This is a genomic window from Enterococcus sp. DIV0187 (assembly GCF_051713785.1).
Lineage (GTDB): Bacteria > Bacillota > Bacilli > Lactobacillales > Enterococcaceae > Enterococcus_A > Enterococcus_A avium.
The window spans coordinates 1,127,844-1,185,514 of the sequence record NZ_JBIOQO010000001.1; the positions used below are offsets into that span (position 1 = coordinate 1,127,844).

Annotated in this window: 56 protein-coding genes and 2 pseudogenes (2 of these 58 cut by a window edge); 20 read left to right on the forward strand and 38 right to left on the reverse strand. The window is 37.2% G+C overall.

Features of this window, described 5'->3' with window-relative positions; all coding sequences use genetic code 11:
* Window positions 1-635, reverse strand: partial view of a GntR family transcriptional regulator gene (locus IGI52_RS05550; protein ID WP_102871067.1) — the 5' portion only. The gene continues 55 nt to the left of window position 1, outside the view; 635 of the gene's 690 nt are visible here — the first part of the coding sequence; it begins with the start codon at window positions 633-635; its stop codon lies off the left edge, out of view.
* 222 nt (window positions 636-857) lie between these two features.
* Here IGI52_RS05550 and IGI52_RS05555 point away from each other — a divergent pair, with 222 nt between their 5' ends.
* Together IGI52_RS05555 and IGI52_RS05560 are read left to right on the forward strand one after the other, a co-directional pair.
* Window positions 858-2,081 (forward strand): cysteine desulfurase-like protein, encoded by a 1,224-nt coding sequence (locus IGI52_RS05555; RefSeq protein WP_438780686.1) that lies wholly within the window; start codon window positions 858-860, stop codon window positions 2,079-2,081.
* 15 nt (window positions 2,082-2,096) lie between these two features.
* A complete protein-coding gene (locus IGI52_RS05560) occupies window positions 2,097-2,837 on the forward strand; it encodes a cyclase family protein (protein ID WP_438780687.1) in 741 nt (246 codons plus the stop codon).
* Between the two features lie 38 nt (window positions 2,838-2,875).
* On the opposite strand, the gene IGI52_RS05565 is transcribed toward IGI52_RS05560, so the two are convergent.
* Window positions 2,876-3,340 (reverse strand): VOC family protein, encoded by a 465-nt coding sequence (locus tag IGI52_RS05565; RefSeq protein ID WP_016182080.1) that lies wholly within the window; start codon window positions 3,338-3,340, stop codon window positions 2,876-2,878.
* 102 nt (window positions 3,341-3,442) lie between these two features.
* On the reverse strand, window positions 3,443-4,030 hold the full coding sequence (locus tag IGI52_RS05570) for a DJ-1/PfpI family protein (protein WP_016182079.1): 588 nt from the start codon (window positions 4,028-4,030) through the stop codon (window positions 3,443-3,445).
* Window positions 4,031-4,174: 144 nt separating this feature from the next.
* Between IGI52_RS05570 and IGI52_RS05575 the strand changes: the two genes are divergently transcribed.
* Window positions 4,175-4,591 (forward strand): Lrp/AsnC family transcriptional regulator, encoded by a 417-nt coding sequence (locus tag IGI52_RS05575; protein ID WP_438780688.1) that lies wholly within the window; start codon window positions 4,175-4,177, stop codon window positions 4,589-4,591.
* 45 nt (window positions 4,592-4,636) lie between these two features.
* Here IGI52_RS05575 and rsgA read toward each other — a convergent pair whose 3' ends face one another.
* The 6 genes from rsgA to IGI52_RS05605 form a co-directional block, all read right to left on the reverse strand.
* Entirely contained in the window at window positions 4,637-5,977 is a 1,341-nt protein-coding gene (rsgA, locus tag IGI52_RS05580; RefSeq protein WP_438780689.1) for a ribosome small subunit-dependent GTPase A, read from the reverse strand.
* A 407-nt stretch (window positions 5,978-6,384) separates the two neighbouring features.
* Entirely contained in the window at window positions 6,385-6,711 is a 327-nt protein-coding gene (locus IGI52_RS05585; protein ID WP_016182076.1) for a carboxymuconolactone decarboxylase family protein, read from the reverse strand.
* A gap of 111 nt (window positions 6,712-6,822) precedes the next feature.
* Window positions 6,823-7,203 (reverse strand): VOC family protein, encoded by a 381-nt coding sequence (locus IGI52_RS05590; RefSeq protein ID WP_216410810.1) that lies wholly within the window; start codon window positions 7,201-7,203, stop codon window positions 6,823-6,825.
* Between the two features lie 16 nt (window positions 7,204-7,219).
* A complete protein-coding gene (locus IGI52_RS05595; RefSeq protein ID WP_438782228.1) occupies window positions 7,220-8,173 on the reverse strand; it encodes a LacI family DNA-binding transcriptional regulator in 954 nt (317 codons plus the stop codon).
* 119 nt (window positions 8,174-8,292) lie between these two features.
* Window positions 8,293-8,961 carry an MmcQ/YjbR family DNA-binding protein gene (locus tag IGI52_RS05600; RefSeq protein WP_438780690.1) on the reverse strand — a complete coding sequence of 223 codons (669 nt, stop codon included), beginning with the start codon at window positions 8,959-8,961 and terminating at the stop codon, window positions 8,293-8,295.
* 218 nt (window positions 8,962-9,179) lie between these two features.
* Window positions 9,180-10,265 (reverse strand): hypothetical protein, encoded by a 1,086-nt coding sequence (locus IGI52_RS05605; protein ID WP_438780691.1) that lies wholly within the window; start codon window positions 10,263-10,265, stop codon window positions 9,180-9,182.
* 502 nt (window positions 10,266-10,767) lie between these two features.
* Between IGI52_RS05605 and IGI52_RS05610 the strand changes: the two genes are divergently transcribed.
* The 3 genes from IGI52_RS05610 to IGI52_RS05620 all read left to right on the forward strand — a co-directional run bounded on the left by IGI52_RS05610 (window position 10,768) and on the right by IGI52_RS05620 (window position 15,023).
* Window positions 10,768-11,271, forward strand: coding sequence for an NADH-quinone oxidoreductase subunit NuoE family protein (locus tag IGI52_RS05610; protein WP_438780692.1), 504 nt, complete (start codon window positions 10,768-10,770; stop codon window positions 11,269-11,271).
* Window positions 11,272-11,384: 113 nt separating this feature from the next.
* Window positions 11,385-13,262: an NADH-quinone oxidoreductase subunit NuoF gene (gene nuoF, locus IGI52_RS05615; RefSeq protein ID WP_438780693.1), complete on the forward strand. Its 1,878-nt coding sequence runs from the start codon at window positions 11,385-11,387 to the stop codon at window positions 13,260-13,262.
* A gap of 12 nt (window positions 13,263-13,274) precedes the next feature.
* Complete coding sequence (locus IGI52_RS05620) at window positions 13,275-15,023, forward strand: NADH-dependent [FeFe] hydrogenase, group A6 (protein WP_311863532.1); 1,749 nt, start codon at window positions 13,275-13,277, stop codon at window positions 15,021-15,023.
* A gap of 97 nt (window positions 15,024-15,120) precedes the next feature.
* Here IGI52_RS05620 and IGI52_RS05625 read toward each other — a convergent pair whose 3' ends face one another.
* Together IGI52_RS05625 and IGI52_RS05630 are read right to left on the reverse strand one after the other, a co-directional pair.
* Window positions 15,121-15,819: a winged helix-turn-helix domain-containing protein gene (locus tag IGI52_RS05625; RefSeq protein ID WP_438780694.1), complete on the reverse strand. Its 699-nt coding sequence runs from the start codon at window positions 15,817-15,819 to the stop codon at window positions 15,121-15,123.
* A gap of 321 nt (window positions 15,820-16,140) precedes the next feature.
* Window positions 16,141-17,688 (reverse strand): helix-turn-helix domain-containing protein, encoded by a 1,548-nt coding sequence (locus IGI52_RS05630; protein ID WP_311869221.1) that lies wholly within the window; start codon window positions 17,686-17,688, stop codon window positions 16,141-16,143.
* 452 nt (window positions 17,689-18,140) lie between these two features.
* Here IGI52_RS05630 and IGI52_RS05635 point away from each other — a divergent pair, with 452 nt between their 5' ends.
* A complete protein-coding gene (locus IGI52_RS05635; protein WP_438780695.1) occupies window positions 18,141-19,676 on the forward strand; it encodes a helix-turn-helix domain-containing protein in 1,536 nt (511 codons plus the stop codon).
* Window positions 19,677-19,788: 112 nt separating this feature from the next.
* Here IGI52_RS05635 and IGI52_RS05640 read toward each other — a convergent pair whose 3' ends face one another.
* On the reverse strand, window positions 19,789-20,334 hold the full coding sequence (locus tag IGI52_RS05640) for an ECF transporter S component (protein WP_127978832.1): 546 nt from the start codon (window positions 20,332-20,334) through the stop codon (window positions 19,789-19,791).
* A 331-nt stretch (window positions 20,335-20,665) separates the two neighbouring features.
* Between IGI52_RS05640 and IGI52_RS05645 the strand changes: the two genes are divergently transcribed.
* Window positions 20,666-21,274, forward strand: a complete 609-nt coding sequence (locus IGI52_RS05645) for a DUF1349 domain-containing protein (protein ID WP_438780696.1) — start codon at window positions 20,666-20,668, stop codon at window positions 21,272-21,274.
* Window positions 21,275-21,343: 69 nt separating this feature from the next.
* Here IGI52_RS05645 and IGI52_RS05650 read toward each other — a convergent pair whose 3' ends face one another.
* The 6 genes from IGI52_RS05650 to IGI52_RS05675 all read right to left on the reverse strand — a co-directional run bounded on the left by IGI52_RS05650 (window position 21,344) and on the right by IGI52_RS05675 (window position 26,412).
* Complete coding sequence (locus tag IGI52_RS05650) at window positions 21,344-22,291, reverse strand: peptidoglycan amidohydrolase family protein (RefSeq protein ID WP_438780697.1); 948 nt, start codon at window positions 22,289-22,291, stop codon at window positions 21,344-21,346.
* 307 nt (window positions 22,292-22,598) lie between these two features.
* Complete coding sequence (locus tag IGI52_RS05655; RefSeq protein ID WP_438780698.1) at window positions 22,599-23,777, reverse strand: tyrosine-type recombinase/integrase; 1,179 nt, start codon at window positions 23,775-23,777, stop codon at window positions 22,599-22,601.
* Window positions 23,778-23,880: 103 nt separating this feature from the next.
* Entirely contained in the window at window positions 23,881-24,177 is a 297-nt protein-coding gene (locus IGI52_RS05660) for a DNA-binding protein (protein WP_438782229.1), read from the reverse strand.
* 600 nt (window positions 24,178-24,777) lie between these two features.
* On the reverse strand, window positions 24,778-25,197 hold the full coding sequence (locus IGI52_RS05665) for a hypothetical protein (RefSeq protein WP_438780699.1): 420 nt from the start codon (window positions 25,195-25,197) through the stop codon (window positions 24,778-24,780).
* Entirely contained in the window at window positions 25,194-25,931 is a 738-nt protein-coding gene (locus IGI52_RS05670; RefSeq protein ID WP_438780700.1) for a helix-turn-helix transcriptional regulator, read from the reverse strand. The genes IGI52_RS05665 and IGI52_RS05670 overlap by 4 nt, the downstream gene beginning before the upstream one ends.
* A 241-nt stretch (window positions 25,932-26,172) precedes the next feature.
* Entirely contained in the window at window positions 26,173-26,412 is a 240-nt protein-coding gene (locus IGI52_RS05675) for a hypothetical protein (RefSeq protein WP_438780701.1), read from the reverse strand.
* A gap of 116 nt (window positions 26,413-26,528) precedes the next feature.
* Between IGI52_RS05675 and IGI52_RS05680 the strand changes: the two genes are divergently transcribed.
* Window positions 26,529-26,795: a transposase gene (locus tag IGI52_RS05680; protein ID WP_438782230.1), complete on the forward strand. Its 267-nt coding sequence runs from the start codon at window positions 26,529-26,531 to the stop codon at window positions 26,793-26,795.
* Between the two features lie 254 nt (window positions 26,796-27,049).
* Here IGI52_RS05680 and IGI52_RS05685 read toward each other — a convergent pair whose 3' ends face one another.
* The gene (locus IGI52_RS05685) at window positions 27,050-27,667 is read right to left on the reverse strand and encodes a Type 1 glutamine amidotransferase-like domain-containing protein (RefSeq protein ID WP_438780702.1); all 618 of its coding nucleotides are present in this window, start codon (window positions 27,665-27,667) and stop codon (window positions 27,050-27,052) included.
* A gap of 79 nt (window positions 27,668-27,746) precedes the next feature.
* Between IGI52_RS05685 and IGI52_RS05690 the strand changes: the two genes are divergently transcribed.
* The 6 genes and pseudogenes from IGI52_RS05690 to IGI52_RS05715 all read left to right on the forward strand — a co-directional run bounded on the left by IGI52_RS05690 (window position 27,747) and on the right by IGI52_RS05715 (window position 33,325).
* The gene (locus IGI52_RS05690) at window positions 27,747-28,685 is read left to right on the forward strand and encodes a helix-turn-helix transcriptional regulator (protein WP_438780703.1); all 939 of its coding nucleotides are present in this window, start codon (window positions 27,747-27,749) and stop codon (window positions 28,683-28,685) included.
* Between the two features lie 116 nt (window positions 28,686-28,801).
* Window positions 28,802-29,185, forward strand: a complete 384-nt coding sequence (locus tag IGI52_RS05695; protein WP_438782231.1) for a transposase — start codon at window positions 28,802-28,804, stop codon at window positions 29,183-29,185.
* Between the two features lie 145 nt (window positions 29,186-29,330).
* A complete protein-coding gene (locus IGI52_RS05700) occupies window positions 29,331-29,600 on the forward strand; it encodes a transposase (RefSeq protein ID WP_438780704.1) in 270 nt (89 codons plus the stop codon).
* A gap of 175 nt (window positions 29,601-29,775) precedes the next feature.
* A pseudogene (locus IGI52_RS05705) lies at window positions 29,776-30,764 on the forward strand (IS3 family transposase).
* Window positions 30,765-31,749: 985 nt separating this feature from the next.
* Window positions 31,750-32,427 carry a response regulator transcription factor gene (locus tag IGI52_RS05710; protein ID WP_438780705.1) on the forward strand — a complete coding sequence of 226 codons (678 nt, stop codon included), beginning with the start codon at window positions 31,750-31,752 and terminating at the stop codon, window positions 32,425-32,427.
* Window positions 32,428-32,431: 4 nt separating this feature from the next.
* Entirely contained in the window at window positions 32,432-33,325 is an 894-nt protein-coding gene (locus IGI52_RS05715; protein WP_438780706.1) for a sensor histidine kinase, read from the forward strand.
* Window positions 33,326-33,364: 39 nt separating this feature from the next.
* Here IGI52_RS05715 and IGI52_RS05720 read toward each other — a convergent pair whose 3' ends face one another.
* The 4 genes from IGI52_RS05720 to IGI52_RS05735 all read right to left on the reverse strand — a co-directional run bounded on the left by IGI52_RS05720 (window position 33,365) and on the right by IGI52_RS05735 (window position 37,384).
* Entirely contained in the window at window positions 33,365-33,490 is a 126-nt protein-coding gene (locus IGI52_RS05720) for a hypothetical protein (RefSeq protein WP_438780707.1), read from the reverse strand.
* A gap of 247 nt (window positions 33,491-33,737) precedes the next feature.
* Entirely contained in the window at window positions 33,738-35,648 is a 1,911-nt protein-coding gene (locus tag IGI52_RS05725; protein ID WP_438780708.1) for a serine hydrolase domain-containing protein, read from the reverse strand.
* A gap of 18 nt (window positions 35,649-35,666) precedes the next feature.
* Complete coding sequence (locus IGI52_RS05730) at window positions 35,667-36,458, reverse strand: ABC transporter permease (protein ID WP_438780709.1); 792 nt, start codon at window positions 36,456-36,458, stop codon at window positions 35,667-35,669.
* Window positions 36,446-37,384, reverse strand: coding sequence for an ABC transporter ATP-binding protein (locus IGI52_RS05735; protein ID WP_438780710.1), 939 nt, complete (start codon window positions 37,382-37,384; stop codon window positions 36,446-36,448). The genes IGI52_RS05730 and IGI52_RS05735 overlap by 13 nt, the downstream gene beginning before the upstream one ends.
* A 479-nt stretch (window positions 37,385-37,863) precedes the next feature.
* Between IGI52_RS05735 and IGI52_RS05740 the strand changes: the two genes are divergently transcribed.
* Together IGI52_RS05740 and IGI52_RS05745 are read left to right on the forward strand one after the other, a co-directional pair.
* Window positions 37,864-38,130 (forward strand): helix-turn-helix domain-containing protein, encoded by a 267-nt coding sequence (locus IGI52_RS05740; protein WP_438780711.1) that lies wholly within the window; start codon window positions 37,864-37,866, stop codon window positions 38,128-38,130.
* A gap of 505 nt (window positions 38,131-38,635) precedes the next feature.
* Window positions 38,636-38,854 (forward strand): Mu transposase domain-containing protein, encoded by a 219-nt coding sequence (locus IGI52_RS05745; RefSeq protein WP_438782232.1) that lies wholly within the window; start codon window positions 38,636-38,638, stop codon window positions 38,852-38,854.
* Window positions 38,855-38,874: 20 nt separating this feature from the next.
* Here the strand turns inward: IGI52_RS05745 and IGI52_RS05750 are convergent.
* The 6 genes and pseudogenes from IGI52_RS05750 to IGI52_RS05775 all read right to left on the reverse strand — a co-directional run.
* Window positions 38,875-38,961: pseudogene (locus IGI52_RS05750) on the reverse strand (reverse transcriptase domain-containing protein); the annotation flags it as partial.
* Window positions 38,962-39,058: 97 nt separating this feature from the next.
* Window positions 39,059-40,069, reverse strand: a complete 1,011-nt coding sequence (locus IGI52_RS05755) for a site-specific integrase (RefSeq protein WP_438780299.1) — start codon at window positions 40,067-40,069, stop codon at window positions 39,059-39,061.
* Window positions 40,056-41,030, reverse strand: a complete 975-nt coding sequence (locus tag IGI52_RS05760; protein WP_438780298.1) for a tyrosine-type recombinase/integrase — start codon at window positions 41,028-41,030, stop codon at window positions 40,056-40,058. The genes IGI52_RS05755 and IGI52_RS05760 overlap by 14 nt, the downstream gene beginning before the upstream one ends.
* On the reverse strand, window positions 41,030-42,256 hold the full coding sequence (locus IGI52_RS05765; protein WP_438780297.1) for a tyrosine-type recombinase/integrase: 1,227 nt from the start codon (window positions 42,254-42,256) through the stop codon (window positions 41,030-41,032). The genes IGI52_RS05760 and IGI52_RS05765 overlap by 1 nt, the downstream gene beginning before the upstream one ends.
* 176 nt (window positions 42,257-42,432) lie before the next feature.
* The gene (locus IGI52_RS05770) at window positions 42,433-43,023 is read right to left on the reverse strand and encodes a reverse transcriptase domain-containing protein (RefSeq protein ID WP_438780712.1); all 591 of its coding nucleotides are present in this window, start codon (window positions 43,021-43,023) and stop codon (window positions 42,433-42,435) included.
* Window positions 43,024-43,091: 68 nt separating this feature from the next.
* The gene (locus tag IGI52_RS05775) at window positions 43,092-43,214 is read right to left on the reverse strand and encodes a hypothetical protein (RefSeq protein ID WP_438780713.1); all 123 of its coding nucleotides are present in this window, start codon (window positions 43,212-43,214) and stop codon (window positions 43,092-43,094) included.
* Window positions 43,215-43,899: 685 nt separating this feature from the next.
* Between IGI52_RS05775 and IGI52_RS05780 the strand changes: the two genes are divergently transcribed.
* Genes IGI52_RS05780 through IGI52_RS05790 form a run of 3 tightly spaced genes read left to right on the forward strand, consistent with a single transcriptional unit; the run spans window position 43,900 to window position 47,097 of the window.
* Complete coding sequence (locus tag IGI52_RS05780) at window positions 43,900-45,126, forward strand: tyrosine-type recombinase/integrase (RefSeq protein ID WP_438780297.1); 1,227 nt, start codon at window positions 43,900-43,902, stop codon at window positions 45,124-45,126.
* A complete protein-coding gene (locus tag IGI52_RS05785; protein ID WP_438780298.1) occupies window positions 45,126-46,100 on the forward strand; it encodes a tyrosine-type recombinase/integrase in 975 nt (324 codons plus the stop codon). Before IGI52_RS05780 ends, IGI52_RS05785 begins: the two co-directional genes overlap by 1 nt.
* A complete protein-coding gene (locus IGI52_RS05790) occupies window positions 46,087-47,097 on the forward strand; it encodes a site-specific integrase (RefSeq protein WP_438780299.1) in 1,011 nt (336 codons plus the stop codon). Before IGI52_RS05785 ends, IGI52_RS05790 begins: the two co-directional genes overlap by 14 nt.
* A gap of 108 nt (window positions 47,098-47,205) precedes the next feature.
* On the opposite strand, the gene IGI52_RS05795 is transcribed toward IGI52_RS05790, so the two are convergent.
* The 9 genes from IGI52_RS05795 to IGI52_RS05835 all read right to left on the reverse strand — a co-directional run.
* Window positions 47,206-47,889 (reverse strand): reverse transcriptase domain-containing protein, encoded by a 684-nt coding sequence (locus tag IGI52_RS05795; protein ID WP_438780714.1) that lies wholly within the window; start codon window positions 47,887-47,889, stop codon window positions 47,206-47,208.
* Window positions 47,890-48,565: 676 nt separating this feature from the next.
* The gene (locus IGI52_RS05800) at window positions 48,566-51,226 is read right to left on the reverse strand and encodes a phage tail tip lysozyme (protein ID WP_438780715.1); all 2,661 of its coding nucleotides are present in this window, start codon (window positions 51,224-51,226) and stop codon (window positions 48,566-48,568) included.
* A 10-nt stretch (window positions 51,227-51,236) separates the two neighbouring features.
* Window positions 51,237-53,630 (reverse strand): VirB4-like conjugal transfer ATPase, CD1110 family, encoded by a 2,394-nt coding sequence (locus tag IGI52_RS05805; protein ID WP_438780716.1) that lies wholly within the window; start codon window positions 53,628-53,630, stop codon window positions 51,237-51,239.
* The gene (locus IGI52_RS05810) at window positions 53,575-53,946 is read right to left on the reverse strand and encodes a hypothetical protein (RefSeq protein ID WP_438780717.1); all 372 of its coding nucleotides are present in this window, start codon (window positions 53,944-53,946) and stop codon (window positions 53,575-53,577) included. Before IGI52_RS05810 ends, IGI52_RS05805 begins: the two co-directional genes overlap by 56 nt.
* A 2-nt stretch (window positions 53,947-53,948) precedes the next feature.
* Window positions 53,949-54,728, reverse strand: coding sequence for a hypothetical protein (locus IGI52_RS05815; RefSeq protein ID WP_438780718.1), 780 nt, complete (start codon window positions 54,726-54,728; stop codon window positions 53,949-53,951).
* A gap of 21 nt (window positions 54,729-54,749) precedes the next feature.
* Entirely contained in the window at window positions 54,750-54,977 is a 228-nt protein-coding gene (locus IGI52_RS05820; RefSeq protein ID WP_419129186.1) for a hypothetical protein, read from the reverse strand.
* A gap of 26 nt (window positions 54,978-55,003) precedes the next feature.
* On the reverse strand, window positions 55,004-55,423 hold the full coding sequence (locus tag IGI52_RS05825; protein ID WP_438780719.1) for a type III secretion system protein PrgE: 420 nt from the start codon (window positions 55,421-55,423) through the stop codon (window positions 55,004-55,006).
* Window positions 55,424-55,445: 22 nt separating this feature from the next.
* Window positions 55,446-56,144, reverse strand: coding sequence for a class A sortase (locus tag IGI52_RS05830; RefSeq protein WP_438780720.1), 699 nt, complete (start codon window positions 56,142-56,144; stop codon window positions 55,446-55,448).
* Window positions 56,145-56,208: 64 nt separating this feature from the next.
* Window positions 56,209-57,671: the 3' end of a SpaA isopeptide-forming pilin-related protein gene (locus tag IGI52_RS05835; protein WP_438782233.1), read on the reverse strand. Its footprint extends 1,801 nt past the window's final position; only the last 1,463 of its 3,264 coding nucleotides appear in the window; the start codon falls outside the window, past its right edge; the stop codon is at window positions 56,209-56,211.

Here is a 57,671-nt window from a genome sequence, read left to right on the forward strand (position 1 = left end):
GCTTTCGCTTGATCCGCAAACCCCAGCTTAATCGCATTCAAGATTGCTCGATGATTTCTAGCTGACTTATCGAGAATCGGGCGTAATTGTTCTTTGCCGATTTCACTGATTAGGCAATGGCGATAATGACGCAAGCGTAATTCCATCGTTTCATACATCTGAGAAATATGCAGATTCTCAGCGGCTTCAATTAGGAGATTATGAAAATCATGATCACACTCCGCATATTCCCAACTACCATCCTCAAGATTTACTTGTTCGTAAGTAACCGTCAATTCTTCTAATCTTTTTAATTGAGACGGATTAATATTACTCGTGGCTAAAAATACTGCGTGTCCTTCAATTGCAATCCGGGCCTCACACAACATAAGGCTTTCCGATTTGCTCATGCTGGAAACGGTATAAAGCTTGCCGTTTTTTTCTACTAAAAATTCCTCTAGTAATTGATCTAACGCTTTTCGAACAGGTGTCCTACTAATCGCTAGGCTACTGGCAATTCGGCTTTCGTTTAATTTTTGTTTTGGTGGCAAGTGTAAATGAATAATTTCCTCTCGAAGAAATAAATAGATTAGTTCAGTGATTGAGAAAAACGGATGTTCTTTTTTTATTTTCTCAAATTTTTCAGCATCAATCATACACGTCTCTCCAATCCCTTCATTTAAATTATAAGTATAGATCAATCCAACAAACTATGCAATCGCTTTCAAAAGCAAACAGATTTACTCCTTTAATTGAGCGACTGTTTTATTTTAAAACCTAAAATTGCTTGACGCTCGCTGAAAGAACTTATTTAGACACCGCCCCATCTATTGTTTAAAATTAAGATGAACCAAAATTCTTTTTGGAGGATGATAGTAATGGAAAAAAAGTTCCCAATTGAAGAAGTTCGCAAGATGTTCCCTGCTTTAAAACGAGTGCACAATGGCCAACAAGTTGTTTATTTTGACGGACCCGGAGGATCTCAATTTTTAGAAAGCTCAATTACAGCGATCAGTCAGTATATGCGAAATGGTGTTGCCAACCTCCATGGAAATTTTCCTACGAGCCAAGAAACTGAAGCACTTATCCAAAAAGCGAAAGAAGACATTGCTGTATTATTTAATGCACAAGCAAACGAAATTGCCTTTGGACCCAATGCCACTACTATGATGTTTCACACTAGTCGAGCTCTGGCAAACCAGTGGGAAGCTGGTGATGAGATTATCTTAACGGAGCTTGAACATCACTCAAACATTGACTCTTGGCGCAGAGCAGCCGAGGACCGCGGTGTAATCGTCAAGTACATTCCGTTAAATACAGAATCATTGGAACTTGAATTAGATAAATTAGATGACTTGATTAGTCCAAAAACCAAGCTGATTGCGGTAGGTCACGCATCAAACTGTGTCGGCACAATTACTGATATCAAGGCCGTTTCAGCAAAAGCTAGAGAGGTTGGAGCTTTAGTTGCGGTCGATTCTGTTCACAGCATTCCTCATATGTACGTTGATATGCAGGAGCTAGGGATTGATATGCTGTTCTCCTCTGCTTACAAATTCTTCGCTTCTCATGTTGGGATGGCGGTGATTCGCAAAGAGCTATTTGAAAGCCTCGATATCTATAAAGTAGTACCAGCGCCTGGAGGTGTTCCTGATCGATTGGAGATCGGCACGCAAAACCATGAAGGAATTCCAGCTGTTTCTGAGGCCATTCATTTTATTGCCCGCTTGGGTGAAGGTGAAACACTCAAGGAACAGTTAATCAGCGGTTATCACGCAATTGAAGTATATGAGAATATGCTTGCAGAAAAAATTCGTGATGGATTAGCAGAGATACCGGGAATCAAACTTTACCAAAGTGACAAAAAGAAAACTCCAACCATCGCCTTTCGTGCGGAAGGAATCTCACCGATCAATTTTTGTACCCGAATGTGTGAAGAACACAGCGTTTTTATTGCGGAAGGGCATTTTTACGCGTTAACCTTGGTCGAACGTTTAGGTATTGATCAGACAGGCGGATTTATTCGAGCTGGTATCGCTCCTTACAACACGATTGAAGAAGTCGAGCGTTTCTTAAATGGCGTCAAACAAATCATGGCTTAGAAAGGTGGAAAAAACATGAGCAGCAAATTATGGGAATTGTTAGACGAATTGAAGTCACCGGCATACGAATGGATCGATTTGAGTCATCCAGTCAATGAGGAAACACCACATTATGCTGGATACAATAAACTTGAAATGACAGAAGTCTTTACCTACGATGAACACACTGTTTGCGCCAGCGAGTACAAAATGGTCAGCCAATATGGCACCCATATTGATCCACCCTCACATTTTGTTGAAGGCGGAAGAACCCTAGATCAAATCACAGTGAAAGAAACAGTCTTGCCTCTTTGTGTCATCGACCTGACAGAAAAAGTCGCTGAGGATGTCGACTATGCTATTACGGTTGAAGACTTAACCGCTTGGGAAGAAAATTATGGGAGATTTCCTGATGATTGTTTCGCTGCCGTTCGGACAGATTGGTCCAAACGAAAAGGCGAAGATTTCTTTGCTCCTGATGAAGCGGGCCAGCCCCATTATCCCGGCTGGTCGTTAGAAGCACTCAAGTTTTTGAGCGAAGAACGAACGATCACCGCAGTGGGTCACGAAACCCCTGATACTGATCCTGCAATTGCCAACTTAATCGTTCCTTGGCAGGGAGAACGCTATCTCTTGGAGCAAGACAAGTATCAAATTGAGATGCTGTGCAATTTGGATCAGCTACCAGCAACTGGAGCGATCATCGCCTGCAGCTTCCCAAACGTACTAGATGCTCCCGGTTATACAGCTAGATGTATCGCAGTGTATCAAAAATAAAAGATAAAACAGCGGTTGTGTAACCGCTGTTTTACCTTTTATTTCAACATTCGCTCAACCATTTTTGTCGACATATAAGTTTTTTCGGAAAGTTGTTCAACTGTCAAACCAATGGCATGGAGGCGTTTCATCATGACCTTCATATCTTCGCCGATTTCAACAACGTGCTTATCTGGATCATATAATCGTACAACTCTTTGTCCCCAAGGCATTTCCAGGTCTTCACCGACACGTTCTACTTCTAATGCCGCGATTTTTTCTAGAAAGCCGTCGAAATCTTCTTCTTCGAAATACATCTCGGCATCATTTCCATGGTAACGGAAAAAATCTGTTTCACAATTCGTAAACGTCGCCCATGAGTTTTCCGTTTGCAGGGCTAATCCACCTGTCAAGGTGATATTCTCTCCTAAATCAGCAATTACGCGGATGCCGATTACTTCAGTGTAAAATTTTTTTGCTTTTTCCATATCCTTTACCACTAACATTGGTCCTTTAAATTTCATTCTCGTTCCTCCTATCAACTTCCTTTCATCATAATTTTATCATGAGAGTTTTTTTCGATGCTCGCTAAATGTGCCCAATTATGCGAGGTTTTATTGATCCGTTTATGCAAAGCCCATTCTTCTTTTGACCTCTGCTGTATTCTCTTCATTCGTCAAAAGCTCCAGTAAACGAAAAGCAACATCTAAGGCAGTTTCCGGAGACGAAGAAGTAATAATATTACGATCTTCTACGATCCGTTCGTTTGACTGAACAAGTACACCATATTCTTTCATTTGATCCTGTCTGGGATTATTTTTGAAGCGATAGGTGGTTCCAAAGCGATCAGTCAAAACGCCGCTTTTAGCAACTGCCAACCCGGCAACACAAATAGCCGCAATTGGTTTATTTGCTTTATCAAAATGCTGAATGATTGATAAGAAATCCTCACTGAAAGCATCTTCATAAAAGTTGGCCTGCTCAAAACCGCCCGGAATCGCCAACGCATCAAAGTCATTCAAATCGACTTCCTCAATTTGCCTCATCGGAATGCAAGAATACCCCCAAGTACAAGACAAAACAGGATGCAATCCCACCGAGACAAGCTCGGTATTCTGATCACCTTCATAAAGATTCCAGCCAAACACATCAGTAAAAACACTCGCTTCATAGGATTCAAAACCATTGGCTAATAATAAAAGAACTTTTTTCATTTGTTTTCCCCCTTATTCGTTTCATTTTATGATAAAGTATAACCACTTCAAGTGACAGTCAGTTTGTAAAGTCTTTCCGCTCATTTACCTTACTAAGCAAAAGATTTTTCTGATTTAGCTTAATATTTGAAAGGTTGGTTCAAAATGGATGAGACAGATAAAAAAATACTAAATCTTTTGAAGGAAAACGCTCGGGCACCATATAGTGAAATCGCTCAGCAGGTAGCACTTAGTTCCCCAGCCGTAAAGGAACGAATCACAAAAATGGAAGATCTAGGTATTATTGAAAAATACACCATCAATATCAATTATCAGAAGATGGGAAAAAGTATTACAGCCTTCATTCTATTTGAAACAGTAAATTGTCAAGCCTTCCGCGAATTTTGTGCGCAGCAGAAAATGGTACTAAAATACTACCGCATTGCTGGGCATTACAGCTATCTCGTAAAAGTGGTTGCTGAGAACATGGAACATTTGGAAGAATTCATCGATGAGACTATGCGTTTTGGGGTTCCTTCCACCCATATTGTTTTTTCTTCCGCAGCCAATGATTTCATTTAAATCACAGAAAAATTCGCTCAGAAATTATTCTCTGAGCGAATTTTTTTATCCTAATCTAAATGGCGGGTGCTTCATTGCTTTTTCTGCTAACTCAATCAACCGTTGCTGATTATCATCTGCGGCAACGCGATTCGTTTTTAAAGTTCCGCAGGCTTGACAGCGATGAACAAGTGCCCATTCACCATCTTCTTTTGACCAGATACTAATCGGCTCCATTTGACCATGGCACATAGAAGAACGATCCCCCGGGCGATTATCAACATGAAGACTCACCAAACAATGTGGACAATGATTCCGGTGTTTACTCCCAGCACTTTCAGGATTTGCTGGCATCCCACATCTCTGACAAACAAAGCTTTCTTTACAAGCGGTATGTTGATAATCTTTTTTGATTTGTCGGGCAAACTTGCTGATACTCTTTTGCCAAATTTCCTTTTCCCGTAAATAAGCTGTTTTATCACTGGTGTATTTCGCCTCTGCATGAAGCTTGAGATAACTTTCCCAACGTTCTAATGAAAGCTCATGATTCTGTAAGGCTTCTTTAACAGCACAGCCTGGTTCACTTTGATGTCGGCAATCCTTGAATCGACAACTTTCAAAATAAAACTCAATATCTGCAAAGCTTTCCTCTAGTCCGCGAGTAACACTCCACATACCAACTTCTCGCATACCGGGAGTATCAATTATCTTCGCGCCGTTGACTAATTCAAATAATTGACGATGACTCGTAGTATGTCGGCCGCGTCCGTCCCTTTTGCGAATCTCTTGAGTTTCCATAATTTCTTTTCCCAACAAATAATTAATTAAAGTGGATTTCCCAACACCTGATGAACCCACTAATACAATTGTTTTATTCGGTGAAAGATAATGATTTAGCGCTGAGACTCCTTCGCCAGTTTTCACACTGACTGCATGAACTTCGGTTCCTAATGCAACCTCTCTGGCGGCTCTTATTTGCTCCAAGTAGTTGTCCATTTGATCAGCCTTTGTCAACAGAACAATCGGCATTCCGCCAGACTGCCAAGCAAGTGTCAGATAGCGTTCCAAACGTCGAATATTAAAATCGCCACTCAACGATTGTAAAATAAAAACATAATCAAAATTCGCCGCTATCATTTGTTCTTTTCCTTTAGCGGAATCTAAGCGAGATAATGCCGAAGTTCTCGGCAATGTTCTTAAGATGAGGCTATGATCTTTTCCTTGCCAATCAATGACAACACGATCTCCTGTCGTTGGGTATTTCTCTTGTCTATTGTCATAGCAGCCGCGCTTTACTCTGGCTAGCCCCTGTCCTTTTTCACAAGTAAATTCAAATAAATCTTTATAAACAGCTGTAATTTGAGCAATTGTTTCAGCTGGGTGGTTTCCAATAATTGTCGTCTTCATCGTTTTGTTTTTCTCCTATTGTTAGTCTCTCTCCTTTTCAATGAAACGTTTATTTCCGATAGCATACACCATTCTCCTTCTTATCAATCTTTTATTCAGAGATATCTGCCTCGAAAATAAATGTCTCACCTATAAAAATTCTGTAAAATACACTTACAGATTTTTTCAGAAAAACAAAAAAAGACGATAGTCATACTATCGTCAGAGAATACAAACATACGATTCATTCGACAGATATCACTTCTACAAGCACGCCAAATAAACCTGAGTTTATTTGACTATTCAGCTTATTGATTAGATACCTGTGACACTCACAAAACATACTCCATTCATCTATAGGTGCGTAATTTATTTTCATCACCAGTATAGCAAACCACGTAAAGACAAATCAATAAAATACTTATTGATTATTCATACTTTAATTCATCTAGCAGCTTCAAAACTTTCCGAGCAAAAGGATACAGCACGGAGCCGCCTCCGATTACAGTCATTTTAACAACCTCCATCACTTCATCCCGTGTCACATCTGCTTTTTGACATTCCTCCAGATGATAGAGAATACATTCTTCACATCTCGACATGATTGAAATCGTTAATCCGATTAACTCTTTTTGACGCTTATCCAATACATTTGCTTGATAGGTTTCATTATCCAATGCTGAGAATTTCTTAAAAAAATCATCCTCTTCACCCAATCGTTTATTATAGACTTTTCGATCCTTGCTTTGCTCCATCCAAACACTCCTTGTCAGTCATTATATATTCAATCATACAGAAATAAAAAATTTTTTCAAAAAAAGCAGCAATCGTTTTGATTGCTGCATACAAACAATACTACTTCTTAATTAATCCGTCGTCAGTTCAATCAGATTTCCCTCTGGGTCCTGGATCACTGCTTCATAGTATCCGTCCCCAGTTGTTCTTGGTCCATTTAATAACGGAAAGCCATCAGCTAAAAATCTTTCAACATAGCTATCGACATCTTCTTTTGATCCCACGGAAATCGCCAAATGAGTATAGCCTAGACTGTCAGCCACTCGATTCGACAAATGCTGTTTTGAAGTGAGCTCTAACCGACTGCCTGAATCAAAACTGAGAAAGTAAGAGCGAAAGCCTGTCTTTTTATTGTGGTAAAGCTCTGTACTGCTGGTATTGAAATAATTTTCGTAAAATTCCTTCATCTTCTCTAAATCTTTTGTCCAAATTGCTACGTGTTCAATATGCATGTCCATTTTTCCTTTCTTAACTCAATCTTTCAATAAAACGCGGCTCCTTCGCCACATTTACCATTCCCTGATCCGATAAAATATAATTGATAACTTCTGCTCCGATTTCTTGCGGCAGAAAGTCGATCGTTGAAAAATTTAAAAGCTGACTATATGGTTGATTCCCTTCGCCAATCATTTGGAAATCTTTTTTATGGATAATACCGAGTTCCTGCAGGCCGTTAATAATTCCGGCAGCAGTATCATCGGCATTTGCATAAATCACCTCTGGAATCGCTAATTCTTTAAAGGTTTCCTTCGCCCAATAATACCCACTGTCATAATCCTCAATGCCAGTAAAGAAATTTTGCCCTTCAATCACTTCACCAAAATAGTTTTGGTAGCAGGCGGCTTTATCTTGAGCACTGGTACTTTCAGAAAGACTGCGTTTATTTGTAAAAATAACCTTAGAGAAGCCCTGTTTTTTTAGCATGCTGAACAATTTTTCGTAAGCTTTCTTTCGATCTGGAAAGATCATCGGAATTTTAGGATTGGTGACCTTTTCGGTTGAAACGATCCGCCCTTTTGACTTAAGCTTCGTCCAATTATCCAAATTACTCGCTCTAGATGTTAAAATAAGCCCATCAATCATCCGTTTTTCTATCAATGAATAGTACTCACTCTCGGTTTTCTCATCATAATAGGTAGGTAAGAGCAGGACCTGATAGCCCTTTTCTCGCGCGTGAAACAGCAGACTATTAACCAAACGATCGTAGCAGGAGTTATTGTAAGGCAGGGTAACACCTAACGTATAGTTTTTCCCCATACTCAATTTTACCGCATTGCCATTAACCACATAACCAGTTTCCTCAATCACCGCCTGAACCTTTTTTCGGATATCTTCAGAAACATATTGCTGATTATTGATGACTCTTGAAACTGTTGTTTTAGAGACTCCCGTCATCTCAGCAATATCACGAATATTTACCAAAACTACCACCTCATTCCGTCCTAATACTACTATAGGTTATGGGACGCGTCCCATGTCAATAGGTAAATTTATTGATAGAAAAACAGTAGCTGTTTCCCAACTACTGTCTTCTTTCATTTTTATTTCAACGCAAGCTGATAGCTTTCATCAATCAGTAGTTTAATCTCTTTAAAAGGGATCGTTCCATCAAGACAGATCGTTAGCCAGTATTTTTTATTCATATGATAGCCAGGATAATAGTTTTGTTTCTCGATAAGTGCTGCGACCTTTTCTGGTTGATTTCTTAAATCTAGAATTTCGATCTGCTCATCTGATGGCAAACCAAGTTTATTTCTCTGAACCGTTAATAATACTGCATACCATTTTTTTGTCTCTTTTCTTCTGAAAATGGCATTGCCCGGAGTTTTAGGCCAGAGAAATTCCAATTCATCTTGATACGTATCGCGGATATAATTGATGACTTCTTTTGCTGACTCATTTTTGAAAGAATCTGATTCAAAGCATTTATCGGCAATATCTTGCAGGATTGACTGATACTCCGACCTGACTGCACCCACAAAGGAACCAGCTGCTGAGGTTCGGTGCAGGATGTACTCTTCCTCACTGGCAAGTTCCAGCAGGTTTGTCTCTACTTGTCCTTTTTTTGAAATGGTCACAGTCAATTGAAAATCCCCTTGCATGATTTTCGTATCATAAGAATAAACTCCCCCATTTTCTTTAAAACCGTAAGCCTGTAATTTCCTGCTATTCACTTTTTTTCCTTGAAAAAATCCATCTTCCTGAGTCATGATACGTCTTCTCCCGTCGCTGTTTTTTCTATTATATAGGATTTCTTTCAGCTTAGGCAAAAATGAGCGCATTACTCCATTGCTTAAAAAACAATTCTTTATATCTATGGGCTAAAAAAAAAAGATACTCTTCATCCTGAAATCTGATTCATGATCACAGACTTACTGATAGAAAAACAGTTTCCATGCCAAATAAACTCCTTAACAATAGTTCTAAATTATTTTCCTTTACTAAACCTTTTCAGCATATTTAGCAAGTTTTTACTAACCTTCTTCTTTGTTGGAGTCACTTGGTCGAGTTTTGAAGGGCTTTCTGTATCTTCAGCGGATGCTTCGATCGCCGCTAAAGCTGGTTCTAGCTCTTTTTCCGATAGGTTCTGTGAACTTTGATCCAAGTAATGCTCTGGTACTTCCTGTGTTGCTATCGGAATCGTGGTGATTTTATCAGTCTGCGAGTCAGCGTTTTCAATGTGAAACGCTGTCAAATCTGTTTCTAACGGTATCGTTGTTTTGGCTGATTGCCTCAAAGCTTTAGAGTCCATTTTTCTTGGATCAATATTAGTAGGCATACTTGTCCGAACCGTTTGCTGATCTTTTAGTTGCTTCGTTTCAGTAGTTGAATGCTGTGCAGACTCCTGCTGTTCTTTTTTCGCAGCAGTTTTTTTACCCTTTACTTTCTTCGGTGCCGCTTTTTGCTTAACTAATTCTTCCTCTTCACTAACAATCCGCTTAGATTTAACTAGCTGTGCAAAGCGACGCACGCCATTTACTTCAAAAATGGACAGCAGTGTTAAGACCTCAAGAATATGTTCAATTTCTTCCTTCTTTTTTGAAGGATCTGCATCCCGCAGAATCCATTTATGCTTCTTCCCGCTCTTATCTTCAAAAATGGATTCAATAGAAACTTTCTGGTTATCTGGAAGAACTATTTGAGAGGTTGATTTATTTAGATATTTGCTATATTCACGAGCGGTTTTAGTATGTTGATAATATGATGTTTTATTCTTAAACAGACGTAGAATAATTTGATTGTATTCCTTGTCTGAAAAGTACGAAATGAAAAAAGGCAAAAACTTTCGCATCGCTTCATTGGGTTTAGCAGTAAGGAATACTTCACAGATCTGTTCTTTTAAGAAAAATGAATAGTCGCCAAGCACAAGTGCATTCCTCACGAGAACCGCAACAGCATATTCTAACAACGTTGCTTCATCATGAAACTCATCAAATTGCTTAAGTGCTTTGGCTTCTAGGTTCTTTTTCATTACTCCAAAGATTTGGCGTTGGCTCAGTCCGTGTTCAGTCATTTGATTTCCTACTTTCTGTTTTCTATTAAAGCGCTTTTATTTCTAAACTTTAAAATAATAATTTCTACAAAATAAGCATAGCGCTAATCACCATACAATACCAATTTATTTTTTTTATTTTTTTAAAATAATTTTGGATATATAAGTATTATTAACTTTGCGAGACAATTAGAAGCTTTTTTTCTCTATTAAAAGAACAGTTTATGAAAGAGATAAATATATTATTCTTTGTTTTAAAAAGCTAAAGACGCTATATCCCCTATTTATAATAACGAAATTATTTTTAATGTCGATTCTCATTTATCTCCGATAATAGTTCATTTCTCTTATGCCAAATTCAATTTTAAGTCCGAGAACAGTTATCATTCTCATTTGTATAATTAATCACAAACTTGACGTCATTTTTGATATACTTAATCTATATAACCAGCTTTGCTTGATAAACAATGTTGTGAGTATTTAGAGAATTTGGTTGAGCGTAGAAAGGAGGACACAGAGTTATATGAGTACAAAAGTAGCGTTTGATTTTATCGAAACCGAAAGTCAGTACCAAGAGTTCCAAAATTGCATAGAGGCACTAAAGGGACAGCGTGGCGCACAGATGCCTGCTTTGCAGGAAGCTCAAAGAATCTATGGTTATTTGCCAATCGAGATTTTGAAAAGGCTTTCTAAAGAGTTGGAGATTCCTATGGAAGAGCTTTACAGCACCGCAACCTTTTATGCCCAATTCACCTTCGTGCCCAAAGGAGAATATACGATCAGTATATGTATGGGAACCGCCTGCTATGTGAAAGGAGCTGGGGATATCTTAGATTCGTATTCCTCTGAATTAAAGATTGAACCTGGTGAAACCACTGCAGATCTCAAATTTACTTTAGAATCTTGCCGTTGTATTGGTGCCTGCGGGTTAGCACCTGTATTAACAGTCAATGAAGAAGTCTATGGTCGTTTGTCTAAGAAAAAAGCTGATAAAGTGCTCGTCACGTATCAAAAAGAGAATAACTGATTATTGATCCTCCCTCTCCAGAAATCTACTACATATTTAAAAGCCAATTGAAAAAAGATTTGTGGAAAAATTGTTTTTTGTTATACAAAACTTCAAGAGTCAGGAGAAAAAATATGAAAGATTGGAATGAGTTAAACGAACTTCGAAATACTTATCGTCAGATGATTACGATGCGTTTAGATGATGAAGTTATCGAAGGGCAGCAATATGAGAAAGAGATTCTTATATGTGCTGGAACCGGCTGTATTTCATCTAAAAGCGGCGAGTTTGTCAATGCTCTTAAAGAGGAATTAGCGAAGAATGAATTGACGAATAAAGTAAATATCGTAAAAACGGGATGTTTTGGTTTATGTGCTCAAGGTCCGATTGTTATTATTTATCCAGAAGCAGTTTTCTATCATCAAGTTCAACCAAAACACGCGAAAAAAATTGTTTCAGATCATTTAATCAATGGGAAATTAGTTGAGAAATTACTCTATCATGACTCCGACACCAAAGAGATTATTAACAAATTAATGGACACTCCCTTCTATCACAAGCAAAAACGAGTTGCTCTGCGAAATTGTGGACGGATCAACCCGGAAAAAATCGAAGAATATTTCGCCTTCGATGGTTATCAAGCTTTAGCTACTGTTGTAAATGAATACTCTCGCGATGATGTGTTGAGTCTTTTAGAAACTTCAGGCTTGCGAGGCCGTGGTGGTGCTGGCTTTCCTACTTTCATGAAATGGTCTTTCGCCAAAGCCAGCCAATCGGATCAAAAATACGTTATCTGTAACGCCGATGAAGGCGACCCGGGTGCCTTTATGGACCGTTCCGTATTGGAAGGTGATCCTCATGCAATCATCGAAGCCATGGCCATCGCGGGTTATACAATCGGTGCGAACCAGGGCTATATCTATGTCCGAGCAGAGTATCCCATTGCTGTAAATCGTTTGCGTATCGCCATCAAGCAAGCCCGTGAAAAGGGACTTTTAGGCAAAAATATTTTTGGTAGCGATTTCTCTTTCGATCTGGATTTGCGCTTAGGTGCTGGCGCTTTCGTTTGCGGGGAAGAAACCGCTTTGCTCGAAAGTATTGAAGGGCATCGCGGCGAGCCTCGTCCACGTCCGCCTTTTCCTGCCGTCAAGGGACTGTTTGGAAAACCGACGATCGTTAATAACGTTGAGACATTAGCGAATATTCCTCAAATCATTCTTAAAGGACCTGAATGGTTTGCCAGCTTCGGAACAGAAAAATCAAAAGGAACTAAAGTCTTTGCTCTTGGCGGAAAAATCCAGAATACTGGACTAGTGGAAATTCCAATGGGAACTACTTTACGAGAAATCGTTGAAGATATCGGCGGAGGAATTCCTGCTGGCAAGAAATTCAAAGCAGCTCAAACAGGCGGTCCCTCTGGCGGCTGTATCCCAGCAGAGCATTATGATGTGCCAATTGATTATGAAAACCTGAAGAAAATCGGTTCAATGATGGGTTCGGGCGGTTTGATCGTCATGGATGAAGACAACTGTATGGTGGACATCGCCAAATTTTTCTTAGAATTTACTGTTGAGGAAAGCTGCGGAAAATGTGTCCCATGTCGTGTCGGAACAAAACGTCTTTTAGAAATCCTAGAAAAAATTACTCTGGGTAAGGCAACGCTAGAAGATTTGGATCGGATGGAAGAACTCTGTCACCATATCCAAGAGAACTCACTTTGCGGCCTAGGACAGACAGCACCGAATCCTGTGCTTTCTACCCTGCGCTATTTTAGAGAAGAATATGAAGCTCATGTCTTAGAGCGCCGTTGTCCTTCTGGTGTATGTAAAAACTTGATTCAATACCGTATTCTGCCAGATAAATGTACAGGATGCAGAGCCTGTGCCAAAGGTTGTCCAGTAAGTGCGATCAGTGGTGAAGTGAAACAAGCACACGAAATTGATCAGTCGATCTGTACGAAATGTGGCTTATGTATTGATACCTGTCGCTACGATGCGATTACAGTCATATAGGAGGTGGAGCAAGTGAAAGAAGTTATGATTACCATCAACGGAAAAATCTGTACTGCTCCAGAAGGATCGACTATTCTTGAAGCAGCACGGGTGAATAATATCGAAATACCTACCTTATGCTTTTTAAAGGAAATCAATGAGATCGGTGCCTGCCGCATGTGTGTGGTAGAAGTCAAAGGTGCCCGTAGTTTAGTAACAGCCTGTGTCTATCCAATTTCCGAAGGTATGGATATCAAGACCAACTCGAAAAAAGTTTTTGAATCAAGAAAGACGACTCTGGAGCTGATTCTCTCGACTCACGAGCGGAAATGTCTCTCTTGTATCCGCAGCGGAAATTGTGAACTGCAAAAGCTTTGTAAAGAATTCAATGTTGCCGACGAAGATTACTTCAACGGGGAAAACTGTGAATACGAGTTTGATGACAGCGCAGTTCATATGGTTCGAAATAATAATAAATGTATTCTCTGCCGCAGATGCGTCGCTGCTTGTTCAAAATGGCAGGCAGTTGGTGTAATTGGTCCGAATAATCGCGGATTTGAAACGCATATCGGCAGCGCTTATGAACAAAATCTCAGTGAAGTTCCATGTATTTCCTGTGGACAATGTATCGTAGTTTGTCCAACAGGCGCAATCCATGAAAAAGACCAGACACAAGAAGTTTGGGATGCCTTGGAAGATCCAACCAAACATGTGATTGTTCAGACTGCTCCTTCGATTCGTGTGACTTTAGGAGAAGCCTTTAATATGCCGATTGGTACCAACGTGGAAGGAAAAATGATCGCCGCTTTACGTCAAATTGGTTTTGACAGAGTCTTTGATACCAATGTAGCCGCTGACTTTACAATCATGGAAGAAGCCAACGAATTCTTAGAGCGTGTGGGAAATAATGGACCATTCCCAATGTTCACCTCCTGTTCGCCGGGCTGGGTCAAATATTGTGAGCACTATCATCCAGAATTGATTCCCAATCTGTCAACTTGTAAATCACCGCAGCAAATGTTCGGTGCCCTTGCAAAGACTTGGTATGCTGAAAAAGAAGGCATCGATCCAAAGGATATCTTTGTGGTGGGAATTATGCCTTGTACTGCTAAGAAATTCGAAGTCACGCGGGAGGACGAAGCAGCGGCTGGATATTCCGACTGTGATGTTGCGTTGACCACTCGCGAATTAGCTCGAATGATCGACAAAGCTGGTGTTCGCTTCGTGGAATTAGAAGACGAAGCCTTCGATAATCCACTGGATGAAGCGACAGGAGCTGGATATATCTTCGGAGCTACCGGAGGTGTCATGGAAGCGGCCTTAAGAACTGCGGCTGAAACATTAGCCGGACAATCACTGGAACAAGTAGAATTTACAGAGGTGCGTGGAATGTCTGGAATCAAAGAAGCAACCTACGAAATGAGTGGTGCAACGATCAATGTTGCAGTCGCCTCCGGAATCGGCAATGCAAAGAAATTACTGGAACAGATTCAATCCGGTGAAAAATTCTACCACTTTGTTGAGATCATGGGGTGTCCTGGTGGGTGTATCAATGGTGGCGGTCAACCTGTTCAACCTGCATCAGTCCGTAATTTCGTTGATCTAAAAACAAAACGAGCAGCTGCATTATATGCCGAAGACAAAGGTAAAGGACTGCGGAAATCAAACGAAAGCCCAATCGTCCAAAAAATCTATCAAGAGTTCTTGGAAAAACCGGGCAGTTTAAAAGCGCATCATATTCTTCATACCAGTTATCGTGATCGTACAAAAGTCAAAGTTTAACTCCCTGTATAAAGATAGAGCTGACCCAAAAGTCTCATAGACTTTCGGGTCAGCTCTTTTTTACGAATGAACGAAAACTCATTTTATTTAGCTACTTTTAAATCTTTATTTCAGTTGTTATTTGTTTAAAGAAGGTGTCACTTAAGCGATAACCCTGTCCCCAAACTGTAAGGATCGATTCCCCTTCGACTCCTTGGTCATTAAGTTTTTTTCTTAATAGTTTCACTAAGCAAGACAATTGAGATAAGTTGGAGGCATTACCAGGGCGCTCCCAAAGTAATTCGCACATTTTTTCCCGAGAGATGATTTGATCGTGTTCCCGATAAAGAATTTGTAAAAAACGTAACTGCGTTGAATTTAGTGCTAAACTACTCAATGATCGTTTTTCATTTTCCTCCTCTTCCATGAAGATCTGCCTCTCCTTTGAAGAATCAATGTAGCCATCCAGCATTTCTCTTATTTCTTCCAGCATCATATCCTTTACAAGCCATTCATTGATGCCTCTTTCAGTCCAAAGTTGTTGCTCCTTTTTAGTCGGCAGCCTTTCTACTTCTCTAAAAATGCTTAACGATTGCCCCTTAAAGCTTTTCAATAATAAAAGAACTTCTTGATTCGTTAATGTCTCACTCAAAACAATTATTTTAAAAAAATCAGTTAATGAAGCAACTGTGTCTCTTTTTATATGAAGAGTTAAAAACTGATCAGAAAGAAAAACCTCATGCCCTAATTGTCTAAAAGCGCCTTCTAAAAAACGCTCTCGTTCGATACATTTTGTAATAAATAATATTTGTCCCATCGTTTTGCTCCTTTACTTATGGTTAATCCATCTTAGTTTCTCTTCTTCATTAGAATGTTAAAAAGAAGAGAAAAGCATTGATCTTCTAAGCTTATCTATTAGCTAGATGAAGAAATCATTCTATTTTTCGTTGTTTATATAGCAGAATAGATCTACATTATATTTTTTAATCATTCAAACTATGACAAATGTTAAACAAGAGAATCTAAAAGATGTGTTTCTATAAATCTCTAATAGATTCGCTCCTGCAACTGATGCTTAATTTTGCAAATTCGAATAAAGTATTAATCTAATTTGCTCCTAGTAACGTCCTATTTTTTATCAAAATCTCTTTTCATGCCCAATTTTTTTAATTTCACGATATTTTCTATCCGCAATTTTGGGCAATATTTCTTGAAGTAGTTTATTGTCACTTGGACAATATCCCTCAGTTAGATAAAGAATCGGAATTTTTCTTGGTAAAAATGATTTTGTTTGATTCGACAAAGCGATGTCCGTAAGAATTAAATCTACTTCTCTGCAAAGAGAATCAGCTATTTCAATGTAAAAATAGTCTCCAATCGTCTGTAGCTTCGTGCTAACTAGCATTTCCGGTGTTCGATTACTAATAATAAAAATACGAATCTTAGGATGAAACAATTGCCTATCCAATTCAAAGAACAGAATTTTATAATAGGCTACACAGAAATACTCAATATATTCCGCTTCAAATGCGTTCAAATTTCTACTACATTTACTCATAAAAATTTGATAGAAAGTCCGCTCTCGCTCTTTATTAGCAGGAAAATCAAAAGGATGATAGACATAAAGGTCAATCAGCCGTTGATGCAGAGCCTCTTGGTAAATCAAAATTTGATAAAATACACCCACCAGTCGAGCAAATAGTTTATCACGTTCTTTAGTTGTCATTTTACGCAATGCAAATCTTTCAACCATATGTACTTTTTCGTTTATCATATGTAGGAAGCCAATTTCTTTTAGCTTCGGAGATTCATTAAAGAAAACAGGAAGGCTGCCATCATGGTGTCCAAGATCGCTGGCGATGATGCAACTAATAATGAATTTAACCTCTCGTTTTAAAATAGTTGGATGAATCATAGCCATTTTCTTTTTTAGTAACGAAAATAAATGGTCATACATTTTCTTTTCTTGAATACTAATGGGCTCCCAGTAATAAACATTGTCGGGAATCGAGCGTTTGTTTGCTCGCAATAACGAGATCGCTAATCCATAATGAATACTTACAAATCTTGCTGAGAATTTTCGATATATTCCAACATCTAAACTCTCTAATAAATTTATTATTTCATTCGTGCTGATAAAAACAAATGGCCATTTATACCCACCATAAACTTGTTGAAAAATTCCTGTATAAAACAAGCGAATCGTTACCTCATCTCCTAATAAAGTCAGCCTGCGGTCTGTTCTTAGATGAAGATTATTGGCATTTATAGTAATAAATCGCTCCAAATAGATGAGTTCTTTTTTGACCATTGTATATGTAGTATTTATTTTTTTCGTTATTTCAGAAATCGTCCATTCTTTCGGTTCTAAAAATAATGAAAACAACTGGAAACGGTAAGAATTCTCTAAATAATAAAGTCGAAAAATCATTAATGAGAAATTTTTCTTCACATTCCAAATCACTTTGTTCTGCTCCGGCAAATCAATCAATTCCACATACTCGCTATAGCCTAAATCAATAATATCCATCCGTATATCAGTAATGATTTTTTTTACAGTAGGATAAGAAACCTGTGATAACTTTACTAATTCCATTAGTTCAATTGAATGGTTTTGATTGATATGTAAATAATCGAGTAACAAAAAACGTTTTAAATAACGACTATCCATTAGCTCAAGAATCATTTCCAACCACTCCCTTCGAACTAGAAATTCATTCTTACCATATTCTACAAAAAGATAGCGTTACTATTAATTACATTCTTTTCTTAATATTAGAAAAAATAAATTAATTTTAGATTAAAAAAGCTTATTTTGCAAGAAATTAAAATTTAGTAATAAAAAATTCCTTTTTCTATCCCTTTATTTTTAAATTATTATTGAGTTTAGGTTACAAGAATTTATTTCTGTGATTTGTTCAATTTTTCTTGATATGTAATAAAAAAAGAACACTTGCGATAATTATTATTACTTGTTGGTATCTCTCCTATTTAATATTTTTCCATATAAAAACAAACACTATTATTAAAAATATTTTTAAAGTTCCTTCACTTAAAGTGCTTTCAAACTTAATTTCTATCGCTAATAAGTGTTATATGATACTCTTCATCTAAATATGATGACAAAAGGAGAATAAAATGGATTTTTTAGTCGATAAGCTTGATAAAAAGAAACTGCTTTTCATTCAAACAATCTTTGATTCTGATTATCATATCTGTACTTTGGAAACACTTTTGCAATCTTTAAACATCAATAATCAAACTGCTATTTCTATTTTCCATTCGATTCTTGAAGATATTCGTCTTTCTGAGAGTTCTAGTTTTATCGATTTAAGCTATTCTAAATCAAACCAGTTATTTAAATTACAGCTTTCTGAATCCTTTAATATTCAAAATTTTATAAACTTCTATATCAAGCGATCGGCTAAGTTTAAGTTGATTGAATCATTGTTAATGACCTCGTTTGATACCCTGCAAGACACAGCAAACAGCCTACACGTATCTTACTCTCACGTCCGCAGGATCATTACCGAATTGAACCACTACTTCAAACCAATGGGCTTAAGGATTCATTCACGACGAAAAGTCAATCTAGACGGTAATGAAGTCAGTCTAAGATTTTTCTATACTGCGTTATATCTCGCGACTTACGGTGCTGGGTACTGGCCATTTCCATCCTTCAGTTATTTAGACCTGTCCTCACTCTTAGACGATTGTCCTGATGAAGTTTACAACGTTAGATCACTGGACAAAAATGTACTAACTCATTATTACTTAGCCATTCACCTTTTAAGAGAACGGCTGGGCTTTAGTATTGATAAAGAAACTATTTCGATCTCCCTTTACAAACCATACTCGCTTTCTAATACAGAAGCCTTTAGTACCTTCGCTACCTCTATTGGTAGATATCTTCCTCATCATTCAGAGAAGAAGCTGAAGGTTGAGACGCAGCTGATTTGTAGCAGTCTGCTTGCTATTGGCAGTTTCTCTTCTATTGATACAGCTCCTGATTTTTTTCTTTTAGATGAACGGCTTAACGACCAACAATTCGCTCACAATGCTTTTCAAATTATGGATCGAATAAATTATCATTTAGATATTCCGTTAACTCAAAAAGAACAAAATAAAATTTTCTATTCCATATTGTGCTTACATTATCGAGTTGCTTTTATTGGTGCACCGCTGAATTATACTCTGACGCTGCTTCCATATTATTCACATGAAGCAATTGATTCTCGAAAGAAATATAAGATTGAACATATTCAATCGCTCGTTGAAGCTGAAATGAGATCAATCGAATATGATTGCGACGATGATTTTTATAATTATCTTCTTTCTCAATATTGCTTAATCTATGATAAAAGCATTGAATTTGGTAAACATACAGCACCAATTACAGTCGCTTTTCTTTCGATCATTTCAAATCAAGCATTGCAAAATGACGTGTGTCAATATTTCTCATCTTATTTCAATTTAAAAACGGCCAATAGTCTCGATGACAGTGTTGACATCATCATTAGTGAGATTCCTATTTCGGTTGATACTATCTCTGCTCTGCGTTTGCATCAACCGATCATCTATTGTCATCAAAAACTTGTTCAATCTGACTACGAAAAAATCACCGAAGCTTTAGTCAAGATTGCTAAAAAAAAATTTAAGTCAACTAGTTCTTAATCACATCTGATAACTAAAAAAATCCTCTCAGTTATAAAAAATCTAGAAAGATTTTATAACTGAGAGGATTTATCTTGAAATCTATTTAGCAAAAATATTTGTAAAAAACGTCTTAGCTCACTCTTTGACGGCCTAGCGCTTTAGAAAGGACAGGAACGACTAAAATAGATAATGCGCCGCCGATCAAAGCTGTAATCAGCTGTGGAAACGAAAATGCTCCGGAAACCATCGCAGCTTTAGGAGCTGGCATTTTTAATAAGATCGGAACAACGAATTGAACAATTGACAAATATAATACCCCAAACTTCGCAAGGGCACCAATCACCGTCGCTAATGCGAAATTCGCAATTCCCTGTTTTTTATTGAATCCAGCGATAAAATGCCAGATAGTTACTAAAATTGCGTTTCCAATTGCTATACAAAATACAATTTGTGGAAATGCCGGCCCAATACCAAGCATAAATGCAAAAATCGGTGATAACAACGCAATTGATAATCCACTAGCTAATCCGCCTGTAGTTACAGCGACAATCAAAATCAAATTGACTAAAGAACCCGTGACTAAGGTATTTCCTAATCCAGCTGTTACTGCCTGTACGACAATCAATAATGCTAATAAAACGCCTGTTTGTGTTACCCATAGTGCTTTTCGATTCATATCTTCGGAGCCCTATTTGTTTATGGATTCACAAATAGTTATCCTTCACTTCCTTTCTCTTTTCATTTTAAAAAATGCGAAAATAAGTAAACGATAAATACCATACCTAATTGTACCAGATTTGGTTCCGAGATAGAAAACCAAATTCAACAGTCATTTATCATTTATTTGCATGAAAGGAATCAAAGTAAAAATTATGTCGTTATCAAATATTCGCAAAGATTGTTTATACAGTTGTATTCAAATTTCTCTTTGCATAGTCTTTTTCATAGAACACTAGCTGCTTTTTTGATACCCTTTTATTAAGACAGAATCTATGGAGGGGAAAAATATGAACTTGCAGGATTTTAAGTGGACTCGTTTGCCAGAAAGCTACGAGCTGTTGGATGACAAAATAGAGGTTCTTACAAAACCGCATACGGATCTGTGGCAAAATACATATTATCATTTTCAAAATGATAACGCGCCCGTTTTCCAGATGGAAACGGATGAAAAGTATTTTAGCTTTGTCGTAAAAACAGATTTTACTGAAAGTTACCATCGTTTTGATCAATGTGGGATTGTCATGTATTTAGATAGTGAAAATTGGCTAAAAGGTTCGATTGAATATGAAAATGAAGAGTTTCAGCATTTGGGAAGTGTCGTCACAAATCATGGGTTTTCTGACTGGGCAACAACCGAAATCGATGCTTCAATTAAATCTATGTGGTACCGTCTAAGTAGACGCGAAGACGATTACTGCATTGAGTGCTCAACTGACGGCAAAACATTTGAACAAATGCGCATTTGCCACATGTTCAATGGAAAGAATAAAATCCGCTTTGGAATTTACGCCTGCTCTCCTGAAGCATCTTCTTTCAAAGCTATCTTTACGAATATGCAGTTGCTGGATTGTCAATGGCCGGCTCATGATGGACAACAGCCGGATGAAAATAAATAACAACCTTCACATAGCGAATATAAAAAAGAAAAGACCGCCTCAATAGCGATCTTTTCCTGAAATATTGGATTAATACTTGAATGCTTTCACAGCAAATGCATTTGCTCCAGTCTGTCTTACTCGGTCTTCAATTTGTTTTCGAACAATTGGTGTGTCCACATCATTAAATCCTTCACCTTTTACTCGAACATCCCAAGTACCATAGGCATTAGAATACCCATATGTTTGATCAGACAACAAAATGTCCTTTAGGAAATTACGTAAGTGAGGTACCATTTGATCGGCCTGAGCTTTTGTCAGATTTCGACACTCAATATAAGATATTGTTTTATCTCCATTAACAATCGCAATATTCTGTTGCATATACCCTGGTTGATACGTACGCAATTCTTGTTGCGTACGAGCAGTGGCCTCATTTAATTTTTTATTCGTTGGGTTGCAAGTAATTACCATTGTATAACGCCCATCATTTTGTTTTCTCGCTTTTACTTGATCACGCAACAGTGTCCAGCAATATTGCGTTTGGATCCATGCAACCATCGTTTTGGCCTGATCATAAGAGATATTATCAATTGCGATCCCATTCTTGGTTCCAGGATTAACTGTTCCTCCTTTTAAACGATAACAAAAAGTTGGAGGGCCGCCCATCCATCCCGAAGCAGCAGTTTCGCCGATCCCATTTAATGGATAGGTGCAATGTATGATTTGACTGTTACTTAGGAAAACACCTGTATGTCCATTAGCTCCCCCGCTAGCTCCTTTCGTACCTGAAACAAAGATATCTCCACGTTTGGCTTCACTACGAGTGATTGGCTGTAGCAAACTTCCTTCTAACTTATACAAACTTTCTGTATTCCCAATAGATGTTCCACCAGCTAAGAATCCAGCTTCAATCAAAGCGAAATATACTGCTGAGCTACAATCGTAACTATTCGGGCCTAACCGATTAGTCATCGAATAAGTTACTCGTCCTTGTCGTGCTCTAAACCAATTAATTACTGCTTCTGTACTTGCCATCATTTTTCCTCTTTTCATTTAATTATTAGAAGTGGCCTCTTCTGACTATTATATTACGCGAACTCATGTTCGGTATGTTGCCAAAAAAAAGACATCCATTTTCTATGTCGAACATCTTGAAAATGATTAAGTCTAATGGTTTAGAAAACAGCATACAAAAAAACCCTTGATTCCTCAAGGGTTCGAAATACATCTTTATGATTAACGACGGATTTCTTTGTTCTAATGAAAAGTCACTTTTTTATTGGTATAAAGCCTTTTATATTGTGTTGACTACATCGTGACGACAGTAAAACGGTGGTTTTTCCTAATTTTCCAACGCTTCAAATGCCTTCAATGGTTTCAATTTTTCATCCGATGTAAGATGGCGATAAATCTCCGAAGTTGACTTATCCGCGTGGCCCAATCTTCCCTTCAAAACTTCCCAACTACAATGCTCAGCGACTAAACTAGCCATCGTGTGTCTGGTAAGATGTGTATGAAAAGGTTTATTAATTCCACAACGTTCAACGCAACGTTTGATGTGATTATTTACGTAGTCTCTCCGGTATGGGATACCTCTCTTGAACGGAGCCAGATAAACAAAAAGATAGTTTTCTTTTGATCGAAAAACAAACTGTGATCTCATATCATCAAGAGCTGTGATAAGTTGTTGAAGCTTCTCCATCACTAAATCCGTTACTACTACTCTTCTTACTGAACTGATTGATTTTGTCGTTTCGATTTTAAAATCCATTTGCTTCCCTCTTACAGATGTTTGCTTGTAAAAAAGAATCTCGTTGTTTTCAAAATCGATGTCTTCGACTTGTAAAGCCAGTGCTTCACTTATCCGACATCCTGTATAAAACAGAACATGAAAAAGTGTCGATAGTGGTAACTCTTCATGAATAATAGAATAATTCAACAATGTTCTAAGCTCGTCGATCGTAAGATATTTCTGATCCAAAGAATTCAACGTTTCTTTTAATTCACTTACACTCTTTTGATACTTAGGCATACGAATATTCGTCAATGGGTTGTCATTCAATATTTCTCGTTTCAAACAGTATTTGAAAATCATGTTCAATGTCTGTCTTAATGAATACAAAGAGTTTTTTGAATACCCTTGAGAACTGCCATCAATCCCTTTTTCCTTCAAAGAAAACATCAACTCTTCTAAAAAGTCCGGTGTTAACTCAACTAGCTTCTTCTCACCAATCCATCGTTTAAGAACAACAATCAAGTCTTGACGCTTGTCATAGGTGCTAGCTTTTTGTTCTCTCAAAGATTTGTAATACTTAAACCATTGATCTGCGACGACTGAAAATTTTTCATTTGAATTAACAAACTTCTTTTTGTTTTGTCGATTTTTCTTTAGTTCAAGAAATGCTAATTGTGCCTCTCTTTTTGTTTTGAATCCTCTTCGTGTTGTTCGAAATGCTTGAAAGTACCAGGTAACCACACCAGTAGCACTAGTATGCTTTTTAAAGCGATCTTTTGTTTCCATTACGTTTCCTCCTCTATTTGAAGGAGACTGCTGGAAAGCAAAAACATTCTTACTATATTCTCTATACTTACCATTATAGAGAATCTCCTTTCAATTTTGAAGGTTATACAGAACGTAATAACCGCATTTTTTCTTTGAAATCTTCATACTCATTTTTTTGATACCATTCGATCACTTGGTCCCTTGAGTAATGACCTCGAATGCCATACCAACAGTTAGGAAAATCAGATAGTTTAACTAATCTGTTTAGCGTACTGTCACTGACTTGAAACTGTCTCTTTAAATCTTCATTCGTTAAAACTAAAGGTAATTGATTTAGACTTAGGAGTATCTTTGTATAATCATCTAAAATAATGAGTAGCTTATTCAAAATTTTCCTTTCTTCATTATCTGAACTGATTCTCTCACGCTCCTTAATATTGTATTTTGTAAAAATCTATATAAGTTTCATTGAGTATTCCATCAGTTAACGAAAAGTAATCTTCATTTGTTAGGCTCCCTCACACAGTTTCAGGACACATAGGAATCTCACCTCCCCGCAGTTTACGCCGGGCCTTACAGAAGTATCATTATTATCTTGAAAGTCTTGGCATCTAGATAAGTCTAGATTTTACATCACTCATAAATCGCTCGTATGAATCAATCATCGTCATGGCGTAAGTGTGTAACAGCTCGTTCAAAAACTAACGTACCTAACAAATGGTATTTAATTTTTAGCAAAAGTGATTACAGTAAAGTTGGTTATAGCAACCATCAAGGTTTTAGAAGTACTCCTTTTTTACATGTATTTTTCAGTACCTAATATCCAACCAAACCGTGTTCCACGATCAGACACACTAGTACCCTCACATTTGCTAAAAATATTCTGTTTTCAAGGAACAAAGTACTTTTGTCAAAATCAAAAGTACTGAAATTTTTATAGAGTAAAAATCACATACTCCTGGAAACACCCAAAACTTAGATGCTTTCAGGAAAAAATGAAATGCTCTACATAGTTTTACTAAGTTAATCGGTATTGCCAATAGCCACGATAAGCTCTTTCGACATTGATTCTTTTATCCAAGTTTATTTTTCTCAGAATGTTGTTTGTTAGATTTGAACGAGTGAGAACATATCCCTTTTTCGTGAGAGTTTCATGGATTTCCTTCGAAGCTAAAGGACGACCACTTTCCTTTAATATAGAAGCAATCGTTAACGCGAGAGTCTGGAAATCATAGCCTGACCCACTTATTTTTCGATCACTTAAATACTTTTGATTCTCAATTTCTTTAGGTATACCGACTGATTCTATCCGTCCATCATCATTACTTTCTTCGAACTCATGATCTTTTAACTCTTCATAAATCTTCAATAACCTCTGAACTTCAGCTAAAACCGTTGTCATCTGATAATAAAGGTGTTCCTTTTCACTCTGTTTCATTTGTAGATACCCCCGGCTTTTTTTCTAAATTCTAATGGCGTGATTCCATAAAATTTTTTGAAGGTTTTATTGAAATGACTATCATCCCTAAAACCTAACATACTACTGATTTCAGCAATGGATAATGATGTTTCCTTTAGGAATCTTTCTGCTTTGCATAGTTTCAATGCTCGAAACAACTCCATAACTGACATATCCGCATTTTTTCTACTCAATCGATTAAGTGTCGCTCTACTTAAATGAAGTTCTTTATGGATATCGGTCACTGTTAGTCTTTTATTCATATTTTTCTCCATGTATTGAATAACCGCCGCATAATCATCACCACTATCCGTTTGCAAAACATCATGATTCATATTTAAAATAAGATCTACTAAAGTTAGTGCTCCCTGTTCAACCGGATAAGAGACTCCTCTTTGAACTAAATAATGATAATAAGCGAAGAGTAGATTGGCTAATTGTTGAATGCCTTCAGTAGCTTTTAATTGAATTATTTTACCTATTTGATTCTTACATTGAAAGATGGAGTCTAAACAGAACTCCAATACTTGTGTGTTTTTTGAAAGCATTCTTAATTCTTGGTTTGTCCTACAATGTAAATAGAACGATAGGGCCGGTGTTTCATCCACCTTAATTTGTTTCTGTTGGATGATCAGAGAAACTCCATAGTGAGAAATGGTTTGGTTAGATCCATTATCTGAATTTAAATAATTGATTGTTTTCACTAAAACCATTTTTCTCATCTCCTGTTTCTCTTTGTATCTATGTTTTATCATGTAAAATGATCACGTAGAATAACTTGGATCAAGGTTGATCCAAAAGTACCATATGATTGATTCAGATATACAATATTGTTAAATATTTCCTTAATAGAGTCCGTCAACATAAGAAAAATCCGACTACTTCGAGTAATCGAAAATAGCCGGATTTTATAACTTAGTTCATTCAGATCATCCTATTTTAGGTCTTTAGTACTCAAACATCGAAATTATCCTCTTGAATACCGAAGGTAGTTTTTTTATAGGTTTCATCAGAATAGCTAACTCCAGGAATGATGTTGGTTAATTCATTTACATTAAGTACAAGTTCTGAATTCGACAAATCTCCGCCAATCGATTGATAGACGAAAACGAGTTTTCGGATGTTGTGTTCTTTTTCGTAAGCTACAAAATCTGAAATTGTTTTGAATTTCTTTCTTCGTTTCTGGAAGCTCATGGCCTACATAGGAAAAATCAGACTCATCTTCTTCTGTATACTCATTTTTTTGTAAATTTATTTCTGAAAAATGAATACGATTTGGTAGAATCGAATTACTAAGTAAAGAATGTGTCATAGATGACAAAGAACAAGAAAAATTTGATGAAGATTTTAAGAAGATGATCCTAGATTTATACCAGTCTGTACAGGCAGTCGAAAAACTAGCAGAGCAATATGGGGTAACTTTCCAAACAATCTATCGATGGAAGAAACTTTATATAAAGAACGAAGAGACCGGCATGGCCCAAGAAGAAGTTCTGGCAATAAAAAAGGAAATGGCTCGCATGCAGGAGGAAAATACCATCCTAAAAAAAGTTTTAACCATATTCGCTCAAAAGTAAAAACTAGTGGTGTCCTCGGATTTATTCAACACATACTTCTTGATTGTCATCTTAAGACCACAGATAACGCGTTTGTAAAAGGAGTAGCTGACTTCTTCCCAATTTCGGAACTCTGATTTCAATTGTTTAGATAAATATTCCAAATAATTTCAGACTCCTTCTGATAAAGACCTTAAGTTGTAGCACACTCTTTTCTGTTCGGAAAAAATGAGTAAATATTCCGTGTTGACCAGATTTACTCTACAAGATCGTATTCATATTTTCGTAACTATTTTTCTTTTTGTCCCTTCTACTAAGATCGCTTGCCTATTATTTATCGAGCAAAGGAGCAATCTATTGGCAAAGTTCTCTTTGATATCTTTAGTAATATTTTTGAATGGTGGTTCATTATAATGAGGCAAGGAATAAAACTCTACAATACCTAGTCCATTATGAGAGTTTAAGTCGGGCCCTTTATCCGGTGTATCCATTTTTTCGATATAGGAAATAGAATTCGACAAGATAATGGCACCGGCAGATTCCCCAATATAAAGCTTGCCATTTTCTATTTCTTCTTTAATAATTGCATCTGCTCCGGATTTTTTTAGTTCTTGCATTAAGTAGAAACTATTTCCTCCTGTAACATAAATAAAATCATTTTCCTTTATCTTTTGCTCAATAATAGTTTGAGGCTCAACAGAAACGTCTACTACATCTACAATCGCCCCCATTTTCTCTAAAGCATTTCTTCCATCTGCCACATAAAATTTGATTTTTTCAACATTACTCGCTGTGGGAATAAATGTAACTGTTTTCCCATATACATTTTTTTCGAATAGTAATAGTTCATTCGAAACTTCACTAAATGATGATGCTAAAAACATTTTTTTCATAGATAGACTCCTTTTCAATATGATAAACTCAGTATATATTTTAATGGTGTCACTTTGTGATACCTATGGAGGTAATGTTATGAAAAAATCAGAACGAATTCAACGGGAACTTTTTTTCGTGAATAGCCATAAAGAATTTAATCTGACTGATCTAATGCGGGAATTTCAGATTTCTAGAAGTACTGCATTAAGAGATCTAGCAGAATTAGAACAATTAGGAGTGCCACTTTATGTTGAAAACGGAAGATATGGCGGGTATAAAGTCCTCCCCTCCTCATTATTACCTCCAATTTATTTTACGGAAAAAGAAATCTTTAGTGTGTTTTTTTCACTTCAACTTTTAAACTTGTTATCTGGCTCACCATTTGGAAGTAATTATTCTACGATTCAGCAAAAATTATTAAACACATTTAGTGTCGAGAAACAACAAAAAATAGCACAAGCAACTGATTCGGTACAATATGCGGGAATTTATCAAATTGAGCCCACTAAAAATCTTGAAGATTTATTTAGCACTATTTTGAAAAATGAACCCATCAAAATTCTATACACTCGTTATACACGAAAAGTTAAACGAATTTTGCCTATTCGCTTAACTTTAATGGATGGTTATTGGTATTGTATTGCCATAGACATTGAAAAAAAAAAGATGAGAACTTATCGTTGTGATTACATAGAAGATATTGAAATAGAATTGGATTATCCACGCCCTCTCTCTGAAGGAGAAATAGCTAAAATTATAGCCACACAACAAAAGGAATATCGAAACATTCCTTTTAAAGTACGTCTATCTGATAAAGGAAAAGAACATTTCTTAAAAAATAAGTTTCCAAATATGAGACTCACAGTCACAGATAACGATAGCTTTATTCTTGGAGAGTTTAATAATAACGAACTACCCTTTTTGACCAATTATTTTCTTGGTTTTGGCGAGCATGTGGAAATACTTGAACCAAAAATATTGAGACAAGAATATATGACGTTGATCGAAAAACTATTAAGCAGGTACAAAGGATAGGGGGGTGCCAACTAAACTGTTGCAGGTCCCGACGAATCGACAATGAGTTTGGTATTTTTTTTGAAGATGTCGCCATTGATGCCACTGCCATTGAATCCCATTCGAAGCCTCGAAAAATCGAGAAAACAGCCGTTTCAAGTGTTGAAAAACAGCGCACTATGACGACTGAAGACATAAAAAAAGAATTGTCGATTGATCCACAATGGGGCATCAAAGTGAACAGTAAAGGGAAAAACGTTTTTTGGCATGGATACAAAGGACATTTGACCGTAACCACGAAAAGTCAGTATATTCTATCCAGTATTCTGACCTCTGCTCATATCGCTGATATGAGTGCAGCTGTTCCGTTAATCCGAGAGGTCAAACGGCTTGGTCTAACGAACATTTACATGATCTTTGACAAAGGCTATGATGTGAAAGCCCTCTACGAAGAGACACATGTCCTTGGTTTTGAGCCGATCATTACATTGAAACGGATAGCTAAAAATGACGGCGAGTGAACGTACGATTATGCTCCGATCTGCCTGATTGAAGAAGGCTACACCTACGATAGTTTCGATGAACGTTACGGGGCTCTAAAATACAGGTTACCAGAAAAGCGTTGTTTCTCCTGTCCGCTCCAACACGAGGATATATGTCAAAAAAGTGATCAAGCTTAAACAACAGACAGACCCACGCAAGTTTAATCATCCAACGCGTGGAACAAAGGGTTGGAAAAAGCTCTACGCCAAACGCAGTGCCGTTGAACGGATAAACGGGGACCTGAAAGAAAACATGAAATTGAACCAGACAACTCATTATAAAGCCGAAGTCATTGATGTAGAACTTCTGCTTATTCAGCTAGCTTATGATGCCAAACGACACGCAGTTCAACGACTGAACCACAAAAAAATGAGAAAAGAAGCAGCCGCGTAATTCAAAAAAGGCTATTTTTGAAATTGGATGAGTGTTGACTTTTCTATAAAAGCGAATTATGAAATTGGCTCAAGTAATAAAAATTGACGTATCATTCGCTCTGGTGTTAGGATGATTTAGTGGACACATTTTGGGAGAGGCTTATAATAACCTCGAACGAAAGGAAGTTCGCCAAATGAAAAAGTACAGTCAAGAAAGAAAGTACATAATCCTTCAACTCGTCGCAACTGGGAAAACAGTCGCCGAAATTTCCCGTGAATATGGCATTGCAGAACAAACGATTTATAAAAGGAAGAAAAGCAACACTCCCGTTGCCGGCAGTTCGCTGACTCCCGCTCAGATCAAACAAATGGAAAAAGAAATGACTCGTCTGCGTCAAGAGAATGAAATCTAAAAAAAGCAATGGCTAAATTCACTAAGTAAACTTACATAGTAAAATCCTTTTCATCGAAAACCAAAGCAACGAGTATCCATCACGGCTGCTTCTTCGAGTAATGGAAGTAGCCCCAAGCACATATTACAAGGAGCTCAACCATACACCAAGTCAGCGTGAACTTGAAAATGAACGCATCGACAAAGCAATTTTATCGATTTACGCAGACAGCAAGAAACGTTATGGCGCATGGAAAATCCATCACCGTAAAAAAATATCGACCAACCAAGACTTCTAAAGCACGCATTGAAGAACGGACAAATCTATTAAACCAAGATTTCTCCACAACCAGTATCAATCAAAAATGGGCCGCTGATATCACGTATATCTCAACTGCAAAAGACGGTTGGACCTACCTGGCTTCTGTGATCGATCTGTATTCGAAAAAAATCATCGGTTACTCCTACGCCAAGCCGATGACCACTGAAATCGTGATGAGCGCGCTAGATTCAGCGATCAAAAATCAACAACCGGCAGACGGACTGATTATCCAAACAGAACTTGGTTCACAGTATACCAGCTCCGATTTTGAGAAAGCTTTGCGTACGAACAAGATGACGCATTCTTATAGTCGCAAAGGCACGCCTTACGACAATTCCTGTATCGAATCTTTTCATGCCACATTGAAGAAAGAAGAAGTCTATCAAACGACCTATCATTCGTTTGAAGAAGCCAGACTAGAGCTATTTCAATATATCGAAGGATGGTACAACCGCAAGCGGATACATTGAGCAATCGGCTATCTGACACCACAGCAGGCAGAAGACCAAGCACGGTAATAAGCGCAATAGCTATTCCCATTTTTTGAACGAATCCACGAGAATTTCTTTTCATGGTTTCAGAGAATGGTCCAACGGTTTTGGTTTGACGATTGTCTGAAATCATGAAACAACTCGAGCGTGGATTGGTTTAAAAAAAAACTCAAAAAAATGTGTCCATTTTATTGACACAGATCCACTCACTGTAACTTAAGCACAGTATGAGGAGTATTAAGTTATGTTTAAATTTTAAAAATGGAGAAGCAAGCTGCATGGAATCTAAAAATTTCTAAGAGCCGCAAGGAATAGAACGATATTGATGAATGTAACTCAATCAGATTGTGATACTTTCGGATTTTTTTCATATGGTCGATCATCGTCACCTGAAAAGCCAACATTTTAATTTGGTCCATAAAATTGTTTCTTAAGAACATGGTCGGAGATTGCTCTCAGATTCGTATTGCGCACATCTGCCCGAAATCTCTTCGACATGCTTTTCATATCGCTTAGATTGCCGAATCTCTTTCATGCTTTTGCCCATCCGTAGGCTACTTCGTATAACTCTACATTCTTTCTCGGGCTTCTCAACATTTTTCATGTGACAATTCCATTGTGCTGCTGAAATCTCATTAGCAACCAGCGCACTAAAAGCTTAAAAGAGCGCACTCGAATGTGTATATAAATACTATATACTACAAGAATACTGTCGTTGTAATCTGATAATACTTGTAGGACATTAGTGATTTGAATTATGCTATACTTTTATTATCACTTATAGATAAGTTTGATCTTCAATATATTAAAAATAGTTTCCGTTTCACCCTTGCCTTATCTGATAGTCATCGATAGTTTTTAAACTAATTAAGGTTGTTCAAGATAGATTTATACAGTTTAGAAAGTGACGACAAATTCCTTTACATATTTAATTAATATCATATATTGTTTGGAGAAGTGAATAATGACAAAAAAAATCCTACTAATAGAAGACGACGACAAAATTTGTGACTTGCTCCGGGTCTTACTTAAAAAAAAATATGCTTTGACAACCAAACAATCAGGTACTGAAGGTATTCTAGAAGCTACTAAGCGTACTTACGATCTGATTTTGCTTGATCTGATGTTACCCGGTGTTTCTGGAGAAAGTGTCCTTCAAACCATCAGGAAGATATCTAATGTTCCTATTGTAATTCTTACAGCAATTGACACTAAAGAAAAAATTGTGGAATTACTACGAAATGGTGCGAATGACTATGTAACCAAGCCTTTTCATATAGAAGAATTGGAAGCAAGAATTGAAGTTCATCTACACCAAACTCACAAACAGGAAACTCAAACATTTAATTTCAAAAACTTGAGCCTAGATCCTGAATTGCTTGAAGTCAAAGTCAAAGGAACACGTTTAACCATCTCTAATAAGGAGTTTCAACTATTGAAATTGCTATTGCTCCACCCAAAAAAAATATATTCCAAAGCTAATTTATACGAAACTATTTGGCATGATGACTATATCGGCGGAGAAAATACTGTGAATGTCCATATTAGTTCACTCAGGAAAAAGTTAAATAGATTGGACCCAAAAGAAGAATACATTGAAACTATTTGGGGTACCGGCATTCGTTTATCAAAGGAGACATAATTAGATGAACTGGACATTATTATTTGGATTATTATTTTTATTGACACTAAGTTATCTAATTTTCTTTCTCAACGATCTATGTTTCGTCATTAAACAATTAGGCTATATCACTGACCATGAAACAAATGCTGAGTTAACTTCTACTTCTAAAAACAAACTATTAAGAAATCTACTTGATAAAAACAATCTTTTAATAAAAAAAAATAAAGCTTTTTATCAAAAGAAGCAGAAAAAGGAACAGCAAGTCAAAAAAATTTTAACTAATTTGACACACGACTTAAAAACACCGCTAACTGTTTCAACAGGATATGTCCAACTCCTGTCGAGAGAAACAACTCAAGAAGGCCATAAGGAAATTATAAAAAAAATTGATCGAAGTTTGGCAGATATTTCCCAGTACTTAAATTATTTAATGGAATATAATCTGATTCAGGAAAAAGAAATAACATTGTCTTTTGAAGTTTTGAATATATCCAAAATTTTGCAAGAGAATCTTTTTAACTATTATCAAGAATTTGAAAATCAGAACATTCATCTAGAGTTAGATATCCAAGAACAACAAATACTACTTTTGGACGAAGCAATTTTGCAACGAATATTCCAAAATGTTCTTGGAAACATTTTAAAACATGGACATCACTATGCACATATCATTTTAAAAGAAAATGGAGATAGTATCAAAATCACATTCTCAAACGGTCTTTTAGAGCCAGTTGAGGATGTTCAAGTTTTTTTTGATCGATTTTTTACAGAAGATTCGTCTAGATCTAACAAAAGTACTGGTTTGGGGCTTGGTATCATTAAAGAGCTAGCTGAATTAATACATTGTGAAGTAATTTTACGGACAGAACAAAATGAATTTTGCTTAACTTTAATTTTAAAAAATAGCCTTGGGTGATAATCAAGAGTTTCTGGGAAATATCCCAAATTTTTGTAATTATTTTCCACTCATATTTCTTGAATATCTAAAATTAACACAATTTAATGATCTGATTTCTATTTTTTGAACTTTTTTTGATTGTTTAATAATTATCACTTTAATTTTTACCTCTAATTCTGCCAAAAAGCACCTCCTCACTAAATTCATTTTAGCTTGAATTCAACAAGGGGTGCTCTTTCATTTTTTCATTTCATTCTCTTTTTCAAATTATTGTTTGTACAATTGACCTCCACTCCTTAAAATATTTTTACTGGTGGCATCACTCTCAATACATTTCTGACCATTTAAAACTTAATTTCGTATAAATAGACTGATCAGTTTGTTCTTCTACACCTATTCTCCCATTTGTTCATAATTTGGTAGCCATTGATTACCAAAAGAACAGATTAACATTATTGAATACAAATATAGTAAACAAACCTATCAGAAGCAAGAAAGACGTAAGCTTCTTTTCTGTATTCTTATGCCAATTGGCAACTAAATATCCTGTAATAGTGACCGTACTGAGTGGCAAAAGCCAGTTTATACAAAACAACCACTTCATTGAAGATATAATTATTGTTGGATTAGCTGCAAATTTTAACAGCATAATGATCGAACTGACCCAAACCAACAACCCAATGCTAGAAAAGACTGTCAAGATCGTATAACTTCTTGACCAGCTATTGTCTGCTTTTTTGCGCTTTCCTCTAAAGAATTTAACGAGTAAGTAAATCAACACCATTAAATATGAAACAAATGATAGGACAAAAGCTACAAGGTTAAATCGTTGCGTGTTCAAAACACCTACAGGTAAAAAGTCAGTAATAGTACCAAATCCGATTCTAAGAACTTCCCCGGTATCATTTAATTCAAAAAATAAATGGCTGAGGTCTAATCCACCTTGTTCAATCGTCGTTTTTTGTTCATTCCCAACCTTTTGATAAATACCTGAGGCTTTCTCAACATAATGAATGTGCTCTGTTTCACCCGGAATCCTTACATTAACTCCGCCTTGTTTATTCTCTGTGACAATAATATCACTATCTATAACTATAGAAGACAACTTAGCCATTGTTGAGTACGTCGTTCTGGCAGTTCGATACCTGCCGGTTAGTTTTTTATCTGCAACATATTGTTTTGGTACTATATCTTTTTTAGAAGAACTTTTACCATACAATAATGTCTCCAGTTCCTTGCGAATTCCCGTTGCCTCACCCGCAACATTTGTTAATAGGACATACCCCAGGTGCTCTTCTGGAACTAAACCTAGATGAGAGGAAAAGCTCGATGTATTTCCGCTATGTTCAATGATACGTTTGCCAGCTACCTCTTTTTCCCAGAATCCATGAGCATTTCCAAATGTATCTGGTACCATACTATAAGAATGTTTTTTCAGTTGTTCTAAAGTCTCCTCTCGTTCAAAAATATTGTAGGGAGAGGTTTTCTGATCATTTAGTAGCGCTATCATAAAATGAGTCATATCAGTTGCAGTTGATAAGAGTGCCCCCGCAGGAATATCGTTACCTATAAAGCGATTTCCTAATTTGAACGACGCCCTCGTAGGCTCATACCCTAAGCTTAGGTTGTTTTTTATTATGGACTGATCATCATAAATCATTGAAAAAGTTGAATGATTCATTTTGAGTAGGTCACGAAAACTTTGGTTCATATAATCCGTATAGTCCTGTCCTGTCACCTGTTCAATGATATAACCTCCTATATTTGCTCCATAGTTTGAATATGAAGTGACAGTACCTGGTTCATATACTTGTTTTGGTTGGTTTTCTCTTGTAACAATTTCTTTTAAAGGCTTCAATTCCTGAACATTTTCTAGATCCATCCCCTCAATTTTTTCCTCAAAACCTGCAGTATGCTGCATCAGATCCATAATAGTAATTTTCTTATCAAAAGATAAGTTCAATGTTTCTTTAGGTAAATATTCTTGAATATCTGCATTCAAATTGACTTTGCCTTCTTCTGCTAGTTTCATTAGCATACTCCAAGTGAACAGCTTTGTAATAGATCCTGTTTCAAAGACTGTATCGTTTGCATTAACAGGCGTCTTTTTCACAATATTAGACACACCGTAACCTTTACTCAAAATTACTTTTCCTTCTTTAACAATACCTATTGACGCCCCTGGAATCTCTTTCCCAATATATTTTGACATGATTTGATCTACTTGCTTTTCAATACTATTATCCATTCTTTTTTCATTCTTACTTTCTTGTCCGTAAGATATAGAACTTGATTGGAAAAACAGTAGAATCACACCAAAAAATATAATTATTTTTTTCATTCTATTCTCTCCTCCTTTTTATAATTCCTTTTTTTTAATCATCCATGCACTTGCAATAATCGTGCAAATCATCAGAATTACATTCATTGCTATTGATGGAATCAATGTCTTACCAGAAATTTTTTCAAACGCCATTCGTTGAACCATCCCTAGTAAGTCAAAAAGTTTGAAACTACTCCATCTTGATCCAAGTCTACTTATTTGATTGACTATCTGGATCCCCAGAGGATACACTACGATAAAAATAGCTGCTAATACACTACTGGAGGAACTGATCAGTAGAACATTAGCCAAGCTCAAAATAGCGACAATTGTAATTGTTAAACTTAATATCGAAAAAAAAATTTCACCTATAAGTGTACCCATATTTACGTTTTCCGTTCCATATCTGATAAAGGCAAATACTAAGGCAGAACCTAAATAGAGAGCAGTCAGAAACAGCACACTTAATAAATGTACAAAGTATTTTGAGAGAACAAACGTGACACGACTAACACCTGAAGCTAAAGTATTTCTATATGTTTTTTGTGAAAATTCATATCCACTTATAATGGTAAAGAGACCAATACTTAAATAAGTTAATAAGCTGCTCAGTAAAAGTGTACTCTTAAATGCAATCATTAAATTCCAGTCCATCTGGTTAAAACTATCAAGTATATCTTGAAGCTCTTTGGTATTCACAATCGCTACTGCTGAAAAAGACTCAGATATAATAATACCCCCTGCTAATCCAATTGTTACCAGTAAAATATAATGAAATACTTTTGAGTGAAACAAACGATAAAAATCTGCTTTAATTAAACGTAACAATGCCCATTCTCCTTCGTAGTATTCACTAAATCCGTATAGTAATTTTCTAAACTGTTCTCTTTTTTACCGATGTAATTAACCAAAACATCATTTATTACAAGCAACCGGTTGATTTCGCCAACCGTTTTCCTTGTAGTAAAGATATGAATTTCATCTTGTCCAACGATTTCTATTCCCTCATCAATATGTTCTTTCAATAGCATTGCTGTCTTATTTATATCATTTACCTTAACAACAATCATTTCAGTATTCGATGAAGCTAATACTGATTTTGTTACTTCTTGAAGTATTTTCCCATTATGAATAAAGCCAAATCGTGTAGAAACATTGTAAAGTTCCGTTAAAATATGACTTGATATCAGAATCGTTGTATTTTTTTCATGATTAATTCGTTTGATAATCTCCCTAAATTCGATAGTTGCAATTGGATCTAAAGTATTGAAGGGCTCGTCTAAAATCAAGAAATCAGGGGTGGTGACTAAAGCCATTGCAATTCCTAAACGTTGTTTCATTCCCAATGAAAAATTCTTTACCTTTTTCTTTCTTATATCTTTTAAATTGATAAAATCTAACGTTTCTTCAATAACCGAAAAATCATGGATTCCTCTTTGAATACAGATGATTCTCATATTCTCGTATGCTGATAAATTGTTAAATGCAACTGGTGTTTCAATTACTGAGCCAATCCTTTGCAAGATTCTACTATATTCTTTTGTGTGTTTATTTTCTCCAAAAAGTGTAACCTCACCCGCGGTTTGCTCAGACAGATCTGTAATAAGTTTCATAATAGTTGTTTTTCCCGACCCATTTCTGCCAATCAGACCGTAGATATCACCCTTTTTAACTTCCAGACATATATTTTCAAGTGTTTTCTCCTTACCAAATGTTTTCCTTACATTTTTTAATGCTAATACAACTTCACTCATTAACCCTCACCTTTTCTTTCAATATTCTGACTATATCAAATGACTCTTAATTACTATCTTAAATATTTCTTAACACTTTATTAAATCTGTATTGACTGAAAACCTAAAAAGATTCCTTCTTTTCAGTTCTTTCTGGTTTTTCAAATAATCTCTTCACTTTTCCTTCTTTGAACTTTTCATATGCATAAGTCACACCTTCTTGAAAGATACTCTTGCTTTAGTAGGATTCTCTTGAGGTATATCAAAAAAATTGGTTGGACGTTTGTGCATACGGCGGAGTTTGAGAGCCACTTCGTCGGAATAAATTGAGCCAGTCAAATCGGATCAAGGAGAGCCACTTAACTCGCCCTAACTTGAACCACTATTAACGATTTCTTTTCTTAGTGAAGGAATCGTTTTTTTACGTTTTTGATTGCCAATCTCCTGTATAACTAAGAATGTACGAAGTCATTTGTACAATCCATTAGGAGGTGGCAACCATGCCCAATTATTTAGAAATTGTTCGACTCCATGAATTAGCTATGAGCCAACGTTCCATCAGCCAAATGCTCGGCACCAGTCGTAATACGGTCAGTAAGGTCATCAAAATAATCACCGTCAATCAACTGAGTTATTATGAACTTGCCAAATGGGGACCGCAAAAGGTAGATGCGCTATTTAAACAACCGAAATCAACGAAGCAGCGCCAACCGTATTTTACACTACCTAATTATGAACAATTGACGAAAGAGCTGGCGAAAAAGTAGAAGCCGATTGGGCAGCAACGAAATTGACTTGGGTGGATCCGGATACGGGTGAAGTTCTTTCAGGATATCTCTTTGTCGCTGTTTTGCCGTTTAGCGGCTATGCTTTTGCCTTCAGCTGTTCAGATATGAAACCAGACAACTGGATACAGGCTCATATCTCTCTATTTGAATTCTTAGGAGGCGTTCCTCTACTTGTTGTTTCAGACAATCTTCGAACCGGCGTCAAAAAACATACACGATCTACACTTGTTTTAAATCGAAACTATGAAGATTTGGCTAACCACTATCACACCGTTATTCTTCCAGCACGCGTCAAAAAGCCAAAGGATAAAGTTTCCGTTGAAAATACTGCGAAACGACTGACCACCCATGTGGTCGCTCGTATGCGAAACTACACCTTCTTTAGCCTAGAGGAATACAACCAACGATCAATGAAAGAAGTCCATCGATTCAATACCAAACCCTTTCAAAAAAGACTAGCTCTTGTCAGATTCTATTCGAAGACATCGAAAAACCGGCGCTCCAACCACTACCGACCTATCCCTATGAATACTGTCTCTATCAAACCGTCAAAGTCTATAATAATAGTCATACTAGTTATGAAAAGCATTATTACTCTGTCCCTTATGCATTTATTGGAAGAAAAGTGGCGTTAAAAATCTATTCGGATCATTTAGAAGTATTTGGTGATGAACGCTGTCCTGCTCGTTTGCTTCTAACATAGATATTGCAGTCATCGGCCTATCGAACAAATTTATGCCCTAGATTTCCTAGGAGTTGATTAAATTCGTTCAGGTAGATATTACTTAACAGGGGAGAGAGATTGCCCCCTAATGCACAGTAAAGAATAATGTAAAGTGAAAGCGTAGAAGCCGCATGGATAGGAGCCTTACGGCTGAAACACTACGCATAATAAATTGATTAATGATCAAAGACTATTTAAGAAATCAAGCAATTGATTGTCTTGATTCCATTCCGGTAATTCATCGGAAGTAATTTTAGGATAGGCTTTTTCAAGTATTTGTCTCTTGGACTCCATGTCTAAGAGAGCGTAGACATCAGTTGTAGAAATATCTACGTGACCTAAAATATCGCGAATATATACGAGGTTCACTCCAGCTTGATATAGATGCATTGCTTTCGAATGTCTCAATATATGAGGGGTCACCCTTTTGGGTAAGCTAGAGCGATTTTCTCTAATGACTGCCTCGTATTTTTGGAGAATATACGTTATACCTCCGCGAGTTAACTTCTTTCGTTGTTGGTTAAAGAACAATGGGAATGCCTGATGGCCATTTTTCAAAAGATTGTTTTCTGCCATGTACTGTCGCAAGAGAATGACTGTATTCCCCAAAATAGGGACGTTTCTTGTTTTTTGACCTTTTCCGGTCAAAGTAATCATTTCTGGGTGATCCAGTCTTACATCACAAATCTTTAAATCACAAAGTTCTTGAACCCTTGCGCCAGTATCATAAAGAACACTTAATAAGGTTCTATCTCTTCTCCCTGTTGCTTTTAATGGATCCGGGGCATGTAATAGTTCTTTTGTTTGTTCAGCGGTTAAATGAACAATCGTTGATCGCTGGCATTTTTTACTGGGTACTTGCAGAATCTGTTGGCATAGATCCATGTAAGCCGGTTCTTGTATGAGCACGTATTTAAAAAATGCATGAATAGCCATTAGTCGTTGATTTCTTGTCGTGATAGAACAGTAACGGTCTGTCTCTAACCAGTTCAAAAAGTCTGTTAACAGCTCTTTTTTGAACATATTGAAACACAATTTTTCTGGTTTTATCCCCTGAACTTCTTGACAAAATTTCAAAAACAATCGAAAAGCATCCCGATAAGAAGAAATAGTGTTACTACTCAAATTTCTAACAATCGGCAAGTAGTTTGTAAAGAAGTCCGTCAGGTGTTTGGCAAAATCAGTAGTCTTCATGAGATTCACCAACTTCAGGGATTACATTTACAAAAGTGTCATTCAGTTTTTTAGTGATATTTGGAAACACATCTGCTGTCAAATGAAGATAATAAGCAGTATCACTCAGTGATACATGTCCTAAATAGGTTTGTAAAACTGGAAGATATACCTTTAAATCTTTGCTTTCCAAGGCCCATTTTCGAAGACAATGAACGGCGAAAGTATGTCGCAAATCATGAACTCTCGGACCTTTTCCACGTCCGCCATGTGGTATCCGTGCTTGCCAAAGAAATTTTCGTAGATTTTTTTCTACATTTCCCCTGGTCATCGGTTTACCGTGGTAACCCGGGAAAAACCAATCTTCGGGTTGAGAAAATAGGTGAACGGTCTGATAAAAGCTATTTAGTCGTTTTAACATTTCTGGAGAAAGCGGTAATTGTCGAAATTTTCCCAGTTTAGCATTTACTATCTTAATCACACCAATTGTTAAATCTATATCTTGAACTTTCAGTAATCGTGCTTCTGACAATCGCATACCGCAGCTGTAAAGTAATCTGAAAAATTCTGGCATTACCAAATGTCGATAGGGAACTTGAGAACAATAGTGACATTGATCTGCTTGAAAAAATATTTTCTTTAATTCCTGATTTGTATAGATATGAGGAATGTAACGTGTAGGTCTTGGCATCATTCCTCTTGGAAAGATAAATGCATCAAGACCAAGTCGAGTCATATATTTAGCTAGTTCTTTGATTGGTGTAATACGATTTTGCAAAGTAGCTGCCTTTTCTGTGGGTCGTTTCTTTGACCAATCCATCACTAAATCAACTGTTAAATTTTTTTCATCATGATAATAGTCAACACAAAATTTATCAAAACGACGTAGAATCTGTACTTCAGATTCGTATTTGTAGCCTAATGCTCTTTTTTGTTCAATTAATCCTATGATATAAGACGCAAACCTTGAGGAAAACAACACTATTCCACCTCCGGACTAAGCGCACATTCGCTAAGTAGCCGAAGGCTGCTTTTTAGGTAAATAGGTGTAGATTCAGTACTTTGATGTCCGAGAATATCTGAAATTTCTTGGATAGGCGTATGATTTTCAAGCAATGTTGTAGCTAAGGTATGACGCAAAGAATGCATACCAATTTTTTTCTCTTTTGTAACTGGAATCTTCGCAACTCTCATATGTTTGACAATCATCTGATGGAGATGATCATTATCCGAAAAAGCTCCAATAGGTGCAAGATGGCGAAGAAAGATGTAAGGCGAATCACTGATAGGACGGCCATTTTTAATATAATCAATGATTGCCCAACCCACGTCCTTCAAAAGCGGTAATCGAACAGTATTATTCGTTTTTGATTGTGCAAATTCTAAATAATTCTCATCCCAGTTCAAACTAGAAAAAGTTAAGTGTTTAATATCTATACATCGAAGCCCCAAACGCGCGACTAAAAGAATAATCGCGTAATCTCTTTTACCCGAAGGGTTTTCTCTGTCGATTGCGTTTACTAATTTATAGAGATCATCCTTATCCCAAACTGACGGAATAATCGTTTGGTTTGGAACATGAATTGTAGGGATTAGAACGGTACAATCGGTTTTTAAGACATTTTCTTTATACAAAAAGCGTAGAAAGGATCGAGTGCCACACAAAACAAACTCAACCATTTTAGGACGATAACCTAATAGTGTTTTGACAAAATCATTTAGGTTAGAAGCTGTTATTTGTTCAAGAATAATCCCATTGCCCTCTATGAAGTACAAGAAATTTTCCGCGGTTCTACTATAACTTTCTTGTGTAGATTTAGCATATTCAGCGAGATAACATTCTCTTTCAAACCGTTCCAATAGTTTTAAGTGTTTCGCCTGATTAACTTTATTTAGAGTTTGATTATAACGCCGAAGAACAATCCCGTGTTGTTGGAAGTCACCTAGCATACGGACGATTCGGAATAAATACACATTACTTTGAGTGAGTGTGCCAGCTTGTTCTTTAGCGAAGAAATCACATTTCTCATCAACATAGCGCATAGCGACGGATTCTGAAAAATAAAATTCATTTTGTGAATCAAAATAGTCAGTGAGTCTTTTCCAGTTACTTCGATAATAATTTAGAGTGGCTTCTTTATAACCAACCCTTTGAAGCTCTTGATCCAGCAGTTTGATAAGTTCTTTTAGCTTTACTTTTTCTTTCATGTTCTTGCCTCCAAAATATATTTTTAGGGATAGTCCCAAAAATAATCTTGGCAGGATCTTGTTCATTGAGCAATTTATTATGCGCAGTGTTTCAACCGTAAGGCTCCTATCCATGCGGCTTCTACGCTTTCACTTTACATTATTCTTTACTGTGCATTAGGTGGTTTATGTGTAGCTTAGCATAAGCCTCCTTGAGGTGTTCCGGCTTCTCTCGAAACAGTTGAACCATCTTCCATTTGAAAAGGTGTTTTTAACCATCTTTCCACGTATAAGATAATCCACTTCTCTTGAGTGTGCCTTTTTACCATTTCAATTAGGTAATCATGTCTGATATTGTCAAAAAGTCCTTTAATATCAAATTCCAGTACCCAATCTCTTTTCCAGCATCTAACTCTTGTTTTCTCTATTGCCTGAATCGCCGACTTATTCGGTCGATAGCCATAAGAATCTTCGTAAAATAATCGTTCTACTGCAGGTTCGAAATACATCTTCGCTACCATCTGTGCAATCCTATCTTCAACTGTTGGAATTCCAAGTACTCTCAGTCCCCCGTTCTTTTTAGGAATGGACACTGCTTTTACTGGTTTCGGGAAATAACTACCCGATGATAGCCGATTCCACAGTTTATATAGATTATCTTTTAGCTTACATTCGTAAGCCTCAATTGATTCTTCATCTACTCCAAATGTTCCTTTATTGGCTTTTACTTTTAGAAATGCTTGGTAAACTACTTGTTTTGAAATATTGTATGACTTTGTTTCTTGCATAAGTTCCTCCTCCTTAAAGTTGACTTATCCTTGAAACTGGATAACTCGGGTTCTTCGCTCCCCTCTCATTACAAGAGTTTCTTCACTACTACAACCCAATCTGCCCTCATGACTGCATCGGTACTCTTTTCTTGCGGGGCTTCCGCTTGAAATACTCCCTTAACATCAGCCCGTGGGTTCCCACGTTCCATATAGACGCCTATGTTATGTTCATGCCACCTTTATGCCGCCCGCCGCTTGATCAGTAAACAGGTTTCCTCCAAGCTCATCCTAGATCAACGACTATACCTAGTTTTGACGGAATTTCTACGCTTTCGACACTTCTGTAGGTGGTTCGTATGGTCACTCATCTCCATAACACGTACCTGACAACTCTCGGTTGCCTTTTCCTTAACGCTCAATACCATAGCTTTTGACTACAGCACCTTAAGGTGGTTTGAAACCTCCACCTGTATGGCGATTTCGGCAGGCCATCTGCCATCATCTATACAGCATAGCTGCATTGAATAGCTTAACTATTCACGCACACTTTCGTGGCGCACAATCATCGGCATATCTAACTAAATAACCTTCTTTTAAAGTGGTTCCTTTCAGTGCCCGATGTAGTTTTCCACGAGAATATTGGTGTTTTGAGGGGAAATTTTCCCATTGAGAAGCTATCCATTGGTCTAAGTCATTCAATACGATATTAGCTAGTAATGGGGACAATACACCACCTAATGCACAGTAAAGAATAATGTAAAGTGAAAGCGTAGAAGCCGCATGGATAGGAGCCTTACGGTTGAAACACTGCGCATAATAAATTGCTCAATGAACAAGATCCTGCCAAGATTATTTTTGGGACTATCCCTAAAAATATATTTTGGAGGCAAGAACATGAAAGAAAAAGTAAAGCTAAAAGAACTTATCAAACTGCTGGATCAAGAGCTTCAAAGGGTTGGTTATAAAGAAGCCACTCTAAATTATTATCGAAGTAACTGGAAAAGACTCACTGACTATTTTGATTCACAAAATGAATTTTATTTTTCAGAATCCGTCGCTATGCGCTATGTTGATGAGAAATGTGATTTCTTCGCTAAAGAACAAGCTGGCACACTCACTCAAAGTAATGTGTATTTATTCCGAATCGTCCGTATGCTAGGTGACTTCCAACAACACGGGATTGTTCTTCGGCGTTATAATCAAACTCTAAATAAAGTTAATCAGGCGAAACACTTAAAACTATTGGAACGGTTTGAAAGAGAATGTTATCTCGCTGAATATGCTAAATCTACACAAGAAAGTTATAGTAGAACCGCGGAAAATTTCTTGTACTTCATAGAGGGCAATGGGATTATTCTTGAACAAATAACAGCTTCTAACCTAAATGATTTTGTCAAAACACTATTAGGTTATCGTCCTAAAATGGTTGAGTTTGTTTTGTGTGGCACTCGATCCTTTCTACGCTTTTTGTATAAAGAAAATGTCTTAAAAACCGATTGTACCGTTCTAATCCCTACAATTCATGTTCCAAACCAAACGATTATTCCGTCAGTTTGGGATAAGGATGATCTCTATAAATTAGTAAACGCAATCGACAGAGAAAACCCTTCGGGTAAAAGAGATTACGCGATTATTCTTTTAGTCGCGCGTTTGGGGCTTCGATGTATAGATATTAAACACTTAACTTTTTCTAGTTTGAACTGGGATGAGAATTATTTAGAATTTGCACAATCAAAAACGAATAATACTGTTCGATTACCGCTTTTGAAGGACGTGGGTTGGGCAATCATTGATTATATTAAAAATGGCCGTCCTATCAGTGATTCGCCTTACATCTTTCTTCGCCATCTTGCACCTATTGGAGCTTTTTCGGATAATGATCATCTCCATCAGATGATTGTCAAACATATGAGAGTTGCGAAGATTCCAGTTACAAAAGAGAAAAAAATTGGTATGCATTCTTTGCGTCATACCTTAGCTACAACATTGCTTGAAAATCATACGCCTATCCAAGAAATTTCAGATATTCTCGGACATCAAAGTACTGAATCTACACCTATTTACCTAAAAAGCAGCCTTCGGCTACTTAGCGAATGTGCGCTTAGTCCGGAGGTGGAATAGTGTTGTTTTCCTCAAGGTTTGCGTCTTATATCATAGGATTAATTGAACAAAAAAGAGCATTAGGCTACAAATACGAATCTGAAGTACAGATTCTACGTCGTTTTGATAAATTTTGTGTTGACTATTATCATGATGAAAAAAATTTAACAGTTGATTTAGTGATGGATTGGTCAAAGAAACGACCCACAGAAAAGGCAGCTACTTTGCAAAATCGTATTACACCAATCAAAGAACTAGCTAAATATATGACTCGACTTGGTCTTGATGCATTTATCTTTCCAAGAGGAATGATGCCAAGACCTACACGTTACATTCCTCATATCTATACAAATCAGGAATTAAAGAAAATATTTTTTCAAGCAGATCAATGTCACTATTGTTCTCAAGTTCCCTATCGACATTTGGTAATGCCAGAATTTTTCAGATTACTTTACAGCTGCGGTATGCGATTGTCAGAAGCACGATTACTGAAAGTTCAAGATATAGATTTAACAATTGGTGTGATTAAGATAGTAAATGCTAAACTGGGAAAATTTCGACAATTACCGCTTTCTCCAGAAATGTTAAAACGACTAAATAGCTTTTATCAGACCGTTCACCTATTTTCTCAACCCGAAGATTGGTTTTTCCCGGGTTACCACGGTAAACCGATGACCAGGGGAAATGTAGAAAAAAATCTACGAAAATTTCTTTGGCAAGCACGGATACCACATGGCGGACGTGGAAAAGGTCCGAGAGTTCATGATTTGCGACATACTTTCGCCGTTCATTGTCTTCGAAAATGGGCCTTGGAAAGCAAAGATTTAAAGGTATATCTTCCAGTTTTACAAACCTATTTAGGACATGTATCACTGAGTGATACTGCTTATTATCTTCATTTGACAGCAGATGTGTTTCCAAATATCACTAAAAAACTGAATGACACTTTTGTAAATGTAATCCCTGAAGTTGGTGAATCTCATGAAGACTACTGATTTTGCCAAACACCTGACGGACTTCTTTACAAACTACTTGCCGATTGTTAGAAATTTGAGTAGTAACACTATTTCTTCTTATCGGGATGCTTTTCGATTGTTTTTGAAATTTTGTCAAGAAGTTCAGGGGATAAAACCAGAAAAATTGTGTTTCAATATGTTCAAAAAAGAGCTGTTAACAGACTTTTTGAACTGGTTAGAGACAGACCGTTACTGTTCTATCACGACAAGAAATCAACGACTAATGGCTATTCATGCATTTTTTAAATACGTGCTCATACAAGAACCGGCTTACATGGATCTATGCCAACAGATTCTGCAAGTACCCAGTAAAAAATGCCAGCGATCAACGATTGTTCATTTAACCGCTGAACAAACAAAAGAACTATTACATGCCCCGGATCCATTAAAAGCAACAGGGAGAAGAGATAGAACCTTATTAAGTGTTCTTTATGATACTGGCGCAAGGGTTCAAGAACTTTGTGATTTAAAGATTTGTGATGTAAGACTGGATCACCCAGAAATGATTACTTTGACCGGAAAAGGTCAAAAAACAAGAAACGTCCCTATTTTGGGGAATACAGTCATTCTCTTGCGACAGTACATGGCAGAAAACAATCTTTTGAAAAATGGCCATCAGGCATTCCCATTGTTCTTTAACCAACAACGAAAGAAGTTAACTCGCGGAGGTATAACGTATATTCTCCAAAAATACGAGGCAGTCATTAGAGAAAATCGCTCTAGCTTACCCAAAAGGGTGACCCCTCATATATTGAGACATTCGAAAGCAATGCATCTATATCAAGCTGGAGTGAACCTCGTATATATTCGCGATATTTTAGGTCACGTAGATATTTCTACAACTGATGTCTACGCTCTCTTAGACATGGAGTCCAAGAGACAAATACTTGAAAAAGCCTATCCTAAAATTACTTCCGATGAATTACCGGAATGGAATCAAGACAATCAATTGCTTGATTTCTTAAATAGTCTTTGATCATTAATCAATTTATTATGCGTAGTGTTTCAGCCGTAAGGCTCCTATCCATGCGGCTTCTACGCTTTCACTTTACATTATTCTTTACTGTGCATTAGGAGGCTTATGCTAAGCTACACATAATCCACCTTGCAGTGTTCCTTTTACTGGAGTACCTTCCCCGACTATTTCAGCTCTTAGTATTTTGCTAATAATCGCTATTAACTTAGTATCACGGATTCCCATATTCCAAATCTGATGTCTCAATAAATTATGATTTACATTATCGAAAAATCCTTTTATATCAACATCTACAACATAATGAAGTTGAACGTTATTTATGACTGAGTGCATTCTTCCCATGGCTTGTTCGACACTCCTCAAAGGTCTGAAACCATAGCTGTGCTTAAAGAATTTTGCTTCAACAATCGGCTCGATTACTTGTTTAATCGTTTGTTGTATAATTCTGTCATATAAATTAGGAATACCTAATGGACGTTTTTTCCCGTTCTTTTTTGGAATGTAAACTCTTCTAACTGGTCCAGGTCGATAATTGGACAAGTTAGCTCGTATAATCTCTACAAAATCATTCTCATTCAATCTTTCAATATCGGATATCGTGATACCATCTACACCAGGTGTTTTTGAACCTGAGTTTCGTTTAATATTTCGATAGGCAAGTAGAATGTTTTGCTTTAAAACAATGAATTGATATAGCTCTCTAAATGTTTCTCCATTTAAACTTGATTCATATAGCTGATCAAACAAATCTGTCAGACCATAATACTCTGTACTTCTTTCTAATGTGCTCAAGTAGGCATACCTCCTTGCTTTGGTATCTCCTTGTCATACTCGAAACTTGAGCTTTATCTTGTTAACCTTTTTCTAATAATAGTTTCTAGACTTGGGACTATCCCTCCACGTTGATTAGACGCTTCATTGGTACTGTGTCCCTACTTTCACAGAAATAAATGATGTTACCATCAACCTTTCCAGTAAATAGCTGTTTGAATAAAAGTTTTCTGCTTACCACGTTCCTATTCTTCTAGCTTTAATCATCAATACTTAGGTGGCTAGCTATAAACCTATAAATTTATAATCTCTTCGCTGATTATTCCGTTATTCCTAACCTAGATTCGTACTAAACGGTAATTTATCACACTTAGTCGTGTGCCAGAGCCTTTCGGTCTCTGTCCTGCTTTAGATTTGTACATTCGCTGCTTCGTCAGACTTCGAATAAGTCATTCTCACCATATATTGCTTATAGCCTCCCGGCCTATAAATTGCGTATTCTGCCTCCAGAACATGTTCCTCAGCTTAACCTGTTAGGGCAACTCTCAGCCGACTTTACCTGACTTCACACAAGTTCAAACTATTATTATTCCTTGCATGCAGGAGCTTTAGAGGAAAGGTTTCAGCCAGCATGATGGCGTCATTCCCCTTCTCGAAGAATAAGTTCTCCCTTCCTACTGGAAGGTGTCTGGTTTCGTTATACACTTATCCAGAAACGTGTCGTACCCAGGTGAAGGTGAGCACCAAAACTATTTCCGGTATTTCCTACTAGCCCGACAATATCTCCCTGCTTCAACTTGTCTCCGACTTTTACATTCAACGAAACACAATGAGCATAGAGACTTGTTTGGCCATTATCATGCTTCACGCGCACGTGATTTCCCCAGGAATAATGGAATTCAGCTGTGATCACTGTTCCACCATCAATGGCTTTTATTGGCGTTCCTTGTGGGTGGGCAAAATCTATGCCACGATGGTAATCTCCCATCGATCGCCAACCGAACCATGAACTAATATTGGGTGGACTAAGAGGCAGGATATACTTCCCTGTACTTCCGCCAGGATCTTTATCTGGATTTGCTTTGAAATACGCGTACCATTTTTCAGCAGCTTCTATACGTGCAGCTAACTTGTCTCCTGGATTTCCTTCCCAACGCCCCAAGAAGTAACGCGTCAATTCAGCAACTCCATTTCCGGCAGATCCATCCATAGCACTTTTGAATATAGTCCGATAAGCCGGTACGTCACCATTCATCATAAAATCAAGCTGTAAGCCCAGCGAATACCATTTCTTTTTCTTTTCCTTCGCAAAATTGACCAGCAGCGTGTGTCTTGTTCCGCCATCCGCTGTATCGGTCCACTGGCCAAGTCCTAGCCCCCGGTGAATAATGTTCGGATACCGGCCATATATTTGCATACCGCCAATATTCAGCCATGCAGGATCATCCCAGCTATTCTTACTAGCTCCAACCGGTGGGTTTAGATAATCCCCTTCAGCACGTTTCGGATTGATTCCTGATTCGACTGAAAAGTTTCCTAACATAGCGGCAATCCCCTCAAGCTTGTAGCCCATTTCGGTTAACTTGGAGTAAAGGAATCGAGCGTTTTCTAACTCGCCGCCTTCAGGATCAAACGGTTCAGTGATTGTTGTCTTTTGGCGATACGTCACCTTTTCAAAATAAAATGCTGGATTCACTCGTAGCATTTTTTTCTTATCTTCACTATATTTTTCATAAGAGATCGTGAGAGTTGATCCAGTTGCTTTACCGATCAACTCTCCCTCTTTGATGATCATTCCGGTTTCATGTCGCTTTGCGTTTATTCCTGTAAGAATCACCCGAGAGCCATTTGATTCATTTTCCTTGATCACTACTTTACTTTGATCTTCATGCCATTCAACAGTACCGCCCATTGGCGCTTGAATGTCCTGGTCCTGACTCGATTCAACCTCAATGCTCGAAAATTTTTCTGCTTTTCCACTACTATTCACTTCAAATCCAAAGCGTCTAGTAATCGGCAAATTTTCAGTTTTATAAGGAAATTCCAACTGGCCATCAAGAGTAGAATAGCCGTACTCTTCCGCGTTTTCCTTCATTTCCTCGAAATCATCTTTGTCCATGTGGTACTTAGATTTTTTATCCTTCGCAAGATCGTACATCGATGTAAATTTGTACTCGTCTTTGGACGTATCATTCATGGCTTCCCATATGCCATTCATGTAGTCTCCATAACGCTTATTCCCCAAAATCGTCATGTATTCAGCTGTTGTATAGTCCTCAAAGTTATAGTTCATATAGAACATTACTTCATCAAAAGGAGTGTAAAAAGAATACGTATCATCTGATCGGTCCGCGTCAACTTTGGTCATATGAAGCCAGGATTCCGTCAATTGAAAATCATCTTGTTGAATAGGTAATGGCGTGGTTAAGGGAATAAACATGAATATCGTTGCTATGACAAGCGCTAACCCACCGAGAATGGCTAAATTTCTAACCTTCAGTGGGTTATTAAGCACTCGTAAGACTGAACTCATAAAGTTAGACGTACTCTTTGCTGCTTTGCCAAGTTTGCTGGCCTTCAGTCTGTTTTGGAAGTTCCGGAACTTTTTAGCCGTTTGCTGCATTTTAGAGTATTGTTCTGGTGTACGTTGAAACCCTCTCCCACGAATATAATTGTAGGATTTATTGGATAGCCCATACGTTCCCTTAGCCAATTTCATATTCATTCGGTGAGCATTATTTAGCAGGTATTTAGATGTTTGATAAGTGTTGGTCCGTCGTCTGCTATCTTGTCGGATCTTCATAGCTTCAGCTAATGTACCTTCACTACCAAATGTTTCTTCCCCTTTACGCTTAACTGCTGATCCTACTTGTCTTGTTGCTTGTTTTGTAAAACGAGTGGTATCAGCCTTCTTTGTCTTCTTGTAAACCTCTCTCTTTACTTTCAGATTTTCTTTTGCTGCGTTGCGTTCCCCTTCAGCTTTATCAGTTTCTGATTTCAATTTTGCCTTCGCAAATGTTTGAGCACGTATTTCTTGCGCACTCTTTGCAGTGGTCCGTTTCTGTTCTGTTGATTCAAGGGATCTCTTCAGTTGTTCATGCTTCTCAACCTTAGAACGAAAGTTCCGTTGTGCTTCTCGGTATTCGCTCCTGGTATGTTTTACTTGTTTTCTTGAAGAAAGATAAGAATTCTCTTTCATTGTTTGCTTCACTGTATATTTGCGCTGTTTTCTGCTGCTCAAAAGCGCACCCGGTGAAAACTGTCCATTTTTCGATTGTTGATTCCCTTGACCTGATTGATAATGATTCGATTTCGATGTGGTTTGAATCGTTACTTTTTTTGGTGTCGTTTTTTTCATAGGCACACCTCTACGCAGCGTCCGTATTCATCAACTCGAATAGCTTTGTATGTTCAGGAATATGATTCTCAAATGGAACGATATTCCCACCAGCATAAATCAGCCCGGTACCTTTAGGCACTTTCTCTCCAGCATATTTTTGTAATGAAACTGGAATTTTGATCACACGTTTTAAATGCTCCATATCAACCAGTTTTTGTCTCAATAGCACGATAAATTCACTATTTGAGATCATCTTCTGACCAGCTGATTTTTCTAGCAAAGTACCAACGTTTTGGGTAATACCTGTTGTAACTGCACCATATTTACGAATACGTGACCACAACTTAAAGAACCATGACGCATTTTGTTCCGTATCAAAATTCAGCTGCAATTCATCAAAATACAAATGAATGGTTAGCTTATTTTGGTAAGAAACAACTTGTTTCCATACTTGGTCTAAAATCACCTTCATGGCAAAAGCCTTCAGACGATCATTCAAGTGTTTGATGTTAAAGATAATGAATGGAGCAGTAAGATCGATGTTCGTTTCGTGAGCGAAAATATCTTGCGATCCAATCGTGTAAGGCTCCACTTTAATGACTAATTGCTGGGCAAATGGTTCCGGCTGCTCTTTTAAGATCTCATACCAGTCCACAAGTGTTGGCTGTCGATCGATGTTCTCAAAACGCTGATAGGTCAAACGAGTGACTCGGTCAACCATACTTGCCTCTTCATCTGAGAAATTCTTCAGGATCGACTCAAACAAGCTGACAAGCAGATTCGCTTTTTCCTTCACCAGATCCACCTTGCGGTCCTCCGCATCCAACATGGAAGAATCGGCCATATCTAAGATATTCAGATGGTGATTGGTTCCTGAAGAAATATCGAGGATCTCAGCATCAAACACCTTGCCTATTGGCGAATACTCGTCTTCAGGGTCGACAATGATACAATGCTCCTTCTTTGCACCATCAGCGACAATCCGTTTAATAGTTGTCAATAGATCGTAGATCAGACCCCACTTAGCAGTCATACCTTTTCCTGATCCAGACGTTCCGAAGATCAATCCACTTGGCGTATTCAGATCTCTTTTTCGATCGATCGTAATGATATTATTACTTAATTGGTTTTGACCATAGTATTTACCAGTTGGTGACTGAAGCTCGACATTCGTAAATGGAATTTGCGTTGCCACATTGCTCGTTGTCATATCACGCATATAATTCTTTTGAACATCTAAATAGGGTTTTCCAATAGGTAAAATCGTATTTAATGCCTCTTCTTGCATCTGGAAGATATCGTCAAACTCAACTCCCAATGCTTGTGCTTGTTCCTTTACGTCTTTTACAGCTAGATTCAATTTTTCTTTGGTTTCTTCAATCAACATAACCGCAAAAACACCGGAGAACATCCGTTGGCCGTTTTGCTTCATTTCTTCAGCCAATTCTTTTGTAGTCATATCTACTTCACTCGCTAAACCAGAAACCATATCTTCTGAAAGTCCTTCTTTGAAGTTCTTTTTCTGTTGGTGAACGATATCGGTTTTGTTTTGCATGTGCTTCGTATTAAGATCCTTTTTCACCTGGACAATATCATAAGGTTTCGCATGAATGGAGATCGCTAATTCATGGCCAGTTTCACAAATTTCATTTACCAAACGGTCTTCCAAGTTTTCTGGATAGTCGCGAATATACATGACTTTTCCGTACTTATCATCGATTTTGAAGGACTCATCGTAGAATTTGATTCTGCCTGGTGCAACAAACGCTTTACTAGTCAACCCGGACAAAGCGATATCCCGGTAAGTCGTGGAGAAGTGTTTACCCGGTCGTAGGATACTTGACATGACTTTCATGCGATCTACACCGCTGCATGAGTGAAAATCAAGGTCACTATCTGCATCATTGAACCGTTTTTCAAAGTTTTTACCTAACGTGTTTAATTGACGATCCGCTTGTTTAGGCGTTTTTGCATTGGTACTAAAAATTGCGAACCGTTGTCGCTCAAAACTCTTTTGATCATTCATAAATCGACTAGTGATAATATCGTTGATTTCTGCCCGATAAATATCAAAAGGATCACCTTGCGGCGGCAATAGAATATTTTCTAACAAGCTGGATTTAACTCGTTTATTAAGCACCAACATTTGATACCTTGATTGCTTATCTAAAGAATTCAGAGCTTCGGCATAATTAACCACAACGCCTAATTTATCGTCCTCACTGGCCACTTCATAATCCAAATTACCAAGTTCAAACATTTTCGAGTATTCATTATCGACAATGTGCATCAATCCTGATTCAAAGTTGCTGGTATACTTCAGTGTATTTTGTGTGGTTGCTGCATTCTGAATCAAACGTTTCTTTTTACTTTTTTGTGATTTTGTCAGTTTCCGAGACATTTTTCTTTTGAACAAACTCATCTGCTGTGTACCTCCGTATCTGCCCTGTTTCATAGTGTCTTTCTTGTTTCTTTAAGAAGAATTCAATCTTGTTTGAATACTCTTCCCACTTCCCAAGCCCCTTTAACAAAGGCGGAACAATAAAAATAGATCCTGTCACTATGGACAAGATCCAAAAGGCAATTCCTTCCATATCCAAAAATACAATATAGGAAAGAATTGCCACTGTTCCTGGGATTAGTCTAAATACCATTCGCCGTTGTCGCTTGGTAAGTCCCATTCGATCAATTGGCTCAAATTTCGATAGATCTTTATAAAACTTAGATTGTATTGCCACTATTAGCCCCCCATCCATTCTTTTGCTTTTCGTTGTGATCCAATCAAGACTAAAATGAATACTACCGATTTACATAAACTCATAAATATCGCTGATAGATTTTGTAAATAGTTTCCGTTCGCAACAAGATCAAACATGTCATTTGCGATCAATGCAGGGTAGAGCTTCAGGATAAGAATTAGTAAGAAGCCTTGAATCGCAATGGCCATAAACTTCTTCAAAAAACCGGTCGCAATCGGTCGCCACTCTTCACTGACATAGGCAGCCACTAATATTTTGGCCACTGCTTTGAAAATGAACAGCTCAAATGCTCGAAGAAAAACGAGTATTTTTGTTATGATCTCAGCGATCCAATTAGAGAAGTGTGCGACTGCACTGATTCCATTCAATATCAGTTTCTGACTCGCTTTTACCTTTCCTTTTAGCTCAGGAACAACAAATTTTAAATCTGTTTTTGCTGTTGTGACATTATTAATAATATTGCCTATCGCATTGGCCAACCAAACAATCGAATCAAATATTTCGTTGCTGTACATGACCAAGACAAAACCCACAAAGTATTTCCACGCTATAGAAAAAAACAGTTCCATATTTACACGACCTTGTTCAATTTGGACCCTCTTGTTGGTATCCGCAAATTCGACATACATCAACACACTTAGGATCAACAAGGCAACAGGTGTCAGGCCTTTTGATATTTTTTCTACCAACTGATTCGCAACAGGATTGTATTTATCAAGACTGGATAGTAGCTGTGTTAGCGTTGAGCCGTCAATTTTCATAAGCCACCTCCTCCATTTTTACTAAAACCTGATTTGACCCAACGCAGCAATAATCGCAGCTGCGATCGTTGCCGAAATAGCTGCCATAGCTCCACCTGTAACCATTGATTCAATACCGTTATCCATTTTGTTTGGATTATCATTCTTTCTGCCTGAAAAGAAGTCTTGCGCTCCTGTAAACACACCAAACAACCCTCTAATTGTCATTACTGCTCCAATAACGGTTACTAGCTTATTTAAGATATCCATTAAATTTACCTACACTTTCCTTTGTTTTATTCTGCAACTGAAATCTCTGTATCAATAATCGTGTCGTACTCTTCCTGACTCAAAAAACTCTCAATACTGTATTGGATCTCACCGTTATATTCGCTCTCCTTGATCTTGACGTAGACCTCTTTATCAGTCAGAAAGTCCGCTGTTACTTTGTTGTAGTCAAAATCAATATCAGGAATATCACAGCCATTATCCTCAATACTGGATAAAATGTAGCCCAAACTTTCTTCAGTGAAATCATTCCCAAAAGTCAAGAATGATAGGCTACTTTCCCCTTTAGATCCAACAACAAAAATCATGAACATATCTTTGCCTTTTTTAGATTTCTGCATAACAACCTTTTCAATTTTTGCTTCATGAATACCTGGCGCAAATGGAATTTTTTCCTCACGATTTTTTTCTGGCTTTGTATACCTCATTGTTTGTTTCTCCCTTCAGAGTTTATTTTTTTAGTTTTGCTATAACGATCAGTCGATTGGGTGTATTTTGATTGCTGCTATCACAAGTAATCAACGTCAAAATCTTTGGGTTATCCTTAGAATCTTCCATGTATTGGACTTCCTTTTTAGAGATAATCTTGGTTTCAGTCACTACATATTCAGCTTGCTTGTCACGATAAGTCACTTTGATATCGTTCCCTTTCTGAAGGTATTTAATCCCTCCGAATAACAAGCCTCTATTCGTCATGTAATGACCTAAGAGAACAAAATTACCTTTACCAAGTGCTTGATTTTCCTTTGTTGTACCAGCACCAATACTCAAATTGGCTTGTGTAGAGCCTTCTAAAATAGGCAATTTCATTGAAATCGCCGGGATCTCTAACAGACCAACTCCAAATTGATTCACTTGTTCAGTTGGATTCACTTTCTTTAAATCATTAGGATTTAATGTATGAACGTCTGCAGCTGAATAATCAGCAGTTATTTTTTTCTTATTGGATCGCTTTTGGATCTGTTCTGTTGCTTGTTTTTGTGCCGCGTGTACATCTTTTTCGAATCCTCTTTGCTTAAAGAAAAGCATTGAAAAAATAAGCAACGCTAAAGCCAAGAGAGAACAGCAAACAATGACTGCACGCCGGGCAATTGGCGAGTTTGCAAGAAATCGTTTCACTATTCGAAATTTTTTCCGAATAAATCTCACCACTGCACCTCCTCATATTTAGATAAAAAAAGAAGGAGAATGATCTCCTTCTTAAGGTGACTATTTAATTAAAGAAAGCAGAAAAGAACTCCTGAAAAGCGTTATAGCTTCCTGTTTGCGGTATAGACTTTTCAGTATTTTCCGGTTTTGATGTTGGAGTTGTTTTTTCTGGTTCCGTTGATTTAGGGCGAATGGTTTGTTTCTCATTGTTTAAGTCAAAATGATCTGCATATTTATCTTCATGCTTTTCATCATTGAAGACTTCGTGAGTTACAACTAATTTTTCTCCGTCCTTCAGATTGTATTTCTTAGCGTAATATTGGAAATCGACGTTAAACTCTTCTTTTCCTTTTTTCACTTCACGTGTGTCATTGATTGTTTCTAATACTTCAGATTTAATATCTTTAGTAGTTTTACTTTCTGTAGCAGCTGCACTACTTGAGGTAGTCGTGCTATCAGTGGTAGTGGTACTACTTGAAGTAGAAGTTTTGTTGCTTGACGTAGTTTCTGTAGTTTTTGTATCAGAAACTTTGTGAAGTTTGTGGACCCAATATTTCTTCTGACCAACTTGTGACTCAGGGAAGTCTTGACTGACTTTATCTACGAGTTTTTGATCTTTTGTCGCATCAATCTCTTGATCTCCATCTGTCGTAACAAACAGTGTTTCGATTTTTGGTTCTTCCTCTTTAGGGATTTCAGGTGTCACTGTCTGTTCTTTATTATCTAGATCCTCGTGTTCAGCAACTTCTTTTTCATTACCTTCTTCATCTACTTCAGCCAGTTTTTCCGTCCAAACATATCGTGTGTTTTCATCATCTTTTGATGTATCTACTAACGTTTCAACAACTTTTTCCATGTTTTCAGCATCCGCGATAAAATCTTCATCTGCTTCATAAACAACTTTAGCGTTTTCTTTGTCGTCATTCTTAATTCTCCATAACTTGATGGCTTTTAATCTGTATTTACCATCTTTATTCATATCTGAAAGATTGATTGTATCTTTCATAGGAGTATCTTTACCAGGAATGAAGGTTGGTTTGCCGTCAACGCTGGCTTTTGTCGAAATTTGTGGTGCTTTGACCAAATGGTTGGTAATCATTAACTTTCCTAATGAAATGTGATTAGAACCTTCATTGATTTTTGACTCAGGTACAGTCAATGTTTTGATTGGTTCTTTTTGGCCGTCCTCAGTAACAGTTACATTGTATTCACGCTTTTCTTCATCAAAAGTCGATTTAAGGATTAGATCCTTCATCTTTTTGTATCCGTCCGGAGCTGCTACTTCAGAAATTTTGTAGTCACCATAAGGGAACTCTTTAAATGCCCAATAGCCATCATAGCCTTCAGCATTCGTTTCTGTTTCAACCTCTACAACGTCGCCTTTTGTTGGATCAATTGGAGTCAAAGCAAATTTGATTCCATTGTATCCAGAATTGACATTTCCACCTTTTGACTGAAGGTATTTAAAGCCATCGATCGTAAACTTAATCACTTTTTCCTTTGAAGTGACATCCGCAGCAACAACTT

What these genes read in the sequence shown, in the direction of transcription:
- IGI52_RS05755 (WP_438780299.1), bottom strand. Translation starts at nt 40,069, where the DNA reads ATGAAGACTACTGATTTTGCCAAACACCTGACGGACTTCTTTACAAAC.
- IGI52_RS05775 (WP_438780713.1), bottom strand. Translation starts at nt 43,214, where the DNA reads ATGGAACGTGGGAACCCACGGGCTGATGTTAAGGGAGTATTTCAAGCG.
- IGI52_RS05570 (WP_016182079.1), bottom strand. Translation starts at nt 4,030, where the DNA reads ATGAAAAAAGTTCTTTTATTATTAGCCAATGGTTTTGAATCCTATGAA.
- IGI52_RS05630 (WP_311869221.1), bottom strand. Translation starts at nt 17,688, where the DNA reads ATGATTCTTGAGCTAATGGATAGTCGTTATTTAAAACGTTTTTTGTTA.
- IGI52_RS05770 (WP_438780712.1), bottom strand. Translation starts at nt 43,023, where the DNA reads ATGCAAGAAACAAAGTCATACAATATTTCAAAACAAGTAGTTTACCAA.
- IGI52_RS05735 (WP_438780710.1), bottom strand. Translation starts at nt 37,384, where the DNA reads ATGAGTGAAGTTGTATTAGCATTAAAAAATGTAAGGAAAACATTTGGT.
- IGI52_RS05670 (WP_438780700.1), bottom strand. Translation starts at nt 25,931, where the DNA reads ATGGTTTTAGTGAAAACAATCAATTATTTAAATTCAGATAATGGATCT.
- rsgA (WP_438780689.1), bottom strand. Translation starts at nt 5,977, where the DNA reads ATGAAGACGACAATTATTGGAAACCACCCAGCTGAAACAATTGCTCAA.
- IGI52_RS05815 (WP_438780718.1), bottom strand. Translation starts at nt 54,728, where the DNA reads ATGAAAATTGACGGCTCAACGCTAACACAGCTACTATCCAGTCTTGAT.
- IGI52_RS05650 (WP_438780697.1), bottom strand. Translation starts at nt 22,291, where the DNA reads ATGGCAAGTACAGAAGCAGTAATTAATTGGTTTAGAGCACGACAAGGA.
- IGI52_RS05825 (WP_438780719.1), bottom strand. Translation starts at nt 55,423, where the DNA reads ATGAGGTATACAAAGCCAGAAAAAAATCGTGAGGAAAAAATTCCATTT.
- IGI52_RS05560 (WP_438780687.1), top strand. Translation starts at nt 2,097, where the DNA reads ATGAGCAGCAAATTATGGGAATTGTTAGACGAATTGAAGTCACCGGCA.
- IGI52_RS05690 (WP_438780703.1), top strand. Translation starts at nt 27,747, where the DNA reads ATGAAAAAATCAGAACGAATTCAACGGGAACTTTTTTTCGTGAATAGC.
- IGI52_RS05555 (WP_438780686.1), top strand. Translation starts at nt 858, where the DNA reads ATGGAAAAAAAGTTCCCAATTGAAGAAGTTCGCAAGATGTTCCCTGCT.
- IGI52_RS05590 (WP_216410810.1), bottom strand. Translation starts at nt 7,203, where the DNA reads ATGCATATTGAACACGTAGCAATTTGGACAAAAGATTTAGAGAAGATG.
- IGI52_RS05805 (WP_438780716.1), bottom strand. Translation starts at nt 53,630, where the DNA reads ATGAGTTTGTTCAAAAGAAAAATGTCTCGGAAACTGACAAAATCACAA.
- IGI52_RS05820 (WP_419129186.1), bottom strand. Translation starts at nt 54,977, where the DNA reads ATGGATATCTTAAATAAGCTAGTAACCGTTATTGGAGCAGTAATGACA.
- IGI52_RS05780 (WP_438780297.1), top strand. Translation starts at nt 43,900, where the DNA reads ATGAAAGAAAAAGTAAAGCTAAAAGAACTTATCAAACTGCTGGATCAA.
- IGI52_RS05800 (WP_438780715.1), bottom strand. Translation starts at nt 51,226, where the DNA reads ATGAAAAAAACGACACCAAAAAAAGTAACGATTCAAACCACATCGAAA.
- IGI52_RS05710 (WP_438780705.1), top strand. Translation starts at nt 31,750, where the DNA reads ATGACAAAAAAAATCCTACTAATAGAAGACGACGACAAAATTTGTGAC.
- nuoF (WP_438780693.1), top strand. Translation starts at nt 11,385, where the DNA reads ATGAAAGATTGGAATGAGTTAAACGAACTTCGAAATACTTATCGTCAG.
- IGI52_RS05610 (WP_438780692.1), top strand. Translation starts at nt 10,768, where the DNA reads ATGAGTACAAAAGTAGCGTTTGATTTTATCGAAACCGAAAGTCAGTAC.
- IGI52_RS05605 (WP_438780691.1), bottom strand. Translation starts at nt 10,265, where the DNA reads ATGACTGAACACGGACTGAGCCAACGCCAAATCTTTGGAGTAATGAAA.
- IGI52_RS05640 (WP_127978832.1), bottom strand. Translation starts at nt 20,334, where the DNA reads ATGAATCGAAAAGCACTATGGGTAACACAAACAGGCGTTTTATTAGCA.
- IGI52_RS05585 (WP_016182076.1), bottom strand. Translation starts at nt 6,711, where the DNA reads ATGGAGCAAAGCAAGGATCGAAAAGTCTATAATAAACGATTGGGTGAA.
- IGI52_RS05575 (WP_438780688.1), top strand. Translation starts at nt 4,175, where the DNA reads ATGGATGAGACAGATAAAAAAATACTAAATCTTTTGAAGGAAAACGCT.
- IGI52_RS05715 (WP_438780706.1), top strand. Translation starts at nt 32,432, where the DNA reads ATGAACTGGACATTATTATTTGGATTATTATTTTTATTGACACTAAGT.
- IGI52_RS05725 (WP_438780708.1), bottom strand. Translation starts at nt 35,648, where the DNA reads ATGAAAAAAATAATTATATTTTTTGGTGTGATTCTACTGTTTTTCCAA.
- IGI52_RS05635 (WP_438780695.1), top strand. Translation starts at nt 18,141, where the DNA reads ATGGATTTTTTAGTCGATAAGCTTGATAAAAAGAAACTGCTTTTCATT.
- IGI52_RS05740 (WP_438780711.1), top strand. Translation starts at nt 37,864, where the DNA reads ATGCCCAATTATTTAGAAATTGTTCGACTCCATGAATTAGCTATGAGC.
- IGI52_RS05675 (WP_438780701.1), bottom strand. Translation starts at nt 26,412, where the DNA reads ATGAGCTTCCAGAAACGAAGAAAGAAATTCAAAACAATTTCAGATTTT.
- IGI52_RS05565 (WP_016182080.1), bottom strand. Translation starts at nt 3,340, where the DNA reads ATGAAATTTAAAGGACCAATGTTAGTGGTAAAGGATATGGAAAAAGCA.
- IGI52_RS05665 (WP_438780699.1), bottom strand. Translation starts at nt 25,197, where the DNA reads ATGAAACAGAGTGAAAAGGAACACCTTTATTATCAGATGACAACGGTT.
- IGI52_RS05790 (WP_438780299.1), top strand. Translation starts at nt 46,087, where the DNA reads ATGAAGACTACTGATTTTGCCAAACACCTGACGGACTTCTTTACAAAC.
- IGI52_RS05645 (WP_438780696.1), top strand. Translation starts at nt 20,666, where the DNA reads ATGAACTTGCAGGATTTTAAGTGGACTCGTTTGCCAGAAAGCTACGAG.
- IGI52_RS05625 (WP_438780694.1), bottom strand. Translation starts at nt 15,819, where the DNA reads ATGGGACAAATATTATTTATTACAAAATGTATCGAACGAGAGCGTTTT.
- IGI52_RS05600 (WP_438780690.1), bottom strand. Translation starts at nt 8,961, where the DNA reads ATGACTCAGGAAGATGGATTTTTTCAAGGAAAAAAAGTGAATAGCAGG.
- IGI52_RS05765 (WP_438780297.1), bottom strand. Translation starts at nt 42,256, where the DNA reads ATGAAAGAAAAAGTAAAGCTAAAAGAACTTATCAAACTGCTGGATCAA.
- IGI52_RS05655 (WP_438780698.1), bottom strand. Translation starts at nt 23,777, where the DNA reads ATGGAAACAAAAGATCGCTTTAAAAAGCATACTAGTGCTACTGGTGTG.
- IGI52_RS05685 (WP_438780702.1), bottom strand. Translation starts at nt 27,667, where the DNA reads ATGAAAAAAATGTTTTTAGCATCATCATTTAGTGAAGTTTCGAATGAA.